This is a genomic window from Pseudomonas sp. Hz4 (assembly GCF_054898165.1).
Genome location: NZ_CM142719.1, coordinates 341,338 through 399,008 on the forward strand (window position 1 = coordinate 341,338; position 57,671 = coordinate 399,008).

A 57,671-nucleotide genomic window follows, 5' to 3' on the forward strand; every position below is an offset into this window, starting at 1 on the left:
CGGCGAGGTCGAGCAGGCGCGGGTCATCACTGAGGGTAAAACGCCGTGCTGATTGGCCGCGGCATTGGTCCGGGATACCCACCAGTCCCAAGCTGCTGTTGCGGCGGGTGCAGCGCTGAATCAGCGTGCGCTCTGCGTCTGGCCACAGGCGCGAGCGGTCATAGATGTGGGTGAGTTCGTGCAACACAGTGGCAAGCATTTCGCGGCGCACGGTGCCATGGGGGCGATAGGTCTTCTTGGTCGCGGCGCTGCCGTCAGTGAGGCTGGCAAGCAGGTTGCGGTTCAGATCCAGCTCGGACACCAGCGACGCCTGGCCGAAAGCGTTGCTCGGCATGTCATCGGTCCAGCCGACGTCGATGCGTCGGTCGAGCTGCTCGATGAACCGCGGCGGCAGGGCCTGCATAGCTTCATCGAGCAACGCCTGACTGGCCTGCTGTTGAGCGGGGCTGAGCCCGTCGGTCTTGAGCCTTAATTGCAAGTCAGCTTGGGCCGTGTTGACGAGCAGCAACATGACCCCGGCCAACAGCCAAGCGCCTGGCGACCTCACAGTGCGAGGATGGCTTCGGCGAGAACCTGGTCACTGGCGTCTCGCGCTTCCGGCACGCGGGTGCGTAGCGTGTTGAAAGCCGCCTCCAGGTGCGCGCCACGAATGTCGCCATCGCTGGCGACGAAACTGGCTGCATCGTCGTGGGCTTCACGAACGATCTTCGAGTCACGGATGGACGTCGTGGTATCGGAAGTAAAATCAAGCGTGCGTTGGGTGGCGTTGATGATGATGTTACTGGTGGCGACCAGGGTGTGTGCCTGGGCCACACCGGTCAATATCAGCAGGCCAAGGGCGGCAGCAATCAAAGGGGTACGCATGGAACGACTCCGCAAGGGACAAGGATAACTATTGGACGAGAATTGCCTGCGCCAGTTCAAGGTCGCTGGCATGAAGTTTTGACTGGGTCCGGCGCAGATAAATCAGGGCGGACTCCAGTTGTGCTCCTCGCAGTTGGCCGTCGCTGGCGATGAACGCCGCAGCGTCATCGTGTGCCGCGAGGAGCAGCTTACGGTCGAAGGGGGCAGAGGCCACCATGCTTGTGGCGTAACCGGTGGCCACAATGCCTTGTGTTGACAGGTTAAAGGCGTCAAAGGCATGGACCGAGCCCATCCAAAAGGCTGCCACAAAAACCGGAATGATCAATAGATGTGAAAGAAAACGCATGAGACTCGATAGCTGAAGGCGAGTCGCAAGGCTAGCGCAATGCCCGGTCTAGAGCCAGCGCCGAAACATTGGGACACGGCGGGCGTGTCCCACGTCAGTGATGCCGCTTAGATAGTCAGTATGGCTTGCGCCAGTTGTGCATCCGTCGCGTTCATCTGAGGTGCCTGGTGGCGAATATGGTCGAGAGCGCTTTCCAGTTTCACACCACGAATGGCGCCTTCGCTGGCAACGAAGCTGGCGGCGTCGTCACGGGCGGCGCGCACGATTTTGTCATCGCGAAAGGAAGAAGTGACATCGGAGGTCGCATCGGACGTGGCCTTGAGCGCGCCAACGACGGCATCGGTGGTCACGATAAAGCTGGAGGCGTGGGAATTGGCAGCCACGGCAAGCAGGGCTGCAGCGCTGAGCAGACGAAGTCGGGACATGGTGATACTCCTTTGGAAAACCGATTGAGAGGTGGCGCAGTGTCTATTGAGTCAGACGCCAGTCATGCAGCGTTCGCCACGTTCTATCTGGATATTAGGCCTGGAGTATCGGTTCGAACAGTCCCGTCTGCTCAAGCAGGGAGCTAGCGCCAGAACGGTTTATCCAATTCGTTGAGACGATCCGCGCGGCTGATGCACAGGTCTGAGAGCTGCCGGTCATTGAGTTGGCCCAGTAAACGCCGGGTTCGGGCCCTTTCCAGGCTACTGGCGAAGCTCCTCAGTAATCTACGAAACCAACCGGGGCGAGGCGTTGAAACAGGTGTGGAAACGGAAACATCCAGTAAGTGATTCATGGCGCGGTCCTGGTGCTGGCAATTCGGGATTTCAGGGTGATCCCTTCCTGCCTGCTGCAACAGACACACTACGGCGAAATTGTATTGGCTCAGTTTGAATAATATTCAAACTGTACTTGTTAAGAGGTGTCTCCACTGTATGACCCGTATTGATGCTCGCAAACGACAAAGCCCGTCGTGGTTTCCCACGACGGGCTTTGTTTTTCAATTTGGATGCTGGCGGTGGACCCGGTGGGTCAGAGCCAGCGACGCTAACTTAGCGCCAGAACGGCTTGCTCAGCTCTTCGTAGCGTTGTGCTTCGCTAATCCCGGCATCAGCCAGCAGACGCGAATCCAGACGAGCCAGTTGATGGCGGCTGGAGATGCGGCGCTGCCACAACATCAGGTTGGCGAGAACGCGAAGAGGCGTGGAAGCCTGGGTTTTTACAGCGTTGTCTTCGAAAAACAGCTCGGAACTGAGTGTACGTTCCATGGTTGACATCCTTCCGCTTGTGGCGGGATTAGGTAGTGGTTTAACTGATGCCAATGATCCTCTCGTTTGGCTAGTCTCTGTAGATACAGTTCACCTGTATTGTGAAGGACCAGTTAACTGTTAATGGGTGGTGTACTGGTCTAAATTGAGGCAACTGTACTTGTCCGCACTGATATGGTGCATTCTTGATGGTTTTGCTGAAAAATGTCGGTTAGTGCCGTAGGAAAAGACCGGTACAGCAGTACAGTTTTAAACGCATTTCTGCTTGGCAACAGCAGGCTGACGAAACTGTGTTTGCGTCAGCGGCCATCTGTATCAATTACACCGCCAGCATTCGCCCGGTTTCTTCAAGATTAATGTGCCAGCTCAGGGCATCACGCAAAATATGCGGCGTGTGTCCGCCGAGAGCACAAGCCGCTGTGAAGTAGTCATCCAGGGCTTGGCGATAGTCCGGGTGCACGCAGTTATCGATGATGACTCGAGCGCGCTCTCGCGGCGCCAGGCCACGCAAGTCCGCCAGACCGATCTCCGTGACAAGGATGTCGACGTCATGCTCGGTGTGATCGACGTGGCTGACCATCGGTACCACGCTGGAAATCGCGCCGCCCTTGGCGATCGACTTGGTCACGAAGATCGCCAAATGCGCGTTGCGCGCAAAGTCGCCCGAGCCGCCGATGCCATTCATCATCCGTGTGCCGCAGATATGGGTGGAGTTGACGTTGCCATACAGGTCGAATTCAAGCGCCGTGTTGATGCCGATGATTCCGAGCCGACGCACCACTTCCGGGTGGTTGGAAATTTCTTGCGGGCGCAAGACCAGTGTGTCCTTGTAGCGCTCAAGGTTGCCGAAAACATCGGTATTGCGACGGCTCGACAAGGTGATCGAACTGCCCGAAGCAAAACTCAGCTTGCCGGCGTCAATCAGATCGAACGTCGAGTCCTGAAGCACTTCGGAGTACATCGTCAGGTCTTCGAAGGGCGAGTCGATCAGGCCACACATCACCGAGTTGGCGATGTTGCCAATCCCGGCTTGCAGCGGGCCGAGTTTGTTGGTCATGCGCCCGGCAGCCACTTCCTGTTTGAAGAAGTCGATCAGGTGGTCGGCAATGGACTGAGTGTCGACGTCCGGTGGCGTTACAGTGGACGGCGAGTCAGCCTGATTAGTGATCACGATCGCGACGATCTTTTCCGGCGGGATCGGGATGGCCGTGCTGCCAATGCGATCATGAACCTTGACCAAAGGAATCGGTGTGCGGGTCGGCCGATAGGTCGGGATATAGATGTCGTGCAGACCTTCGAGATTCGGGTTGTGCGCCAGGTTGATCTCGACGATCACCTGTTTGGCGAAAATCGCGAAGCTGGCCGAGTTACCCACCGAAGTGGTCGGCACGATATGGCCCTGCTCGGTAATCGCCACGGCCTCAATCACCGCGATGTCCGGCAGTTTGAGCTGCTGATTGCGCAGTTGCTCCACGGTTTCCGAGAGGTGCTGGTCAATGAACATCACTTCGCCGGCGTTGATGGCTTTGCGCAAAGTACTGTCCACCTGGAACGGCATGCGTCGTGACAATACGCCGGCTTCGGTGAGCTGTTTATCGAGGTCGTTGCCCAGGCTGGCGCCGGTCATCAACGTGATTTTCAGCGGGGTGATTTTGGCGCGTTCGGCCAGTGCGTGGGGCACGGCTTTGGCTTCCCCGGCGCGGGTGAAACCACTCATGCCGACGGTCATGCCGTCCTCAATCAAAGCGGCGGCGTCGGCGGCGCTCATCACCTTATCCAACAACGAAGGCAAGCGAATACGGTCACGGTACATGGATTGTTATCTCGGGTAACGGAAGCAAGGTGTGCAGTCTAGTGATTTGAAAAAAATCCGTCCCGCTACCATGGTCGAATGCAGAGGCCTGATTTAGAGCCTTTGGTCGGGTTTCACGGGGAATAAAAAAACCCCAGCCTACTAAAGGCCGGGGTTTTGGGTATTGCTGCTTGCGCAGGATTTACTCGATGGCTTTGACCATGTCTTCGATAACTTTCTTGGCGTCGCCGAAGACCATCATGGTTTTGTCCAGGTAGAACAGTTCGTTGTCCAGGCCGGCATAGCCGCTGGCCATCGAGCGCTTGTTGACGATCACGGTCTTGGCTTTATAAGCCTCGAGGATCGGCATGCCGGCAATCGGCGATTTCGGATCGTTCTTCGCCGCCGGGTTGACCACGTCGTTGGCGCCGAGCACAAGCACCACGTCGGCCTGGCCGAACTCGGAGTTGATGTCATCCATCTCGAACACTTGCTCGTAAGGCACTTCGGCTTCGGCCAGCAGGACGTTCATGTGCCCTGGCATCCGACCGGCGACCGGGTGGATCGCAAACTTCACGGTGACTCCCCGGTGAGTCAGCTTCTCCGCCAGTTCCATCAGTGAGTGTTGGGCGCGTGCCACCGCCAGGCCATAACCCGGAACGATGATCACGGTGTCGGCGTTGGTCAGCAGGAAGGTCGCATCGTCAGCTGAACCGGATTTCACCGGACGGGCCTCTTTCGAGCCTGCCGGGCCAGTTGCATCTACCGTGTTGCCGAAACCGCCGAGCAATACGTTGAAGAACGAACGGTTCATCGCCTTGCACATGATGTACGAGAGGATCGCACCGGACGAGCCCACCAGCGAACCGGCAATGATCAGCATCGAGTTGTTCAGCGAGAAGCCGATACCCGCCGCTGCCCAGCCGGAGTAGCTGTTGAGCATCGAGACAACCACCGGCATGTCCGCGCCGCCGATCGGGATGATGATCAGCACACCCAGCACGAAAGCCAGAGCCAGCATCAGCGCGAAAGCACTGAGGTTGCCGGTCAGCATGAAGGTGATACCGAGCGCCAGAGTTGCCAGACCCAGCGCCAGGTTCAGCTTGTGCTGGCCACCGAACTGTACCGGTGCGCCCTGGAACAGACGGAACTTGTACTTGCCCGACAGCTTACCGAACGCGATCACCGAACCGGAGAACGTGATTGCACCGATAGCGGCACCGAGGAACAGCTCCAGGCGGTTACCGGCAGGAATCGCATCACCCAGTTGCTTGACGATGCCCAGCGATTGCGGCTCAACGACCGCAGCAATGGCAATGAACACCGCGGCCATACCGATCATGCTATGCATGAAAGCGACCAGTTCCGGCATCTTGGTCATTTCAACGCGCTTGGCCATGATCGAACCGGCTGTGCCGCCAACCAGCAGGCCGACGATGACGTAGCCGATGCCGGCAGTCGCGAGCTCAGTGCCCAGCTTATAGATGAGGCCGACGGTGGTGAGGATCGCCAGCGCCATGCCGAGCATGCCGTACACGTTGCCGCGCCGCGACGTAGTCGGGTGCGACAGGCCTTTGAGGGCCTGGATGAAGCAGATCGACGCGATCAAGTAGAGCGTCGTTACAAGATTCATGCTCATTACTTAGGCGCCTCTTCTTTTACCGCTTTCGGGGCTTTTTTCTTGAACATCTCAAGCATCCTGCGGGTAACCAGGAAGCCACCAAACACGTTCACTGCCGCCAGAGCCACGGCCAAGGTGCCCATGGTTTTGCCCAGTGGCGTCACGGTCAAAGCTGCGGCCAGCATGGCGCCGACGATGACGATCGCCGAGATCGCGTTAGTCACCGCCATCAGTGGCGTGTGCAGTGCAGGTGTAACGTTCCAGACCACGTGATAACCGACATAAATCGCCAGCACGAAGATGATCAGGTTGTAGATACCGGGGGAGATAAGCTCTTCCATCGTCTGAATCCCTGCTTAGGCGTTTTTGCGGATGACTTGGCCGTCGCGGCACATCAGGCACGCGGCGACGATGTCGTCTTCGAGGTTGATCTCGAACTGGCCTTCTTTGTTGAAAACCAGCTTCAGGAAGTCCAGCAGGTTGCGCGCGTACAGGGCCGAAGCGTCTGCCGCGACGGCGCCGGCCAGGTTGGTCGGGCCGCAAATGGTCACGCCATTCTCGACGACGACCTGGTCAGCCACGGTCAGCGGGCAGTTACCACCCTGGGCTGCCGCGAGGTCGATGACCACCGAGCCCGGCTTCATCTGCGCCACGGTCTCCGCGCTCAACAGCGTCGGTGCCTTGCGGCCCGGGATCAGTGCGGTGGTGATGACAATGTCAGCCTGCTTGGCGCGCTCGTGCACGGCCAGGGCCTGACGTTGCATCCAGCTCGCGGGCATTGGTCGCGCGTAACCGCCGACACCGACCGCGCATTCGCGCTCTTCATCGGTCTCATAAGGCACGTCGACGAACTTGGCGCCGAGGGATTCGATCTGCTCTTTTACCGCAGGACGCACGTCAGACGCTTCGATCACTGCACCCAGACGTTTCGCCGTTGCGATCGCCTGCAAACCGGCCACACCCGCGCCGAGAATCAGCACGCGCGCTGCTTTCACGGTACCCGCAGCGGTCATCAACATCGGCATGAAGCGAGGATAGTGGTGAGCAGCCAGCAACACGGCTTTATAACCGGCGATGTTGGCCTGGGAGGACAGCACATCCAGGCTCTGAGCCCGAGAGGTGCGCGGCGCGGCCTCCAGTGCAAAAGCGGTAATGCCGCACTCAGCCAGCTTGGCAATGGTTTCATTGCTGAACGGATTGAGCATGCCCACCACAACGGTGCCGCTTTTTATCAGCGTCAGTTCGCTGTCGCTAGGGGCGACCACCTTGAGAATCAGCTCGGCACCAAACGCATCGTTGGCGCTGCCAATAGTTGCGCCTGCCGCTTCATAAGCACTGTCGACAACGCTGGCGTTAACGCCAGCGCCGCTTTGCACAGTGACCTTATGACCCTGGCCGATCAACTTTTTGATGGTTTCCGGGGTTGCAGCAACCCGTGTTTCACCCGTCTGGGTTTCGAGAGGAACACCAATGTGCACGTCAAATCTCCTGCGTGATCTTATTGAGTAAACCCAAGCACTTCGGATGGTGCAGCTGGGGCGGCCGATCAGCACGATCCCGCCAAATCAGGGCGGGGCGCGGCATTTTGCAGGCGAACTTAGTGCCCTTCAAGGGATTATGACGGGTGACGGAAAATTAACTACAAGTCACCCCGTGACCGAATGTCGCAACTAACCGGTTCAATCCCTTGCAGGCCGTGCCTTGTAAGGGTTTTTGTAAAAAATTGAAGAATTTGCGCATCGGTCAGATGAATGAGTCGTTATTGCTTCCCAACAGAGGCTCAAGGCCACGTACTCAGGCACTTTTAGGACGTTTGTACTGCTGCCGGTACAGTCTTCGAATATGCGACAAATACTTATATCTGTAGGGCTTTTATTTTACTGACTACGGGGTCAGCTAATTGAGCTGAGCCTTTATCCTTCTAGGCTGTAGCTCTGTGCCTGATTGACCAGCCAATCGCGAAATGCCCTTAAAGAGGCTGATTCCACCTTTCGTTCAGGAATCATCAGGTAATACGCCTTGATGCTTGATAGCGCCTGGGCGTTAGCAATGACCAAGCGCTTCTCGGCCAGTTCGCGTTGAATCAGGAACGGTGGAATCAGTGCTATTCCCATATCGTGCATGGCCGCTTGGGCGAGCATGGAGAATAGCTCGTAGCGCGGACCTGTCATGTCTCGCGGGATATTTAGGTTCTGAGAGTTGAACCACTGGCGCCAGGCATAAGGGCGGGTGGTCTGCTGCAGCAGGGGCAATTCGGCGATTTCACTGGGGGTCAGATTGGTCTTTTTTCCCAGTAAGTCAGGGCTGCACACGGGCATCGGATTTTCACCCATCAGCCTGTGGGATTCGGTACCCGACCAGTCCGCGTCGCCAAAATAGATCGCTGCATCGAAGTCGGTGTCGGCAAACAGGAAAGGGCGTGTTCGGTTGGTAAGGTTGACCGTCACTTCCGGGTGCTTTTGCTGGAAGTCCTTGAGCCGTGGCAGCAGCCATTGAGTGCCGAAGGTCGGAACTACCGCTAGCTCGATCACGTTGGCGCCTTGCTGGCCCATCACGGACAACGTGTCCCGCTCAACCGCATCCAGTTGAGTGGCTACCCGTCGGCTGTAGGAAAGGCCGGCCTCCGTCAGCTTGACCCCGCGTCGCGAGCGTCGGAACAGTTCTACGCTGAGAAACTCCTCAAGACTGGCGATCTGTCGGCAAATTGCGCCCTGAGTGAGCGAAAGCTCCTGGGCAGCCTTGGTAAAGCTTTCGTGGCGAGCTGCCGCTTCAAAGCTGATCAGGGCAGTTGTGCTGGGGATTTTCCTGCGCATGTACTTCAACCTCACTAATACATCGCATATAAGCTAATTTGCAATGTTACGGAGTGAGAAGTTAGCACAACAGTATGCAAAATCCTCGTTTGCCGTGACGCCAAACCCGGCCTAGGATCAGTCCACGTTATTTGACCCGATTCGAGAGGACACACTCATGGGCGGCAAAGCTAGCTTCAACTGGATCGATCCCCTGCTGTTGGATCAACAGCTCACCGAAGAAGAACGCATGATCCGCGACACCGCTGAGCAATTCGCCCAGCAGAAGCTCGCGCCGCGTGTTCTCGAAGCTTTCCGCCATGAAAAGACCGACCCGGCGATCTTCCGCGAGATGGGTGAGGTTGGCCTGCTGGGCGCGACCATCCCCGAGCAGTATGGTGGCAGTGGCCTGAACTACGTCAGCTACGGCCTGATCGCCCGTGAAGTCGAGCGTGTCGACTCCGGCTATCGCTCGATGATGAGTGTGCAGTCTTCGCTGGTCATGGTGCCGATCAATGAATTTGGTACCGAGGCCCAGAAACAGAAGTATCTGCCGAAACTGGCCTCAGGCGAATGGATTGGCTGCTTCGGTCTGACCGAACCTAACCACGGTTCCGACCCGGGCGCGATGATTACTCGTGCACGCAAAGTAGAAGGCGGCTACAGCCTGACCGGCAACAAGATGTGGATCACCAACAGCCCGATTGCCGACGTGTTCGTGGTCTGGGGTAAGGACGACGCTGGTGACATCCGTGGCTTCGTTCTGGAGAAGGGCTGGAAAGGCCTGAGTGCTCCTGTGATTCACGGCAAGGTTGGTCTGCGTGCATCCATCACCGGCGAGATCGTCATGGACAACGTGTTTGTCCCTGAAGAGAACATCTTCCCGGATGTCCGTGGTTTGAAAGGTCCTTTTACGTGCCTCAACTCGGCACGTTATGGCATTTCCTGGGGCGCGCTGGGTGCTGCCGAGTTCTGCTGGCACACCGCTCGCCAGTACACCCTGGATCGTCAGCAGTTCGGACGCCCACTGGCCGCCACTCAGCTGATCCAGAAGAAGCTGGCCGACATGCAAACCGAGATCACCATGGCGTTGCAAGGCTGCCTGCGTCTGGGTCGTATGAAAGATGAAGGTACTGCGGCGGTCGAGATCACTTCGATGATGAAGCGCAATTCCTGCGGCAAGTCCCTAGACATTGCTCGCATGGCGCGCGACATGCTGGGTGGTAACGGTATTTCCGATGAGTTCGGTGTTGCTCGCCATTTGGTCAACCTGGAAGTAGTGAATACCTATGAGGGTACGCATGACGTGCACGCACTGATCCTCGGTCGTGCGCAGACTGGCATCCAGGCGTTCTATTAATAGGAGAAAAGCCATGGGCGCGCTTTCGCATTTACGGGTACTGGATTTATCGCGGGTGCTGGCGGGGCCCTGGGCCGGACAGATTCTTGCTGACCTCGGCGCCGAGGTGATCAAGGTCGAGCGGCCGGGCAATGGCGATGACACGCGCGCCTGGGGGCCTCCCTTCCTTAAAGACGCCTATGGCGAGAACACCAGCGAAGCCGCTTATTACTTGTCGACCAATCGTAACAAGCAATCGGTCACCATCGACTTCACGCGCCCTGAGGGGCAAAAGCTGGTGCGTGAGTTGGCGGCCAAGTCGGACATCCTCATCGAGAACTTTAAGGTGGGTGGTCTGGCGGCTTATGGGCTGGACTACGAGTCGCTAAAGGCGATCAATCCGAATCTGATCTATTGCTCGATTACCGGGTTTGGCCAGACGGGCCCTTACGCCAAGCGCGCGGGTTATGACTTCATGATCCAGGGGCTTGGCGGTCTGATGAGCCTGACTGGGCGTCCCGAAGGCGACGAAGGTGCTGGCCCGGTAAAAGTCGGCGTGGCGCTGACGGACATCTTGACCGGTCTCTACTCGACGGTGGCTATCCTGGCGGCACTGGCTCATCGGGATCATGACGGCGGCGGTCAGCATATTGATATGGCGCTGCTGGATGTTCAGGTGGCCTGTCTGGCTAACCAGGCAATGAATTACCTGACTACAGGTAATGCTCCGCAGCGCCTGGGTAATGCTCATCCGAATATTGTGCCTTATCAGGACTTTCCTACGGCGGATGGAGACTTCATCCTTACCGTGGGTAATGACGGGCAGTTTCGCAAATTTGCTGAAGTGGCAGGTCAGCCGCAGTGGGCGGATGATCCACGCTTTGCGACCAATAAGTTGCGGGTGGCGAATCGTGCGGTATTGATTCCGCTCATCCGCCAGGCGACGGTGTTCAAGACGACTGCAGAGTGGGTGCTGCAGCTGGAGCAAGCAGGCGTGCCGTGCGGCCCAATCAATGATCTGGCTCAGGTGTTTGCCGATCCGCAGGTTAAGGCGCGTGGGTTGGCAATTGAGTTGCCTCATGTGCTGGCAGGGATGGTGCCGCAGGTGGCGAGTCCGATTCGCCTGTCCGAAACGCCTGTGGAATACCGCAATGCGCCTCCTTTATTGGGTGAGCACACATTGGAGGTTCTGCAGCGAGTGCTGGGTCTGGATGCTGGGACCGTGGCGGCTTTCAAAGAGGCTGGGGTACTCTGAGAATCCCTTCTATATAGAGGGGAGTGAATTTGCTCTCCTATATAGAGGGGAACGGGCTGGTTTCCATCTTTCTACAAGTGATTGATAGAAAAGCGCAATTAAGGGTTGACGTCAGATTCTGGAAGTCTATAATTCGCCCACTTCCGGCGCAGTCGAAACGGAAAACTCCTTGGTAAACAATGAGTTGCGCAGTTTTCGACAGCGAGTTGCTTCAGTTCATCGAAGCCCAGAAGGAGTTGAAAGAGCGGGGTTGTTTGGCTCTTTTAACGGTTCGATCTTCTCGGTCGAAAGCGGTGTAAAAGAGGTGTTGACAGCAGCGAGTAACGCTGTAGAATTCGCCTCCCGCTAACGAGAGATCGAAAGCGCAAGTGGTTGAAGTTGCAGAGGAAACTTTGAAAACTTCTTAAAATAACCGCTTGACAGTAACAGGCGCTGCTGTAGAATGCGCGCCTCGGTTGAGACGAAAGATCTTAACCAGCCGCTCTTTAACAACTGAATCAAGCAATTCGTGTGGGTGCTTGTGGGGTCAGACTGATAGTCAACAAGATTATCAGCATCACAAGTTACTCCGCGAGAAATCAAAGATGTAACCAACGATTGCTGAGCCAAGTTTAGGGTTTCTTAAAAACCCAAAGATGTTTGAACTGAAGAGTTTGATCATGGCTCAGATTGAACGCTGGCGGCAGGCCTAACACATGCAAGTCGAGCGGCAGCACGGGTACTTGTACCTGGTGGCGAGCGGCGGACGGGTGAGTAATGCCTAGGAATCTGCCTGGTAGTGGGGGATAACGCTCGGAAACGGACGCTAATACCGCATACGTCCTACGGGAGAAAGCAGGGGACCTTCGGGCCTTGCGCTATCAGATGAGCCTAGGTCGGATTAGCTAGTTGGTGAGGTAATGGCTCACCAAGGCGACGATCCGTAACTGGTCTGAGAGGATGATCAGTCACACTGGAACTGAGACACGGTCCAGACTCCTACGGGAGGCAGCAGTGGGGAATATTGGACAATGGGCGAAAGCCTGATCCAGCCATGCCGCGTGTGTGAAGAAGGTCTTCGGATTGTAAAGCACTTTAAGTTGGGAGGAAGGGCATTTACCTAATACGTAAGTGTTTTGACGTTACCGACAGAATAAGCACCGGCTAACTCTGTGCCAGCAGCCGCGGTAATACAGAGGGTGCAAGCGTTAATCGGAATTACTGGGCGTAAAGCGCGCGTAGGTGGTTCGTTAAGTTGGATGTGAAATCCCCGGGCTCAACCTGGGAACTGCATTCAAAACTGTCGAGCTAGAGTATGGTAGAGGGTGGTGGAATTTCCTGTGTAGCGGTGAAATGCGTAGATATAGGAAGGAACACCAGTGGCGAAGGCGACCACCTGGACTGATACTGACACTGAGGTGCGAAAGCGTGGGGAGCAAACAGGATTAGATACCCTGGTAGTCCACGCCGTAAACGATGTCAACTAGCCGTTGGGAGCCTTGAGCTCTTAGTGGCGCAGCTAACGCATTAAGTTGACCGCCTGGGGAGTACGGCCGCAAGGTTAAAACTCAAATGAATTGACGGGGGCCCGCACAAGCGGTGGAGCATGTGGTTTAATTCGAAGCAACGCGAAGAACCTTACCAGGCCTTGACATCCAATGAATCTGCTAGAGATAGCGGAGTGCCTTCGGGAACATTGAGACAGGTGCTGCATGGCTGTCGTCAGCTCGTGTCGTGAGATGTTGGGTTAAGTCCCGTAACGAGCGCAACCCTTGTCCTTAGTTACCAGCACGTCATGGTGGGCACTCTAAGGAGACTGCCGGTGACAAACCGGAGGAAGGTGGGGATGACGTCAAGTCATCATGGCCCTTACGGCCTGGGCTACACACGTGCTACAATGGTCGGTACAGAGGGTTGCCAAGCCGCGAGGTGGAGCTAATCCCAGAAAACCGATCGTAGTCCGGATCGCAGTCTGCAACTCGACTGCGTGAAGTCGGAATCGCTAGTAATCGCGAATCAGAATGTCGCGGTGAATACGTTCCCGGGCCTTGTACACACCGCCCGTCACACCATGGGAGTGGGTTGCACCAGAAGTAGCTAGTCTAACCTTCGGGAGGACGGTTACCACGGTGTGATTCATGACTGGGGTGAAGTCGTAACAAGGTAGCCGTAGGGGAACCTGCGGCTGGATCACCTCCTTAATCGACGACATCAGCTGCTCCATAAGTTCCCACACGAATTGCTTGATTCATTGAAGAAGACGATAAGAAGCAGCCCTAAGGGGTTGTAGCTTGGTTGGTTAGAGCGCACCCGATGCTCGGTGGTAGAGAGCGGGGTGAGGTCGGCCTTATAGCTCGAAATTGGGTCTGTAGCTCAGTTGGTTAGAGCGCACCCCTGATAAGGGTGAGGTCGGCAGTTCGAATCTGCCCAGACCCACCAATTTTGTGTGGGAAACGCCTGTAGAAATACGGGGCCATAGCTCAGCTGGGAGAGCGCCTGCCTTGCACGCAGGAGGTCAACGGTTCGATCCCGTTTGGCTCCACCACTAACTGCTTCTGTTGTTGAAAGCTTAGAAATGAGCATTCCATCGTGACGATGGTGAATGTTGATTTCTAGTCTTTGGCTAGATCGTTCTTTAAAAATTTGGGTATGTGATAGAAAGATAGACTGGGCAACACTTTCACTGGTGTTGTTACAGGCTAAGGTAAAATTTGTGAGTTGCTCTTAATGAGTAAGAATGCGAATTTTCGGCGAATGTCGTCTTCACAGTATAACCAGATTGCTTGGGGTTATATGGTCAAGTGAAGAAGCGCATACGGTGGATGCCTTGGCAGTCAGAGGCGATGAAAGACGTGGTAGCCTGCGAAAAGCTTCGGGGAGTCGGCAAACAGACTTTGATCCGGAGATGTCTGAATGGGGGAACCCAGCCATCATAAGATGGTTATCTTAAGCTGAATACATAGGCTTAAGAGGCGAACCAGGGGAACTGAAACATCTAAGTACCCTGAGGAAAAGAAATCAACCGAGATTCCCTTAGTAGTGGCGAGCGAACGGGGACTAGCCCTTAAGTGGCTTTGAGATTAGCGGAACGTTCTGGAAAGTACGGCCATAGTGGGTGATAGCCCTGTACGCGAAAATCTCTTAGTCATGAAATCGAGTAGGACGGAGCACGAGAAACTTTGTCTGAATATGGGGGGACCATCCTCCAAGGCTAAATACTACTGACTGACCGATAGTGAACTAGTACCGTGAGGGAAAGGCGAAAAGAACCCCGGAGAGGGGAGTGAAATAGATCCTGAAACCGTATGCGTACAAGCAGTGGGAGCCCACTTTGTTGGGTGACTGCGTACCTTTTGTATAATGGGTCAGCGACTTATTTTCAGTGGCGAGCTTAACCGAATAGGGGAGGCGTAGCGAAAGCGAGTCTTAATAGGGCGTCTAGTCGCTGGGAATAGACCCGAAACCGGGCGATCTATCCATGGGCAGGTTGAAGGTTGGGTAACACTAACTGGAGGACCGAACCGACTACCGTTGAAAAGTTAGCGGATGACCTGTGGATCGGAGTGAAAGGCTAATCAAGCTCGGAGATAGCTGGTTCTCCTCGAAAGCTATTTAGGTAGCGCCTCATGTATCACTGTAGGGGGTAGAGCACTGTTTCGGCTAGGGGGTCATCCCGACTTACCAAACCGATGCAAACTCCGAATACCTACAAGTGCCGAGCATGGGAGACACACGGCGGGTGCTAACGTCCGTCGTGAAAAGGGAAACAACCCAGACCGTCAGCTAAGGTCCCAAAGTTATGGTTAAGTGGGAAACGATGTGGGAAGGCTTAGACAGCTAGGAGGTTGGCTTAGAAGCAGCCACCCTTTAAAGAAAGCGTAATAGCTCACTAGTCGAGTCGGCCTGCGCGGAAGATGTAACGGGGCTCAAACCATACACCGAAGCTACGGGTATCACTTAGGTGATGCGGTAGAGGAGCGTTCTGTAAGCCTGTGAAGGTGAGTTGAGAAGCTTGCTGGAGGTATCAGAAGTGCGAATGCTGACATGAGTAACGACAATGGGTGTGAAAAACACCCACGCCGAAAGACCAAGGTTTCCTGCGCAACGTTAATCGACGCAGGGTTAGTCGGTCCCTAAGGCGAGGCTGAAAAGCGTAGTCGATGGAAAACAGGTTAATATTCCTGTACTTCTGGTTATTGCGATGGAGGGACGGAGAAGGCTAGGCCAGCTTGGCGTTGGTTGTCCAAGTTTAAGGTGGTAGGCTGAGATCTTAGGTAAATCCGGGATCTTAAGGCCGAGAGCTGATGACGAGTTACCCTTTGGGTGACGAAGTGGTTGATGCCATGCTTCCAAGAAAAGCTTCTAAGCTTCAGGTAACCAGGAACCGTACCCCAAACCGACACAGGTGGTTGGGTAGAGAATACCAAGGCGCTTGAGAGAACTCGGGTGAAGGAACTAGGCAAAATGGCACCGTAACTTCGGGAGAAGGTGCGCCGGTGAGGGTGAAGCATTTACTGCGTAAGCCCATGCCGGTCGAAGATACCAGGCCGCTGCGACTGTTTATTAAAAACACAGCACTCTGCAAACACGAAAGTGGACGTATAGGGTGTGACGCCTGCCCGGTGCCGGAAGGTTAATTGATGGGGTTAGCTAACGCGAAGCTCTTGATCGAAGCCCCGGTAAACGGCGGCCGTAACTATAACGGTCCTAAGGTAGCGAAATTCCTTGTCGGGTAAGTTCCGACCTGCACGAATGGCGTAACGATGGCGGCGCTGTCTCCACCCGAGACTCAGTGAAATTGAAATCGCTGTGAAGATGCAGTGTATCCGCGGCTAGACGGAAAGACCCCGTGAACCTTTACTATAGCTTTGCACTGGACTTTGAATTTGCTTGTGTAGGATAGGTGGGAGGCTTTGAAGCGTGGACGCCAGTTCGCGTGGAGCCAACCTTGAAATACCACCCTGGCAACTTTGAGGTTCTAACTCAGGTCCGTTATCCGGATCGAGGACAGTGTATGGTGGGTAGTTTGACTGGGGCGGTCTCCTCCTAAAGAGTAACGGAGGAGTACGAAGGTGCGCTCAGACCGGTCGGAAATCGGTCGTAGAGTATAAAGGCAAAAGCGCGCTTGACTGCGAGACAGACACGTCGAGCAGGTACGAAAGTAGGTCTTAGTGATCCGGTGGTTCTGTATGGAAGGGCCATCGCTCAACGGATAAAAGGTACTCCGGGGATAACAGGCTGATACCGCCCAAGAGTTCATATCGACGGCGGTGTTTGGCACCTCGATGTCGGCTCATCACATCCTGGGGCTGAAGCCGGTCCCAAGGGTATGGCTGTTCGCCATTTAAAGTGGTACGCGAGCTGGGTTTAGAACGTCGTGAGACAGTTCGGTCCCTATCTGCCGTGGACGTTTGAGATTTGAGAGGGGCTGCTCCTAGTACGAGAGGACCGGAGTGGACGAACCTCTGGTGTTCCGGTTGTCACGCCAGTGGCATTGCCGGGTAGCTATGTTCGGAATAGATAACCGCTGAAAGCATCTAAGCGGGAAACTAGCCTCAAGATGAGATCTCACTGGGACCTTGAGTCCCCTGAAGGGCCGTCGAAGACTACGACGTTGATAGGTTGGGTGTGTAAGCGCTGTGAGGCGTTGAGCTAACCAATACTAATTGCCCGTGAGGCTTGACCATATAACACCCAAGCAATTTGCAGGCTTCGAGCTGAAAAGCGAAAGAGCACCAGATTGCGGTGTGTGAAGACGACACAGTCGAAAATTCGCAATGCAACACACAAATCTATCACTTACCCATTCGCTGGAGCGTGAACCTGCAAAGGCCCACGACCTGGCTACCGAATTTCTTGACGACCATAGAGCATTGGAACCACCTGATCCCATCCCGAACTCAGCAGTGAAACGATGCATCGCCGATGGTAGTGTGGGGTTTCCCCATGTGAGAGTAGGTCATCGTCAAGATTAAATTCCGAAACCCCTATCTGCGTATGCAGGTAGGGGTTTTGTTTTAGTATAAGTCACCAATTTTGCTGGCACGTTACGCTGTAACGGGCTGGTCACAGAATTTCTTGACGACCATAGAGCATTGGAACCACCTGATCCCATCCCGAACTCAGCAGTGAAACGATGCATCGCCGATGGTAGTGTGGGGTTTCCCCATGTGAGAGTAGGTCATCGTCAAGATTGAATTCCTAAACCCCTTTCTGCTAACGCAGACAGGGGTTTTGTCATTATGGGCTCGCTAAACGCTCAGTGACGCCATTGCCAAACCAGTGGAATGTTCCCGCAGAGACGCCAAAGCCAGCCCCTGGAATCAGGTGCTGGCTAGTGGTGCTATAGGTGCCGCTGTCACCCATCGACTTCAAGCCGTCCAGATACCGAACCGGCGTTGAAGCCGCGTAACGCCACATAGTCATAGCGGTGGATTGCGCCATACGGGCCGGTCAGCACGCCGGGGGGTGTAACGCATGGCCTGGGACACCGTTTGCGAACCTTGATTGTCCATTTGCTCATGGGTCACCGCAGACGCACTTCGCGGGGTTTCCAGCAGCGCGGCACTGATCTTGGTGGCGATCTGGCTATGCGTCGCGTTGTAGCCATCCATGCTGCCCAGGGTCGGCAACACGCTGACACTCAGCGCAGTAGAAAACAGCGCAGCGCGTACGGCTGAATCGGCGATGAAATGAAGAGGGTTCTTTCTGATGGCGCGCGCAGTCATTGTAGGTTTTCGTAGGAAGTCGCTGAGGTCAGAATTGAAGTGCTTACTGACTTAGCCGGACTTGCCCGGAAAACCCACCAAAAATAATTCAGGCCTGTCGCTCCAGTGTCACCCACCAACGAGTGCGATAACGCAGTTGCACCGGCAGGGTTTGCGGCAGGATGGCCAGCAATGTGTCGGTGTTCTCCAGACGGAAAACACCGGACAGCCGCAAATCGTCAGCCCAGGCACCGACATCCATGTCCAGAGGCGGCGCCAAACTCGCCTGGTGGTGATCGATCAGATAGCTCTGCCCCGCCTGCACCTGGGTCAGTATGCCATCGGCGGCAAGCGGCGAATGGATGACGACCCAACCAGCGGTAACACTGGGTCGCGTGCCGTCGTTCTCCTGACGCAGGATGAAACGTGCCCCAACGCCTTCATACACACCGTGACGACTGTGCACCCGCAGCGGTCGGTCAAACGAAGATCCTTCGTCGATCCCACCGCACGTCACGATGATCTCGCCGCGAGTCAGATTGATCGGCCGCTGCTGCATTGGCGGTGTTGAGTTCCAGTCGTATGCCGTCGACGTAGCCTGGAATTAGCCGAGTTGTTACGCAGGCGCAGCAGTCAATGGATGGCTTGTTTGACCACCTGCTGATGCAGCTCACCGCTCCGACTCAACGACGAGTTATCCACAGACATCACGTTTCATACCGCAGCACGTAGCAGTGAGAAAGCGCGTCGGCCACGTATTCAGTCAACCGTGATGGCTTCGATAAAGCGCCTGTACTGCAAACTCAGGTGAGAACATGAACGCGAAAGCCCGAACGTCACAAATGATAATTTGTCGGATTGTCATCAAGGGTTGGCTAATTTGCAACTGCCGTACGAGTAACCGTTCTTACAAAAAAGGCTGATCAGGCGCTCTGGCACGCCGTTTTGGCGGGTATCTGACAGGAATGCCGATCATTTCCTACAAGCGCCTAAGATTTTTCCGGTTTGTGCCGACAGACTGATGAGACATGCGTGCACCAACGTAGAGCGGCCCCAGAGCACTGCCTGCGCTGTTACATGGAATGCTGCAACCCTGAACGCATCCCCACTTTTTGCATAAGAAGTCGCATGAAATGAATCTCAAATTCAGTCATAAAATCCTGCTGGCCGCTTCCGGCGTTGTGGTGCTGGCCTTTGCGTTGTTCACTTTGTACAACGACTATCTGCAGCGAAATACCATCCGTCAAAACCTTGAATCGAGCGTCCAGCAGGCCGGTGACCTGACCGCTAGCAGCGTGCAGAACTGGATGAGCGGTCGCGTGCTGGTGTTGGAAAACCTCGCGCAGAACGTTGCACATCAAGGCGCCAATGCCGACCTCCGGGCGCTGGTCGATCAACCGGCCCTCACCTCGAACTTCCAGTTCACCTACGTGGGCCAGGCCAACGGCGTGTTCACTCAGCGCCCGGACGCGAAGATGCCTGACGGTTACGATCCGCGTCAGCGTCCCTGGTACAAACAAGCGGTGGCTGCCGACAAAACCATGCTGACTCCGCCTTACATGGCTGCCGTCGGTGGCCTGGTGGTGACCATCGCCCTGCCGGTGAAAAAGAACGGCGAGTTGCTCGGCGTGGTCGGTGGTGACCTGAGTCTGGAAACACTGGTGAAGATCATCAACTCGGTGGACTTCGGTGGCATCGGCCACGCGTTCCTGGTCAGCGCCGACGGTCAGGTGATCGTCAGTCCGGACAAAGACCAGGTGATGAAAAACCTGAAGGACATCTACCCGAACGCCGGCGTGCGCATCGAGAAGGGCAATCAGGAAGTCAGCCTGAACAAGCAGGACCGTATCCTTTCGTTTACTCCGGTCAGTGGTCTGCCCAATGCCGAGTGGTACATCGGTCTGTCAATCGACAAGGACAAGGCCTACGCGCCACTCAGCCAATTCCGCACTTCTGCGCTGATCGCTATGTTCGTCGCCGTGACGGCCATTGCGGTGCTGTTGAGCCTGCTGATCAACGTGCTGATGCGTCCGCTGATCACCATGGGCCGTGCGATGCAGGACATCGCTCAGGGCGAAGGCGACCTGACCCGTCGCCTGGCCGTGGAAAGCAAAGACGAGTTCGGTGCGCTAGGCGGTTCGTTCAACCAGTTCGTGGAGCGAATTCACGCGTCGATTTCCGAAGTGTCGTCGGCAACCCGTCAGGTTCACGACCTGTCGCAACGGGTGATGGCCTCGTCCAACGCCTCGATCGTCGGCTCCGACGAGCAAAGCGCCCGCACCAACAGCGTCGCCGCGGCGATTAATCAATTGGGCGCCGCCACTCAGGAAATCGCCCGCAACGCCGCCGATGCTTCCCAGCACGCCAGCGGTGCGAGCGAGCAGGCCGATGACGGTCGTCAGGTGGTGGAGAAAACCATTCTGGCGATGACCGAGTTGTCGCAGAAAATCAGCCTGTCCTGCACTCAGATCGAAACCCTGAACGCCAGCACCGACAACATCGGGCACATTCTGGATGTGATCAAAGGCATCTCCCAACAGACCAACTTGCTCGCGCTCAACGCGGCCATCGAAGCGGCCCGTGCCGGTGAAGCCGGTCGTGGTTTTGCGGTGGTAGCGGACGAGGTGCGTAACCTCGCTCACCGTACCCAGGAATCGGCGGAGGAGATCCACAAGATGATCACCTCGCTGCAGATCGGCTCTCGCGAAGCAGTGACAACCATGAACGCCAGTCAGGCCTCCAGCGAGCAGAGCGTTGAAGTGGCGAATCAGGCCGGTTTGCGTCTGGTCAGCGTGACCCAGCGCATCGGCGAAATCGACGGTATGAACCAGTCGGTGGCCGCGGCGACCGAAGAGCAGACGGCGGTCGTGGAAACCCTCAACGTCGACGTTAACCAGATCAACCTGCTGAACCAGCAGAGCGTGGCCAACCTCAATGAAACGTTGAAGGATTGTGATGCGTTGTCGTTGCAGGCGAACCGGTTGAAGCAGTTGGTTGATAGCTTCAAAATCTGATCAAACGATGTAAAAAAGAGCCCGCTGTGGAATGATCCGCAGCGGGCTTTCTTATGCCTTACGCAAACAGTTTCAGCACATTGTTCATCGCGTCATCGGCAAAGCCCTGGACGAAATCCTTGAACCCCGGCAACGCCTCTGCACCGCCCTGTGCGGGTTCGGCGATGATGGTCCAGGTCGCCCGCGACTTACCCGCATCCAGCGGTTCAACACTCATTGCCGCCCACAAATTGGCCACGCCCAAGGTGTTGTAAATCGTGGTCCACGTCATGTTCAGCGCTTTGTCATCCCGCGAGTTGAGCTGCTCGACCACCAGGTTGCCGTCCTTGAAGAATTTCTTGCGCAGGGACGACACGCCTTCGCCGGTCATTTCGATGTGCGACAGCGCCGGAATGAATTGATCGAAGCCGGCAAAGTTACCGACCACTGCCCAGACTTTCTCGGCGTCGGCCGGCACTTCCACCGAGGACACCACGTGGCAGCCTTGAGGATTTTTGATCAGGGTATCGGGTTGCAGAGTGCTCATGGTCTTGCTCCATTCTTGGGGTTGGGTTGAATCAGATGAAGTTGATTTCTTTGAGGTAGTCGCAGCCGCGACGCAGCAGCGCCGGGGACTTTTCCGGGTAGTGCGCGCCCATCTGCCGGACGCCGGCCTGGGCGTTGTCGTGGCCGATCATCGAGATGTCGCCGATGTCTTCCTCGAAACCGTTGAGGTAGAAACCGAGCACGCCGAACAACGCGTTGTCGCTGTCGACCCGGCCCAATTGCTGCTGCCAGTCGGCGACGCTGACCATGGAAAACTCCCGACCGGCCTCACGAAATGACGCGACGTAGCAGTCCCAGCTCAGAGGCTCGGGGTTGTGCAGGTTGAACACCGCCTTTTCGGGTGAATAACGGCTGGCATGGAAGGCGATGAAGCGGGCCAGAAAGTCGACCGGCATCAGGTCGAAATTCAGCGTGAACTCCGGCACCTGGCCGAGCTGGATCGAGCCTTTGAGCATCAGCATCAAGCGATTCTTGTGAGGCTGGCAGACACCCGTGAGGCTGTTGAAACTGATGTTGCCGGGGCGATAAAGATTGACCCGTACGCCACGCTCGCGAGCGCGTTCGAGGATCCGCTCACCGACCCATTTGGACAGGTTGTAGCCGTTCTTGATGTAGATCGGCGGGGTCTGCGCGGCGGGCAATTCCAGCACCCGGCCATCGGCGGCAATCGTGCTGGAGGCCGAGAGCGTGGAGACGAAATTGAAGATCTTTTTGCTGCGCCCTTCACACAACCGAAGGCACTCGAAAATCGGCTCGACGTTATCCCGCGCCAGCGACTCGTAATCGAGTACGTGATTGACGTTGGCGGCGTTGTGCACCAACGCGCCGAATTGCCGATCCAGTCGCTCGTAAATATCCGCTTCGAGCCCCAATAACGGACGAGTAATGTCCGCCGCGTAAACCCGCACTCGGCTCAGGTCCAGGTGGTCCAGGCGGTTTTCTCGCAACGCATGGGCAAAACGCTCGGCCGCCGATTGCCCACCGCCATCGCGTACCAGGCAGGCGACTTCGCTGGCGCCCCAGGCCAGCAATGCTTCGACGATGTGCACGCCGACAAAGCTGTTGGCGCCGGTAACGATCACCTTGTGCACATCACCCATGCGATTGACTGGCAACGGCTGGATATCCAGTTCGCGGAAGGCATCGGCCATGGCCTGCTCGCTCAGCACTTCTTCGGTGCCGGAGCCACGCACCAAGGTCGCCAACTTGACAATGGTCGGCAATTCGATGAAGCGGTTGATCGAGATGCTGCGACCGAACGCTTCCCGCAAACGCAAAAGCATGCGCGAGAGCAGGATCGAGTGGCCGCCCAGGTTGAAGAAACTTTCGTCGGTAGAAATATCGCTGGCCGGCAGCTCCAGCAGCTCAGCCCAGATCTCCAACAACAGCGCCTCATCGGCACTGGCGGGCAAGCGCCGCAAAGTGTTTTCGGAGACATTCACGGGCATCGCCAGCAACGCCTTGCGGTCGACTTTGCCGTTGCTGGCGAACGGCATGCTCGCCAGTTCAGTCCAGGCGGTGGGCTGCATGTAATCCGGCAGAAACTGCATCGAGTGGGCTTTCAACGCATCGCGAGCGGTGCCGGGTTGATCCTCCTGAGGCTGGGCGAGGAAGGCCAGAATCCGTCGATGGCTGTCGATGACCACCGCCACCTGGCGGTACAGCTGACTGTCGCGCAAGCAGCGTTCGATCTCTTCCGGCTCGACCCGAAAGCCGCGAATCTTCACCTGATTGTCGCGCCGCCCGCAGAGCTCGATGCCGTCGCTGGTCCACTTCGCCATGTCGCCGGAGCGGTAGGCGCGCAGGCTCCGGTCATTCGGCAGGCTCAGGTTCAGATAACGTTCGGCGGTCTGCTGCGGATTGTTCAGGTAACCCAGGCACACGCCTGGCCCGACGATGTACAGCTCACCGACCGTCTGTTCGGCCACCGGTTGAAAGTCCTCATCGAGAATCAGCACCTGACTGTTGGCGATTGGCGCGCCGAGGGTGCGGTTGTTGTCGCCGGGGCGCAGTTGCCGCGCGGTAATCAACACCGTCGCTTCGGTAGGGCCGTAGAGGTTGTAGAGGTTGCCTTGGCGGGTAAGCTGCTCGATGACATAGGGTTCGCAGACATCGCCGCCAGTCATCACGTGATCGAGGCATTGCAATTGATCCAGCGGCAGGATGCTCAACAACGCCGGCGGCAAAAAGGCGTGGCTCAGATGCTGATGGCGGATCAGTTCGACCAGTTGCAACGGATCGCGACGTTGATCGTCGCCGGGCACGATCAGTTCGGCGCCCTGGAGCAGGGTCGGGAAAATATCGATCAGCGACGAGTCGAAACTTAATGACGAAAATTGCAGCACCCGACTCTGCTCGGTCAGCTGCACGTAGTCGGCGTACCACGCGGTGAAATGGGTGAGGTTGGCCTGGCTGAGCAACACGCCTTTTGGATGTCCGGTGGTGCCCGAGGTATAGAGCGCCATGCACGGCGCGCCTAGATCGGGTCGTTGACGCATCAAGGGTTGATCGAGGTCCAGGTCATCGATGTCGATGCGGCTGATATCGAGTCCCGGCATTTGCGCAGCGAGCGGATGCTCACCGTCATGCAGCAGCAACACGGCCCCGGCGTTTTCCAGGATGTACTGCTGGCGTTGCAGGGGATGGCTCGGCTCCAGCGGCAAATACACCGCGCCGCTGCCGAGAATCGCCAGAATTCCCGCATACAGCGCGCTGCATTTTGGCAGGCAGATCCCGACCACCAACGGCCCTTGATGCCGAGCGAGCAACGGCAGCAATCGCTGCTGGATCGCACGGCTGTGGGCGTGCAAATGCCGATAGCTCAGGGACGTGCCGGCAATGTTCAGCGCGGGTCGTTCGGCACACTGGATCAAGCGCTGCTCAAGGCGTTCAATCAGCGGTATTTGGCTGAGCTTCAGCAGCGCGGGTGCAGCCGTGATATTGAGCCGATGGAAAAACGCGAGGCTCTCCAAATAAAGCAGGTTTTCCACGTGCTCGAAGTGAGCGGGAGCCGCAGAGTCGACCAGCAGAAAATAGTCGGCATCGCGAGAGTAACGGCTGACCAGCAGCGCCACGTGATTGACCAGTTCCTCCGCTGCCCGCAGGCGCAATGCCTGGCCGTTACCCGAAGGTTCGTCAGTGATCGACACGCGAGTGAACAGCGTCGAACCGTACGTGCACAGCAAGTCCAGCGGCGGCAGGCCAGAAACTCCAGGCTCACCGACACCCAGTTGCAGCGTCAGTCGCGGCGCATCGCCGTCTTGAACAGGCAGGCTGGCGTCGTCGATCAGCAAATCAGCGTTACCCAGCGGTTGCTTGTCGACGGCAGTCAGGCGTACCAGAGAATGACCGTGTTGTTCAAGTTCCAGCGCCAGGTCGGTCAGGGCCTGGCTTTGTCCAATGAGCAGAATGTCGAGACGTCTCATGATGTGCTCCTCGTTAAACCAGGTAATCGCTGAGGGCGTCTTGCACGCACGGCGAGTCGAGCAGCGAACTGCTGCGGAAAAACCGCACGATGTTGGCGACCAGCGGGTGATGGCGATTGATCGGGAAGGCCAGCCCCGATACTTCGCTCTTGAGTGCGTGGCGTGCGGCATCGCTGATCGTCAAGGAATCGATCAGCTGGAAGTCGAACGATTTCTGGATGTCGTTGGTCAGGTAATGGCCGATGAATATCGGCAGGATGTGCGCGATGCATCGACGGTCGTCTTCGCTCGCGGTGTGCCAGTAGATGCGCACCAGCCGCGCCCAGAACCCGGAGTGGCGACCTTCGTCGAGCAAGTGGTCGGCCATCAGGCCCTTGATTGACTGCTTGACCGTGTCGTCCTTGGCGAACGCCGCGACGTCGCCGGTCACGGTGTTCTCGGCAATGGCCACACAGATCAATTCCACGGCGCTGCGCAGGTGCTCCGGGGCGAGCGCCACGGCCGCTGGAATGGCTCGGCTGAGTTCGATTTCATCCGGCAGGTCGATGGGTGTGATGCCGGTCATGGCGACGGTCTGTTGCATGAAATCCATCGCCACGAGTGCGTGGTAATCCTCGTCCACCACCACGGTCATGGCGTCGTAGCGGCAGGCGAACGGGAAGGCCACGGCGAAGCGATTCTTGGCGATGCTGCGGGCAGTCTTGTCGACGATTTCGGTTTCGAAAATCACCACGTCGTTGATGAATTTGTAGAGCGTCTGCACCAGTGCAAAGTCGCGCTGCTCCGGGCATTCACGCAGGAAGGTTTCGCTCAACACCAACGGTTGGCGGCTCAATGGGTAGATCAGCTTGTCGTCGTTCTCCAGCACGCGCCGGGGGCGGGTACGGATGGTCGCGCGGCTTTCCCAGGCATCGGCGAAGGATTGGTAGTCGGCGGCGTTCATGCGTTCACCTCAGGCACAGGTTCGCTCATGCTCAGGCGCAAGCCGTCCCACAGGGCGATGCGGCTTTCCACGGCAGCGATGGCGCTGGCGTAGACGTCCTCTTCGCGTTGCGGATCGCCATCGACCAGTCGGGCGAGAAGTCTTTCCGCCGCCGGGCCGTGGTCTTCGGAGTCGACTTCGATGTGGCGCTCAAGGTAGTAGCGAAAGGTCGGCGCTTGATCCAGACCAATGCCCCAATCATCGAGGATCCGCTGGAACATCTGCGGAATGACACTTTCCCGGCCATGCAGGAACACCGCCGCAACGCTATGGCCAGGCGCATGCAGCGCGGTGTGCAAGGTGTGGCGCACGAACCGGGCGGCGGCCGGGTCGACGTCCACACTTTGCAGCGCCACGTCGTAGCTCACCCCTTCCTTTTGCAGTGTCACGAAACGCTCGACCGCGACCGTGCTGGCACCGACTTCGCGCATCGCATCCAGGTACAACTCGAAATGGCTGTAGTGACCTTGAGCGGGACGATCATCGGATTCTTCACCCAGCACGATTTCGTTGATCAAGCGCGCTGCCTGCGGATCTCGCGGTGGCAGCCAGGGCAGCTGAACGCAGGTCAGTTCCTGCTGCAGGCGTTTGGTCAGTGACATGAAATCCCATACTGCAAATACATGGGTTTCCATGAAGCGTTGAAGTACCGGCAGCGAATGAATTTCGGAGAAGATCGGGTGCGTACTAAGTTCTGTTTTCTTCTGATTGAGGCGATCTTTATTCGTTTTCATGAGTGAGCCTATAAGTGATCTGAATGCCGTTAAGGGTGCTGTGATCAATAAGTGACTGACGGTTTAAGTTTTCTATTGGCGAGCGAATGCCTCAAGTTAATTGATATATGTGGGTGAAAGTAAGTTGCCAGATAATGGCTTGCTGCCTGTATTAAAAGGGTGGCGGAGAGAAACTAATGCACGAATAAAGTGTCAGGCAAGTTATTTTTTAAGTAATTAAAAGTTCATGTTTATTCGGCGCGAGAAGTTCCAATAAGACTTTTGTTTTAAGTTTTATTTTGGCGTAGTTGCTCCTTCCGACTGATAAAGGTCAGAATTTAAATAAAGAGTGAATGCCTCACTCGAAGCAACTTTCTAGTTGAATCGCTGAATTGATCTGAGGGGTGGAAGTTGGCGGGGAGCGACGCCGGTTCTTCCTTTCCCGTGGCAAGACTCCTTCCGTAGGTTCTTGGTGCGGGGATTGCTCCGCTCGCGCGATGCGTCGCCCCTTCATCATTCGTTGGCCGGCCAAGAGTGAGCGTAATTCAAGGCAGCCGCTATCACCGACGCGTCATCTACTCGGGGTAGATAATGAATCTTCAGAGGGGTAAATCCAGGGCAGGGCTTTGGAGAGGGGCGCAGCGCAGTCGCGGCAAGCGAAAACGAGCAGTTCGATCTGCTCGCTCAGGCTTGCCGTCGTTTTTTACCGGGAGGTTTTTCTGTTCAGCGCTTCGGGGCTGTTGAGGTAGCGTGTGATGACCTCGACGCCCCGGTTGAGGTGTTGTTGGAGCAACTTCACCGAGCGTTCGACGTCCTGGTCTTCGGCGGCCTGCAAAAGAGCCCGGTGATCTTCCTGGGACAGTTTGCCCAGGCCCATGGCTTCCAGGTTGAAGCGCAGAAAGCGCTCCTCTTCGTTCAATCCGTCTTCCACCAGCCTCAACAGCCGACGGTTCGGCGCCTTGCAGTACAGGGACATGTGGAAGAGCCGGTTGAGCCGGCCGATCTCGGTGTAGTTGTGTTCCGTTTCCAGGTCGTCGACATGACGGGCAGCCTGTTCGAAGTCTGCCTTCTCAAGCAGTGGAATCGACAGGCGCAGCGCTTCGGATTCCAGCAGGATCCGCAGTGCATAGGTTTCCACGGCATCGCCCTGAACCAGCGGTGCAACCACAGCACCTTTATGGGCGACTACGTTAAGCAGCGCCTGGGCTTCGAGCTGGCGCAACGCTTCGCGCACCGGCATGCGGCTGACACCGAAAAGATCGGCCAAATCTTGCTGACGCAGAGCGGTGCCGCAGGGAATGCGACCGTCGAGAATGGCCGAACGCAGGGTTTCTTCGATCACCGAGCGTGCCAGATGAGCCGGTATCGGCCCGTTGACCTTGATGCTGTTCAGAGGATTGGGCTTCTGTGTCACAACAACGCACCCTGTTTGACTGAAATAAATTTGGATCCAAGAGGACACTAGTGACTGCCTGACAGGTTGTCAAACGTACACAAGGTCGCAGCCTGAGGTGGCCACGATGTTTTTTATGACACCTGCCATACAAAGTCTAGCGCGCCACCAGTGATCTCACCGTGCCATTGTCTTTTACCGGACTAACCTGCACCATCAAACGCTTTCCCACCTGCCTGACCTGGATACCTCGCATTGGCGGTACGTTTCGCGATCCCTCGGACTTTGCGCTGGCTGTGCTGCGCGTTGCTGCTGGCCGGCGTTATGCTGGGCGGGCTGCATGCCGATTGGGATTTTTCGCTGATCAGCCGTCGCGCGCAGGCATTGTACGGGCCGTTGGGCGAAGGGCAGCAACGGATTGATGCCTGGCAGCACTTATTGTCTACGCAAAAGCAGGTCAACGAGCTCGAACAGCTTAAAGTGGTCAACCAATTCTTCAACAAGCAGATGCGCTATGAGGAAGACATCGACCTGTGGCATGAGGTCGATTATTGGGAAACGCCCATCGAGGCCCTGTGGAAGGGCGCCGGCGATTGTGAAGATTACGCGATCGCCAAGTATTTCAGCCTGCGCCATCTCGGCGTCTCCAGTGACAAGCTGCGCATCACGTACGTCAAGGCGTTACGCCTGAATCGGGCGCACATGGTGTTGACCTACTACTCAAGCGCCGAGGCCATGCCGCTGGTACTCGACAGCTTGATCGACGCGATCAAACCGGCCAGCCAACGAACCGATTTGCTGCCGGTCTACTCTTTTAATGCCGAAGGGTTGTGGTTGCCGGGCGCCAAGGGCAACAAGAAAGTCGGTGACACCAAACGCCTGTCTCGTTGGCAGGATGTGCTGAAAAAAATGCAGGCCGAAGGTTTCCCGGTCGAGACGACTAACTAGGAGCACGCGCTCAGATGTCTTTGTTCAAACAGCTGTTGATCGCTATCTGTCTGTTCCTGGTGATCGCCTTCACCGGTAGCTTCGTGGTCAGCCTGGAAAGCTCGCGCACCCAGTACGTCAACCAGTTGCGCTCTCACGCCCAGGATGCCGCGACCGCATTGGCGCTGTCCCTGACGCCGAACATCGACGACCCGGCAATGGTCGAGTTGCTGGTCAGTTCAATCTTCGACAGCGGTTATTACGCGAGCATCCGCGTGGTCGATCTCAAGACCGATCAGACCATCGTCGAGCGCAGCGGCATTCCAGCGGTGAACAACGTGCCGGACTGGTTTGTCAAAATGATCGGGCTGGAAGCGGCCGGTGGTGATGCCCTCGTCAGCCGTGGCTGGGAGCAGGCGGCGCGGGTCGAGGTGGTCAGCCATCCGATGTTCGCGTTGGCCAAACTCTGGCAGAGCGCGCTGGGCAGTCTTGGCTGGTTGCTGATCTGCGGTGCGGTGAGTGCGGTGCTGGGTGCGCTGTTGTTGCGCCGGCAACTGAAGCCGCTGGATTACATGGTCAAGCAATCCCACGCCATCGCTCGCCGCGAATTCCTCAGCCTGCCGGAATTGCCGCGCACACCCGAACTGCGCCGCGTGGTGCAGGCCATGAATCAGATGGTCGAGAAGCTCAAGGCGTTGTTTCAGGAGCAGGCCGTGCGTAGTGAAAAACTGCGGGTCGAATCCTATCAGGACAACCTGACAGGCTTGGCTAACCGTCGCTATTTCGAAATGCAGTTGAACGCCCGGGTGAGCAATCCGGAGCAGGCGAGTTCCGGTTATCTGCTGTTGTTGCGGGTCAAGGACCTGGCCGGGTTGAACCAGCGGTTGGGCGGTCAACGCACCGACCAGTTGTTGATAGCGGTGGGTGAGCAGCTGTCCCGAGAGTGTGCCAAATACCCGGAAACCCTGAACCTCGTGACGAGGATTCGCGGCGGCGAGTTCGCCGTACTGGCGCCGGGGCTGGTGCGCGAAGAAGCGCTGCAACTGGCGCAGAGTCTCGACAATGCGCTGGCGAGTCTGCATGCGACGGGCGCCACCGATGTCGCCTCGGTGGCCTCAATCGGGCTGGCGCCGTTTGTTTATGGTGACTTGCCGCAAGCCGTGCTTGGGCTGGGCGATCAGGCGTTGGCTCAGGCGCAAAGCCAGGGTGAACCGAGCTGGGCGTGCCTCGATCACAGCGCCTCGGCTAGCGTCGGTGATGATCATCATGCCTGGCATAACTTGCTGGACCAGGCGTTGGAACAGCAGCGTTTCGAGCTGTATTTCCAGCCGGTGGTGGCCGCCCAGGACACGCAGTTGGTGCTGCATTACAAGGTGCTGTCGCGTCTGATCGACGACGAGGGTCAAACCATTCCCGCCGGGCGCTTCCTGCCGTGGCTCGAGCGTTTTGGCTGGACCGCGCGGTTGGACCGTCTGATGTTGGAGCTGGTGCTTGAGCAGATGGCCGACCATGAAGAATCGCTGGCGCTGAATCTGTCTTCAGCGACGCTGGCCGATCCGCAGGCGTTGAATAAAGTCTTTGAAATCCTGCGTCAGCATTCGAATCTCGGGGAGCGATTGACCCTGGAAATCGGCGAAGAGCAGCTGCCGGAGCAAGCCATGCTGGAAGAACTGACGCGACGTCTGCACGAACTCGGGTTCTCCCTGAGCCTGCAACGCTTTGGCGGGCGCTTCAGCATGATCGGCAACCTGGCGCGGCTTGGGTTGGCGTACCTGAAGATCGACGGCAGTTACATCCGGGCGATTGATCAGGAGAGTGACAAGCGATTGTTCATCGAGGCGATTCAGCGGGCGGCGCACAGCATTGATCTGCCGTTGATTGCCGAGCGGGTCGAGACGGAAGGGGAGTTGATGGTGATTCGTGAGATGGGGTTGTATGGGGTTCAGGGGCAGTTGTTTGGTGAGCCGAAGCCTTGGCACTAACCTACCGATCGTTCCCACGTTCTGCGTGGGAATGCAGCCCGTGACGCTCTGCGTCACAACAGTGTCAGGCGCAACATCAGCGGTGAGGCCGGAACGCGGAGCGTCCCTTGAGGCATTCCCACGCAGAGTGGTCTGACCCCAAAAAGTTGGACGATTGTGGACCTATACCTGAACGGACTGAGTCCTGTATTCAACAGGGCTCAGTCCGTTTAGTTTCAGCTTTATGCGACGATGATTGTAATAGTGGATGTAATCCACCAAACCAGCGTGAAGCTCGTCGACATTTTCGAATTTTTTCAGGTAAAAAAATTCAGATTTGAGCGTGCCAAAGAAGCTCTCCATCGCCGCGTTATCGTAACAGTTGCCTTTGCGCGACATGCTCGGTGTGACCGAATGTTCTTTGAGAAGCTGACCATAAATGGGCATCCGGTACTGCCAGCCCTGGTCTGAATGCAGAATGGGCTTTTCATCTGATTTGAGTCGCTTAAAAGCTTCGCTAAGCATTGTCCCAACCATGCTGAACAACGGCCGCTTTGCGATATCGTAGGAAATGATTTCGCCGTTGTACAGGTCCAGGATGGGCGAAAGATAAAGCTTCTGCCCGCTCACTTTAAATTCCGTGACGTCAGTTACCCACTTTTGATTGGGCTGTGAGGCGTTAAAATCGCGGTTCAAAAGATTTGGCGCCGCTCGGCCAACTTCTCCTTTATAGGCACGATACTTCTTCACACTCACGCGGCATCTAAGACCAAGCTCAGCCATGAGGCGCTGGACGGTCTTGTAGCTGATTACGTAACCATCCTTGCGAACTGCCAGCGTCACGCGGCGATAGCCAAGCTTGCCTTCGTCTGCGTCGAAGACCTCACGTATCTTGGCTTTCAGATCCGCATACTTATCAGCTGCTTGAAGTACTTTCTGCTGATAATAAAACGTGCTGCGCGCCAATCCTGCCACTTTTAACAAACCATCAAGAGAGTGCCGCTGCCTCAGTTCGATTACGATTTGCGCTTGTTCTCTTGCGCTGCTCGTTTCTTTTGAACCAAGGCGTCCAGCTTTTTTAGATAGTCATTTTCCAGCCGAAGTTGATTCAGTTCCGCAATCAGCTCATCCCGACTACGGGATTCATCAGGTAACTGAGGCAGGGCAGGTTCGGGCGGTTTGGGCATTTTTCTTACAGGTCCGATACGTCTGGGTTGGATTAGCAACGCATTTTCATCGCCCCCATCATAGCGGCGCTGCCAATCGCCGACGATGCTGAATCTACGGATATCGAACAATGCCGCGACTTGGCGATAGGAAAGCCGTTCTTCACGCATACGCTTCAGAACCGACAACCTGAATTCAACGCTGTAGTGCTGCACCTTTTTTGCTTCTAGCGCCGCAGCACCGTGCACTTGGTAGGCCGCGACCCACTGACGCAACGACGAAAAATCAACGTTGTGACGATGCGCGACCTCTCTAAATCCCGCTTTGCCGGAACAGTAATCCTGTACCGCTGATAACTTTGCTTGAACAGTGTACTTACCCATGAAACACCCCATCAGTTGTGTCCAACTTTTGGGGTGCAGACCAGAGCGTGGGAACGATCAGCGTGGGAAGTTAGATCAACCCCGTCTCATCATCATCGATCAATTGACTCAAGCCACCCAACGCCTCACGGGCGTGTGACCGGTCCATCAGCTTGGCCTGGGCGGCGGCCGGCAGGTCGGTAACGCGGATTACGCCTTTACTGGTTAACACTTGAATCAAGTCGTCGAGTACCCGGATCATTTCCAGGTCGCTCTGCTTGAGCTGTTTGAGGCTGGTTTCCACTACCTCGTTGGCGTACCAGGCCTGGATTTCATGGTGGTCGGCCGGCAGCGTTTCCGTGGCCTCGGCGTAGGCCGCAGCTTCCACGCGCACTAACTGACCTTGCGCATCGCGTTGCACGTAGAACATTGAGCATCCCTCGGAAATGGACCAGCGTCATGCTGTCAGCAGCATAGGCCAACTGGACGCGAGTATGCGGTGCAGCGACGAAATCGTCACCGGGTTGATCGGCGCAAACGTCACGGCCGCCCCATAAGGGCGGCCGTTATTCGTTAGATCAGCTGTTGTTGTGATCGATTTTGATGGTTGGGTCACTGCCAGCAATCAACGAGTGAATGTTGGCGGTGGACCAGTTGTTGCCTTCCAGTTTGATCGTCACATCCGGTGCAGCGGCTGCGGCGTCGGCGCCGTTGAACTTGCCGGCGGAGCTGACTTGCAGGGACGAAACGCCGTCCACGGTGGTGACCTTCAGGAAGTTGTCGATGGTGCTGCCGGTTTCGCCCTGCAGCAGATCGCGCAAGTCGATGCGATCACCTTCACTGGCCTTGAAGTCCTTGATCACGTCGCTGCCGGTGTCGCCAGCCTTCCAGACGAAGGTGTCGGCGCCCAAGCCGCCGATCAGCGTGTCGTTACCGGTACCGCCGAGCAAGATGTCATTGCCCTTGCCGGCGTCGAGGAGGTCGTTGCCACCCTGGCCGAAGAGAATGTCATTGCCGGCACCGCCCAGCAGCGAGTCATTACCGTCATGCGCCCCGGACACATCGAACGCGGTGTAGTGCTCGGTGATGAACTGGTGCACGTTGCTGGTGGTGACTTTGCTGACATCTACGCCGGTTTGCTGGGCGACGAACGCTTGCATGGCCTGATAACCCTCGCCGGCGACGCCGTTGAAGCTCACCAGGTCGCCGAACAGGATGTCGTTGCCGTCGCCGCCATTGACCGTGTCGGCGCCAGGCATCGTCGCTTCGGTGTGCCCGATGATCGAGTTGGCCAGGTCTTTCGGGTCGATGTTGGTTTGCGGTGTTTTATCCGAGTCGTACGGCTTCAGATCGGCAAGGGTGACGTCTTTATTTATGCCGATGGCTTCTACCGTCGAGACCTTGCTCAGCAGCGCGAAGCTGTCGGTGGAGTTGTCGATAGCGTTGGAGCCGGTGCTGCTGCCGTCGCCGTCGCGGGACGAGAACTCATACGTACCATCGCCTTGGGCGTGCAGTGTGCCGAAGTCTTTATACGACCAGTTGTTGCCGGACTTGGTCCAGACTGTGACGTTGCCCGAAGCGGTGATATCGATCTGGTGGTTGCTGTCCGGGTACAGGCTGATCGCTTTGCCCAACTGGTAATTGCTGGTGGTGATTACGCTGTCGAGTTTGGCGCCGTTATACAGATTCGGGTTGGTCGATTCATCACTCTGGTAGTAAGTCGGTTTGCCATCGGTGATGAAGTACGTGAGGTTCGTCGCACCCTTGTTGGCAACGGCATCGGCGCTCTGGAACCAGTTGGCCGTGGTTTTGAACACGTCCTCGTAGTTGGTACCGCCGCCGGAAGCCATCGAATCCAGTACCGCTTTGAGCAGGATCAGGGCATTCGGATCGTTCAGGTTGACCGACACCGACTTGTTGACCTGGGCATCGAAGTCCGCCAGGAAGATGTTCACCGTCCCCGAGTTGCCGCCCATGCTCTGCTTGAGGGTGTTGAACACCGACGTCAGCGAGTCCTTGGCTGAGCTGACCGACGAGGGGCTCATACTGCCCGAGCTGTCGACCATGAACGCAATGTTGTAGTTGGTGCCCGGCACCACGGTCAGCCCGCCGATGTCGGCGACTATGATGTCGTTGGCGTCAGTGCCGCTGATGGTGTCGTCAGCCGCCGTGGCGGTGGCGGCGTTGTAGACCGCCGGGTAAACCGTGACAGGGATCGTCGCGGTGCTTTGCGCCGAACCGCCGAGCGATTCGGTGGAGGTCGAGGTTACGGTCAGGTTGAACTGGCCGTTGTAGTACGGCGGCGGAGTGACGGTCAGGGCCCCGAGGTTCCAGCCCGTGACGTTGGCTTCGCCGGACGTCGCGCTGGTGGTGAACGTGTGCCCTGCACCATCGGTGAGCACCGAACCTGCCGGAATGCCGCTGATTTTCACGCTCAGGCTTTCCGAGCCGTCGATATCGGTCAGGGCCGTCTTAATAGTAGACAGGTGAACGCTGGTGCCTTCCGCGGCTTCATTGAGTTTGTAGCCTTCGTAGTAGCCTTCGCCGCTGGTGCCGTGCAAATCGGACACCGTCACGCCGGAAGCGACAAGGTCCGCCACGCCAGTGTACAGCGGCACGCCGGCGCTGCTCAGGTCGACCGCGGCACTGCCGTTGACCGACAGGTTGACGTCATAGTTGCCTGGACCGTTCTGGTTGTGGTGGTAAATGTCCAGCGTGTAGTAGCCGCTGGTGGACGGGATAAACGAACCGTTCAGCTTGCCGCCCGCGCCCCACGTGATGGCCGCGACGTTCTTGCCGCCGATGGTCACCAACAGGCTGTCATCGCCGGTGCCGCTGAAGGTGTAAGTCTTGCCTGCTTCGAGGTAGATCAGGCCGGAGGTTTTCGACGCAGTGCCAGCCGCGACGCTGCCGTCGGACTGCACGTTGGCCACCGTGCCACTGGAGTTCGGTTTACCCGCGCCGTCGATGACGCTTTTCAGCGTGCCCGAAGACGCGCCGCTGCCATCGGTGCCGAGGCCCGACAGGCCGGTCCAGACTTCTTTGATCAGCCCGGTGGATTTGACGCTGTTGTCCGCAACGCTCAGGGAAGGCGCGTCGGCCACTGGCGTGATGTCGATTTTGATCGTGCCGGTGTTGCCCAGCAGCGAGCCGTCGGTTGGCTGGAATTGGATCTGTGCGTAGTCCGCCAGTTTGTTACCCAGGCCGGCGTTGTAGCCGTTGCTGCCGGACTCGTTGGCATCCGGCAGGAAGCGCAACTTGCCAGCGTCGATATCAGCCTTGGTGAACGTCTGGTTGTTCGCTACATCGGTCCAGGTCTTGCCGTCAGTGGCCAGGAACTGCAATTTACCTTCGCCCGGCAGTTGAGTGATTTTCACCCCCAGGTTGGCGGCGGCGCTGTCGACATCACTGACGCCGAAGGTCGACCAGCCAAGGATCAGCGGGGTGTCTTCGGTCCCGGTGACGTTAACCGGTGCGGCGGTCGGTGCATCGTTCACGCCGACTACGTTGACGGTAGTGGTCGCGGTGTTGGAGTAGTTGCTGCCATCGGTCACCGTCACGGTGATGATCCGCGGCACGCTGCTCGGGTTTTCACTACTGTTGGTGAAGCTGATGTTCTTGATCTGCTGCATGTAGTCGGCAAGTGTCGCGTTGCCGGACAGGGTCAGCGTGACCGTGCCATTCGTGCTGGTGGCATTGATGGTGATGCCGTTGACGCTGTCGCCCAGGTTCAGCGCATCGCCATCCTGACGGTTGGTCAGCACGATCGTCGCGCCGGTCAGCAGGGTGCTGTCCGGGTCGGTGATTTTCAGGTCGGTGTCGCCGATCGATACGCCTTGGCCGGTGGTGCCTTCGGTGAACGTCACGTTGTAGTTGGCACCGGTGGCACCGCTGGAGTTGTTGGCATCCAGGTCGAGCACCGGCGGCGCGTCGTTGTCGATGATCGAGGTGCTGACGCTGCCGTTGGACGCACTGATCGCCAGGTTCTCGAAGTTACCACCGGTAGCCGAGTCTATCTTGACCACGAAATTTTCAGTGCCTTCGGTGATCCTGTCGTCCAGGGTCGCGACGCTGAAGCTTGCAGTGCTACCGCCCGCCGGAATTTTCACGGTGTATACGCCGGTGAAGTCCGAACCGTCGGCGGCGGTGCCGCTGTAGGTGATTTTCAGGGTGACTTCGGTCTGCGCCGGGTTATTCAGGCTGACGGTGTAGCTGGCGGCCTGGCCTTCGGTTACCGAGGTGCTGCCGCTGATGCTGACTTCGGTCTTGTCGATGGTGTCAGTGACCTCGGTCACTGCCGGAACCGTACTCGGTACCAGGTTCTCGAAGTTGCCGCCGGTAGCCGTGCTGATCGTGGCGCTGATCTTGCCGGCGTCGATGTAAGCATCGTCTTTCGGCGCATCGACGGTCGCGGTGCCGGTGGTTTTGCCGGCGTCGATGGTGATCACTGCGCCGTTGCTCAATGTCACGGTAACCGGAGTACCGGCAGCGTGGGTCAGGTTCGCGGTGTAAACGATCGAACCGCCTTCGGCGACCGAGTTGGTGGCGCTCAAGGACAGATTGGTGGTGTCGACGGTGTCGGTCACAGTGGTGCTGACCGGTGTTTTGTCGGCGACCAGATTTTCGTAGTTACCGCCACTGACGTTGGTGATCGAGTTGGTCAGCGGAGTGTGACCGGTCAACGCGTCGTTGGGTGCGATGGCCGTTACGGTGCCAGTGGTTTTGCCGACTTCGATGGTGATCGTTTGGCCGTTGACCAGAGACACAGTCACTGGCGAACCGGTTACCGGCGTGCCGACGGTCGCGGTGTAGGTGACGGTGCCACCTTCAGCGGCCGACTCGGTGGCTTTCAAAGTCACGGTCGAGGTATCGAGGGTGTCGGTGACCTCGGTCACTGCCGGAACCGTACTCGGTACCAGGTTCTCGAAGTTGCCGCCGGTAGCCGTGCTGATCGTGGCGCTGACTTTGCCGGCGTCGATGTAAGCATCGTCTTTCGGCGCATCGACGGTCGCGGTGCCGGTGGTTTTGCCGGCGTCGATGGTGATCACCGCGCCGTTGCTCAATGTCACGGTCACAGGCGTGCCGGCAGCGTGGGTCAGGTTCGCGGTGTAAACGATCGAACCACCTTCGGCGACCGAGTTGGTGGCGCTCAAGGACAGATTGGTGGTGTCGACGGTGTCGGTCACAGTGGTGCTGACCGGTGTTTTGTCGGCGACCAGGTTTTCGTAGTTACCGCCACTGACGTTGGTGATCGAGTTGGTCAGCGGAGTGTGACCGGTCAACGCGTCGTTGGGTGCGATGGCCGTTACGGTGCCCGTGGTTTTGCCGACTTCGATGGTGATCGTTTGGCCGTTGGCCAACGACACGGTGACCGGGCTGCCAGTTACTGCTGCGCCGACGGTCGCGGTGTAGGTGACGGTGCCACCTTCAGCGGCCGACTCGGTGGCTTTCAAAGTCACGGTCGAGGTATCGAGGGTGTCGGTGACCTCGGTCACTGCCGGAACCGTACTCGGTACCAGGTTCTCGAAGTTGCCGCCGGTAGCCGTGCTGATCGTGGCGCTGACTTTGCCGGCGTCGATGTAAGCATCGTCTTTCGGCGCATCGACGGTCGCGGTGCCGGTGGTTTTGCCGGCGTCGATGGTGATCACCGCGCCGTTGCTCAATGTCACGGTCACAGGCGTGCCGGCAGCGTGGGTCAGGTTCGCGGTGTAAACGATCGAACCACCTTCAGCGACCGAGTTGCTGGCGCTCAGAGTCAGGTTGGTGGTGTCGGTGGTATCGGTCACAGTGGTGCTGACCGGTGTTTTGTCGGCGACCAGGTTTTCGTAGTTACCGCCACTGACGTTGGTGATCGAGTTGGTCAGCGGAGTGTGACCGGTCAACGCGTCGTTGGGTGCGATGGCCGTTACGGTGCCAGTGGTTTTGCCGACTTCGATGGTGATCGTTTGGCCGTTGGCCAGAGACACAGTCACTGGCGAACCGGTTACCGGCGTGCCGACGGTCGCGGTGTAGGTGACGGTGCCACCTTCAGCGGCCGACTCGGTGGCTTTCAAAGTCACGGTCGAGGTATCGAGGGTGTCAGTGACCTCGGTCACTGCCGGAACCGTACTCGGTACCAGGTTCTCGAAGTTGCCGCCGGTAGCCGTGCTGATCGTGGCGCTGACTTTGCCGGCGTCGATGTAAGCATCGTCTTTCGGCGCATCGACGGTCGCGGTGCCGGTGGTTTTGCCGGCGTCGATGGTGATCACTGCGCCGTTGCTCAATGTCACGGTAACCGGAGTACCGGCAGCGTGGGTCAGGTTCGCGGTGTAAACGATCGAACCGCCTTCAGCGACCGCCTCAGTCGCGCTGAGGCTGACTGTCGTGGTGTCGGCAGAATCCGTCACCGAGGTGTCTGCCGACTTACCGTCGACTTCCAGTTTTTCGAAGTTGCCGCCCTTGGCGTCGTCAATCTTCACGCTCAAGGAACCGCCGCCCGCCAAGGCGTCGTTTGGCGCAGTGAAGTTCACGCTGGCGCTGCTCGAACCGACCGGAATGGTGATGGTCTGGCCGTTGGACAAGGTCACAACGACCGGCGAACCGGTGACTTCAGCAGACACGGACGCGGTGTAAACCACGGTGCCGCCTTCAGCCACAGTGCCGTCGGCGGTCAGACTGACGGTCGACGTGTTGATCGTGTCAGTCACGTCGGTCACTGCCGGGGCAGCGCTGGTAACCAGGTTCTCGAAGTTGCCGCCGCTGGCGTCCGTGATGGTCGCTTCGACTTTGCCGGCATCTTTATAGACGTCGTCTTTCGGTGCGGCCACGCTGACATGGCCGGACACTGCATCCTTGAGGATGGTGATGGTCGCGCCGTTGCTCAGCTTCACGGTCATGTTGCTGCCGGCGGCATGGGACAGCGTCGCGGTGTAGACGATCTGCCCACCTTCCTGAACCGAGCCGGTAGCGCTCAAGATCAGGCTGGTGGTGTCGGCGGCATCGGTGACTTTGGAGACGACGGGCGAGCGATCGGTGTCCAGCTTTTCGAAGTTGCCGCCGGTGGTTTCCTTGATCGCGGTACTGACGTCAGCTGCGCCGGTATAGACGTTATTCGGTACGGTATAAGGCGCGGAGCCGCTGGACTCGCCCGCTTTGATGTTGATCACCAGACCGTTATTCAGGGTCACGGTCATCGCCGTGTCGGTTGGGTGGTTCAGGGTCGCGGTGTAGGTAATCTGACCACCTTCGCCGACGGTGCTCACGTCTGCACTGAGTTTCAGCGTGGTGGTGTCGACGGTGTCTTTGACGGTGGTGGTGTGCGCGGTTTTGCTGACGTCGAGCTTTTCGAAGTTGCCGCCACTGGTGCTGTCGATGCCGACAGTGATTTTGCTGCCGTCCTTGTAGACGTCATCGGCCGGTGCAGGAACAGTAATGGAGCCCGACTTGTCGCCGGCCTTGATCACGATGCTTTCGCCGTTGCTCAACTTGACAGTCATGTCGGTGCCGGCCGCATTCGTCAGGTTGGCGGTGTAGGTGATGTTGCCGCCTTCAAGCACCTGACCGCTGGCGGTCATGGTCACTTTGGTGGTGTCCAGGGTGTCGCTGATGGCGGTGGAGGTTGGGGTCTTGTCGGCGACCAGTTTCTCGTAGTTGCCGCCGGTCACACCCTTGATGGCGTTGGTCAGCGGCTCGTGGCCAACCAATGCATCATTCGGGGCTTTAACGGTGATCGAGGCCGTGCTTTCACCGACCGGGATGGTGATTTTTTCACCGTTGGCCAGGGTGACGACCACGTCCTTGCCGGTGACCGTCGAGGTCACAGAAGCGGTGTACACCACGTTGCCGCCCTCAGCAATGGCGGGCGTTGCGGTCAGGCTGACCGTCGACATATTGATCGTGTCAGTCACTGCAGTGACTGCCGCTGCCGGGCTGGTCACCAGGTTTTCGAAGTTACCGCCGCTGGCATCCTTGATGGTGGCTTCGACTTTGCCCGCGTCTTTGTAGACGTCGTCTTTCGGTGCGTCGACGGTCACAAATCCAGAGGTTTTACCCGCTGCGATGGTGATGACGGCGCCGTTGCTCAGCGTCACAGTGACCGGAGTGCCGGCTGCGTTGGTCAGTGTCGCGGTGTAGGTAATGTGGCCGCCTTCCGCCACGGAACCTGTAGCAGCCAGGCTAACGGTGGTGATGTCTGCGGCGTCAGTAATCGAGGTGTTCGCCGACTTGCCGTCGACGTCCAGCTTCTCGTAATTGCCACCCTTGGCGTCGTTGATTTTGACGCTCAGGGAACCGCCGCCAGCCAAGGCGTCGTTTGGCGCGGTGAAGTTCACGCTGGCGCTGCTGGCGCCGATCGGAATGGTGATGGTCTGGCCGTTGGACAAGGTTACGACGACCGGCGAACCGGTCACTGGGGCGGTGACGGACGCGGTGTAAACCACGGTGCTGCCTTCAGCGACGGTGGATGTCGCGGTCAGACTGACCGTCGACGTATTGATCGTGTCAGTCACCTCCGTGACCGCCACTGCCGGGCTGGTGACCAGGTTCTCAAAGTTGCCGCCGCTGGCGCTCTTGATGGTCGCTTCAACTTTACCGGCATCTTTGTAGACGTCATCGGCAGGTGCCTTGACCGTCACGGAGCCGACAGTCGCGCCCGCCGCGATGGTGATCACTGCGCCATTCGACAGGTTCACGGTGACCGGTGTGCCGGCAGCGTGAGTCAGCGTCGCGGAGTAGACAATCGAGCCGCCTTCAGCCACGGAACCGGTAGCGGTCAAGCTAGCAGTGGTGGTGTCTTTAACGTCGGTCACTGAAGTGACTGCCGGGGTTTGATTCGCCACCAGGTTTTCGTAGTTACCACCGGTGGTGCCGTCGATTTTGACGCTCAGCGAACCGCCGCCAGCCAGTGCATCGTTCGGCGCAGTAAAGTTCACGCTGGCGCTGCTCGATCCGACCGCAATGGTGATCGTCTGGCCGTTGGACAAGGTCACCACAACCGGCGAGCCGGTCACTGGCGCATTGACCGAAGCGGTGTAAACCACCGTGCCGCCTTCGACCGTGCTGGCTGTGGCAGTCAGGGCCACGGTGCTGTTGTTGATGGTGTCGGTCACGTCGGTGACCGCTGGCGTCTTGTCGGCCACCAGGTTTTCGAAGTTGCCGCCGGTGGTCTTCGTGATGCTGGCTTCAACTTTTCCGGCGTCTTTGTAGACGTCATCCTTGGGTGCGGCGAAGTTGACCGAACCGGTGGTGGCGCCCTTGGCAATGTGGATCACCGCACCGTTGTTCAACGTCACGGTCATCGCGGTGCCGGCGGCATTGGTCAGGGTCGCGGTGTAGACGATCGAACCACCCTCGGCGACCGAACCGGTGGCGCTCAGACTCAGGCCAGTGGTGTCGGCAGAATCGGTGACCGTGGTGACCGCCGGCGCATGATTGACGACGACTTTTTCAAAGTTGCCGCCGCTCTGGCTGGCGATCGTAGCCTGAACTTTTCCGCCGTCGATGTACGGGCTGTTCGCCGGAGCGGCGAAGTTGACCGAACCGGTGGTGGCGCCAGCGGCGATGTTGATCACTGCGCCATTGCTCAACTTCACGGTCATGGCCGTGTCTGTCGGGTTGTTCAGGGTGGCGGTGTAGGTGATCTGGTCACCTTCGCTGACGGTGTGGCTGGCCGACAGGGACAGGGACGTCGAGTCGACCGTGTCTTTGACGGTGGTGCTCACTGACGCCTTGCTGATGTCGAGTTTTTCGAAGTTGCCACCGCTGGCATCAGTCATCGTCACGGTGAGCTTGCCGGCATCTTTGTAGACGTCATCGCTTGGCGTCGCGATGGTGACCGAACCGCTGGTTTTGCCGGCTTCGATGGTGATGGTCTCGCCGTTGCTCAGCTTGACGGTCACCGGCGTTTGCGCGGCGTTGGTGAGGGTCGCGGTGTAGGTGATGTGCGAGCCTTCCAGCACAGTTTTTTCAGCGCTGAGCGTCAGGTGCGTCGTGTTGATTGTGTCGGCGACGTTGGTCACGGCCGGGGTCGGGCTGGTGACCAGGTTTTCAAAGTTGCCGCCGCTGGCGTCCTTGATGGTCGCTTCGACTTTGCCGGCGTCCTTGTAGACGTCGTCTTTCGGCGCGTCGACTTTCACCGTGCCGGTGGTTTTGCCGGCATCAATGGTGATGGTCGCGCCGTTGCTCAACGTCACGGTCACTGGGGTGCCGGCGGCATGGGTCAGGGTGGCGGTGTAGGTGATCTGGCCACCTTCTTTGACGTTGCCAGTGGCGCTCAGCGACAGGGTGGTGGTGTCGACGGTGTCGGTCACGCTGGTGCTGACCGGGGTTTTATCGGCGACCAGGTTTTCGTAGTTGCCGCCGCTGACTTTGGTGATCGAGTTGGTCAACGGCGCATGGCCGCTGAGTACATCGTTCGAAACCACGGCATTGACCGTGCCGCTGCTTTTGCCAATGCCAATGGTGATGGTCTGACCGTTGGACAAGGTCACAACAACCGGCGAACCGGTCACTGGCGCGGTGACGGACGCGGTGTAAACCACGGTGCCGCCTTCGGCCACAGTGCCGTCGGCGGTCAGACTGACTGTCGAGGTATTGAGGGTGTCAGTCACTTCGGTGACCGCAGCCGCCGGGCTGGTGACCAGGTTTTCGAAGTTGCCGCCGGTGGCGTCCGTGATGGTCGCTTCGATTTTGCCGGCGTCTTTGTAGACGTCGTCTTTCGGTGCCTCGACGGTGACGGAGCCGCTGGTAGCGTTGGCGGCGATGGTAATCACCGCGCCGTTGCTCAATGTCACGGTCACGGGAGTGCCGGCAGCGTTGGTCAGGGTGGCGGTGTAAACGATCGAACCACCTTCAGCGACCGACTCAGTCGCGCTGAGGCTGATAGTCGTGGTGTCCGCCGTGTCCGTCACCGAGGTATTCGCAGGCTTGCCGTCGACTTCCAGTTTTTCGAAGTTGCCGCCCTTGGCGTCGTCAATTTTCACGCTCAAGGAACCGCCGCCAGCCAAGGCGTCGTTTGGCGCGATGAAATTGACGCTGCCACTGCTGGCGCCAACCGCAATGGTGATGGTCTGGCCGTTGGACAGGGTCACAACAACCGGCGAACCGGTCACTGGCGCGGTGACGGATGCGGTGTAAACCACGGTGCCGCCCTCGGCCACAGTGCCGTCGGCGGTCAGACTGACTGTCGAGGTATTGAGGGTGTCAGTCACTTCCGTGACCGCAGCTGCCGGGCTGGTGACCAGGTTTTCGAAGTTGCCGCCGGTGGCATCTTTGATGGTTGCTTCGACTTTGCCGGCGTCTTTGTAGACGTCGTCTTTCGGTGCCTCGACGGTGACGGAGCCGCTGGTAGCGTTGGCGGCGATGGTAATCACCGCGCCGTTGCTCAATGTCACGGTCACGGGAGTGCCGGCAGCGTTGGTCAGCGTCGCGGTGTAAACGATCGAGCCACCTTCAGCGACCGACTCAGTCGCGCTGAGGCTGATAGTCGTGGTGTCCGCCGTGTCCGTCACCGAGGTATTCGCAGGCTTGCCGTCGACTTCCAGTTTTTCGAAGTTGCCGCCCTTGGCGTCGTCAATTTTCACGCTCAAGGAACCGCCGCCAGCCAAGGCGTCGTTTGGCGCGATGAAATTGACGCTGCCACTGCTGGCGCCAACCGCAATGGTGATGGTCTGGCCGTTGGACAAGGTCACAACAACCGGCGAACCGGTCACTGGCGCGGTGACGGACGCGGTGTAAACCACGGTGCCGCCTTCAGCCACAGTGCCGTTGGCCGTCAGACTGACTGTCGAGGTATTGAGGGTGTCAGTCACTTCCGTGACCGCAGCTGCCGGGCTGGTGACCAGGTTTTCGAAGTTGCCGCCGGTGGCATCTTTGATGGTTGCTTCGACTTTGCCGGCGTCTTTGTAGACGTCGTCTTTCGGTGCCTCGACGGCGACGGAGCCGCTGGTAGCGTTGGCGGCGATGGTGATCACCGCGCCGTTGCTCAATGTCACGGTAACCGGAGTGCCGGCAGCGTTGGTCAGGGTAGCGGTGTAGACGATCGAACCACCTTCAGCAACCGAGTCAGTCGCGCTGAGGCTGATAGTCGTGGTGTCCGCCGTGTCCGTCACCGAGGTATTCGCAGGCTTGCCGTCGACTTCCAGCTTCTCGTAGTTGCCGCCCTTGGCGTCGTCAATTTTCACACTCAAGGAACCGCCGCCAGCCAAGGCGTCGTTTGGCGCAACAAAGTTCACGCTGGCGCTGCTCGAACCGACCGGAATGGTGATGGTTTGACCGTTGGACAGGGTCACCACAACCGGCGAACCGGCCACTGGCGCGGTGACGGACGCGGTGTAAACCACGGTCCCGCCTTCGGCTACAGTGCCGTTGGCCGTCAGGCTGACCGTCGACGTATTGATCGTGTCAGTCACTTCGGTGACCGCAGCTGCCGGGCTGGTGACCAGGTTTTCGAAGTTGCCGCCGGTGGCATCTTTGATGGTTGCTTCGACTTTGCCGGCGTCTTTGTAGACGTCGTCTTTCGGTGCCTCGACGGCGACGGAGCCGCTGGTAGCGTTGGCGGCGATGGTGATCACCGCGCCGTTGCTCAATGTCACGGTAACCGGAGTGCCGGCAGCGTTGGTCAGGGTAGCGGTGTAGACGATCGAACCACCTTCAGCAACCGAGTCAGTCGCGCTGAGGCTGATAGTCGTGGTGTCGGCAGAATCCGTCACCGAGGTATTCGCAGGCTTGCCGTCAACTTCCAGTTTTTCGAAGTTACCGCCCTTGGCGTCGTTAATTTTCACGCTCAAGGAACCGCCGCCAGCCAAGGCGTCGTTTGGCGCGATGAAGTTGACGCTGCCACTGCTGGCGCCAACCGCAATGGTGATGGTTTGACCGTTGGACAGGGTCACCACAACCGGCGAACCGGTCACTGGCGCGGTGACGGACGCGGTGTAAACCACGGTGCCGCCTTCAGCCACAGTGCCGTTGGCCGTCAGACTGACTGTCGAGGTATTGAGGGTGTCAGTCACTTCCGTGACCGCAGCTGCCGGGCTGGTGACCAGGTTTTCGAAGTTGCCGCCGCTGGCGTCCGTGATGGTCGCTTCGACTTTGCCGGCGTCTTTGTAGACGTCGTCTTTCGGTGCCTCGACGGTGACGGAGCCGCTGGTAGCGTTGGCGGCGATGGTAATCACCGCGCCGTTGCTCAATGTCACGGTCACGGGAGTGCCGGCAGCGTTGGTCAGGGTGGCGGTGTAAACGATCGAACCACCTTCAGCGACCGACTCAGTCGCGCTGAGGCTGATAGTCGTGGTGTCCGCCGTGTCCGTCACCGAGGTATTCGCAGGCTTGCCGTCGACTTCCAGTTTTTCGAAGTTGCCGCCCTTGGCGTCGTCAATTTTCACGCTCAAGGAACCGCCGCCAGCCAAGGCGTCGTTTGGCGCGATGAAATTGACGCTGCCACTGCTGGCGCCAACCGCAATGGTGATGGTCTGGCCGTTGGACAGGGTCACAACAACCGGCGAACCGGTCACTGGCGCGGTGACGGATGCGGTGTAAACCACGGTGCCGCCCTCGGCCACAGTGCCGTCGGCGGTCAGACTGACTGTCGAGGTATTGAGGGTGTCAGTCACTTCCGTGACCGCAGCTGCCGGGCTGGTGACCAGGTTTTCGAAGTTGCCGCCGCTGGCGTCCGTGATGGTCGCTTCGACTTTGCCGGCGTCTTTGTAAACGTCGTCTTTCGGTGCCGGGACGGTCACGCTGCCAGTGGTCGCGTCGGCGGCAATGGTGATCACCGCGCCGTTCGAAAGGGTCACGGTAACTGGCGTGCTGGCCGGATTGGTCAGGGTCGCGGTGTATACAATCTGACCGCCCTCGGCCACTTCGGTGGACGCCGACAGGCTCAGGCCAGTGTTGTCTTTCGAATCGGTGATCGTGGTCAGCGCCGGTTCGGTGCTCGGGGTCAGTTGCTCGAAATTACCGCCGGTGGTTCCGGTGATGGTGGTACTGACGGTGCTGCCATTGTTGTAGACGTCATTGGCTGCGGTGTCGACGGTCACGCTGCCAGTGGTCGCGTTGGCAGCAATGGTGATGACCGCGCCGTTCGAAAGTGTCACGGTGACTGGCGTGCCGGCCGGGTTGGTCAGTGTCGCGGTGTAGGTGATCTGACCGCCTTCGACGACGGTGCCAGTGGCGGTAAGGCTCAGGCCAGTGTTGTCTTTCGAATCGGTGATCGTGGTCAGCGCCGGCTCGGTGCTCGGGGTCAGCTGCTCGAAATTGCCGCCGCCGGTTCCGGTGATGGTGGTGCTGACGGTGCTGCCATTGTTGTAGACGTCATTGGCTGCGGTGTCGACGGTTACACTGCCGGTGGTCTTGCCCGCTTCGATGGTGATGACCGAGCCATTGCTCAAGGTCACAGTCATCGGCGTGCCGGCCGGGTTGGTCAGTGTCGCTGTATAGGTGATCTGGCCGCCTTCGACGACGGTGCCCGTGGCGGTGAGGCTCAAGCCAGTGTTGTCGGCCGAGTCGGTAATGGTGGTGACCGCTGGCGCGGTGCTCGGCACCAGGTTCTCGAAATTGCCGCCGGTGGCGCCAGTGATCGTTGTGCTAACGGTGCTGCCGTTCTGATAAACGTCATTGGCCGGGGTGTCGACGTTCACGGTGCCGGTGGTTTTACCGGCGTCGATGGTGATGGTCGAGCCGTTGGACAGGGTGACAGTGACCGGCGTTTGAGCCGGGTTGGTCAAGGTGGCGGTGTAAGTGATCTGGCCGCCTTCGGTGACCGTCGAACCCGCCGTCAGTGTGACGGTGGTGGTGTCCGGCGAATCGGTAATGGTGGTCACGGCCGGAGCCGGGTTTGGCACCAGGTTTTCAAAGTTGCCGCCGGTGGCACCGGTAATGGTGGTGGTGACCGTGCTGCCGTTGTTATAGGCATCGTTGGCCGGTGTCGGCACATTCACGCTGCCGGTCGTGTTACCGGCGTCGATGGTGATGATCGAGCCGTTGGACAACGTGATGGTGACCGGCGTCTGGGCCGGGTTGGTCAAGGTCGCGGTGTAGGTGATCGGGCCGCCTTCGGTAACGTTGGCGCCGGCGGTCAGAGTGACCGTGGTGGTATCAACGGTGTCAGTGACCTGAGTCACGGCCGGGGTCGTCGGCGCGGTGACGATAATGCCGCTCCCGCCAGCGGTGCCGGTGACGGTCACGTTGATCTGGGTCGGGTCGTTATAGGCGGTGTCGTTCGGCGCGAGCGGAACGTTGACGGTACCGGTCAATTGGCCGGCCTGGATCACGATCACCGAGCCGTTGGACAGGGTGATGGTCAGGTCCGTCAGCGGGGCCTGGCTCAGCGTCGCGGTGTAAACCAGCACGCCACCGGCCTCGGTGATGGTCGGCGTGGCGCTCAAGGTCAGGGTCGATTCGCGCTGCACGTTGGCGCTGGTATCGGCAGTCTGGCCGCCGATGGTGTTCTGTGCAGCCAAAGCGGCAGTGCCGATGCCCGCAGTCGGGAAACCAATGGTCGGATCAACCCGGCCAGCGGTTGCATCCAGCATCACGAAGCTGTGACCGCTACCTGCCGCGCCGCCTGTGCCGGCAGCTGTCGGGCCGGCCGCGGTGGCTTCAAGATCGGTGGTCGGGTCGGCGCCGGCAACGATGGCTTGCTGCAGCTCTTCAACCGATGGCGCGGCTTGTGCAGTGGCTTGTGCAAGGTCAGTGCTGGAATCCGGGTCGCCGCCGCTCCATTGAGTGTCGCGACCCAGGTCCAGGGTCCGGCCGTCAGCCAGTTCAAGCGTGACAGCACCTGCTGCGCCAGTGTCTACCTGATCGCCGACAAACAACCGATCGCCTTCAACGAGTACGCGGCGCACGCCCTCTGGGGACACAGCGAAAACCTGACCGACAATGCTTTTGACGATGGCCACAACACTGCTCATTGAAGACTCTCCGGGTGTCACATTCAGTAGACGTCCATGGACCTGAGAGCGGTTGGCGCGCTCAGTCTGGATGTACTTTCAAAGTATTAGAGGCACAACTTTGACGCGGTTCTTCGTCAACAAATTGGCTATATTTTTTCGGTATAAACTTTATGCCAATCTATTGACCTTGTGCACGTCATCCTAAACACTCGCCCCCGTAATGTCACATTGATATTTCGGCGCCGACCCGCTCCGCAGAGTGTGAAACAGTTGCAAAATTCAACTTTCCGACACACGGTCATTCCGGTTGTCATCATCCGATGCTGCGGCACGTTCTGCAGTGATTCAAGGCAAGCAATTCCGGGAATTTCCAATAATGCGTTTGCACCTGTTCAAGGCTTTACCCTTCGCCCTTGCCGCCAGTTTTGTTCAGGCGCAGACCCTTCCGGAGGCCATGCAACAGGCACTGGATGTCCATCCGGAAATCCAGGCAGGCGTTAATAGTCGATTGGCCGCGGATTATCAGTTAAAGGCAGCAAAAGGTGGATACCTCCCACGGGTCGATCTGCTGGGCGGTTATGGTCGCGAAGGCACTGACAGCGTCACCACGCGTGCCGCCGGCAACAACAATCACTGGGAAACCCTGAACCGTAGCGAGTCGAGTGTGCGGTTGTCGCAAATGGTTTTTGACGGTTTTGCGACGTCGAGTGAAGTGGGGCGTCAACAAGCCAACGTTAACTCCCGCGCTTATTCTTTGCTGGGCACGTCCGAACGCACCGCGCTCACCGTCGCGCAGGTGTATCTCGATGTACTGACCCGCCGTGAGTTCGTGCGCCTGGCGACCGACAACCTGAAGAGCCACGAACGGATTTTCGACCAGATCAAACTGCGCACCCAGCGCGGCGTGGGCAGCGGCGCCGACCTCGATCAGGCCGAAGCGCGTATGGCTCAGGCCCGCAACAACCTGATCACCGAGCAGACCAACCTGGCCGACGCCGAAACCAACTTCCTCAGCGCCGTCGGCCAGATGCCCGATCAGCTGGAGCGTCCTGCCGATTTTATGGCGCTGTTGCCGGCCAACCTGAATGAAGCCCGGGCGCAGATGCTGGAAAACAGCCCGACCCTGCGTTCCGCCGAGTCTGACATTGCCGCTGCCGAGAAACAGTACGCCGCCGCCAAGTCGAGCTTCTACCCGCGCTTCGATGCCGAATTGGGTCGCAGTGCCGACAATGATCTCGACGGCCAGAACGGTCACAGCAATGAATGGCAGGCCATGTTGCGCATGCGCTTCAATCTGTATGCCGGCGGTAGCAACAAGGCTGATCTGGAAGCCAAGTCCTACCTGTCCAACCAGGCACTGGATATTCGCAACAACGCCTTGCGCGTGTTGAACGAAGAGCTGGGTCTGGCCTGGAACGCCTTGAACAACGCCAATGCCCAAGTGCCGATCGCCCAGCAGTATGTCGATCACAGCACCCGCGTGCGCACCGCCTATCAGAAGCAGTTCGGTCTCGGCGAGCGCACGTTGCTCGACCTGCTCGACAGCGAAAATGAGTTGTTCTCGGCTTCTCGTCGCTTGGCGGATATCAAGAACATTCAGTTATTTACTCAATACCGAATCAAGGCGACCATGGGCGAGTTGCTCAAGAGCCAGGGAGTGGTCGCACCGTTGGCATCCGTTGTGCAAAACGACGTGAAGCCGAAGGTTCAATTGCCCGGTATGAATTGAGCAGAACCTTCATTGTTCAATTGTTAGCCAAGAGTGCCGAGCGTGGAATCAGAAGTCAGTCGAGTTCAACTCATTCATGATCCACGCGCGCTGCATGACGATCCGTTACTGGACGGCTTGCTGGCTCTCTGCACCTTGCATCAAAAACCGGCCAGCGCTGCGATGTTGACCACCGGCCTGCCTTTGCCCAAGCAGCGTCTGAGTGTTGAACTGCTACCGCGCGCGGCTGCTCGTGCCGGCCTGCAAGGGCGGGTGCTGGTACGCAAACTGGAGCAGATCCCGGCGATTGCCATGCCGGCGCTGTTGCTGCTCAAGGATGGTCGCAGTGCCGTCCTGCTCGGTTGGCTAGGTGACGACCAGGCGCGGCTGCTGCTCAGCGAAAGCGATGGCGGCGAAAGCGTTGTCAGCCGCGAACTGCTGGCCGATGACTACATCGGCAAAGTGTTCTTCGCTCAGCCCCAGCACAAATACGACGTCAATCACGGCACACTGATCCCGCGCGCGCGCTCGTGGTTCCGCGACACCCTCAAGCGTTCGCGCTGGCTGTACGCCGACGCCATCGCCGCCAGTTTCCTGATCAACATCATTGCCATGGCCGCGCCGCTGTTCGTGATGAACGTTTACGACCGCGTCGTGCCGAACCAGGCCGAATCGACCCTGTGGGTGTTGGCCATCGGCATCACCGGGGCTTACCTGTTCGACTTGATTCTCAAGAGCCTGCGCAGCCTCTGTCTGGACCTGGCCGGGAAGAAAACCGACCTGATCATCTCCGCCACGTTGTTCGAGCGCATCGTCGGCATGGCCATGAAGTACCGCCCGGCGCGGGTCGGCAGCTTTGCCCAAAACATCCACGAGTTTCAGAGCCTGCGGGACTTTCTCGCCTCGCTGACCCTCACCAGCCTGATCGACCTGCCGTTCACGTTGCTGATCTTCATGGTCATCGCCATTCTCGGCGGGCATCTGGTGTGGATTCCGGTGCTGGCGTTCCCGATTGCCTTGCTGATCGGCTATGCGTTGCAGAAACCGCTGGTGGCGACGATGGAACGGACCATGGCCCTGGGCGCCGAGCGTCAGTCGAGCCTGATCGAAACCCTCGCCGGCCTCGATGCAGTGAAGGTCAACAACGCCGAAAGCGAACGCCAGTACCAGTGGGAGCAAACCATCGGCACCCTCAGCCGCCTCGAGTTGCGGGTGAAAATGCTCTCCGGTCTGGCGATGAACATCACCTTGCTGATCCAGCAGCTGGCCGGGGTGATCATGATCGTCTTCGGCGTGTACCAGATCATCGACGGTCACCTGAGCATGGGCGGTTTGATCGCCTGCTACATGCTCAGCGGCCGCGCGCTCAGCCCGCTGGCCTCGCTGTCTGGCCTGCTGACCCGCTACCAGCAAGCGCGGGTGACCATGACTTCGGTCGATCAGATGATGGAGCTGCCGCAAGAGCGCAATTTCGAAGAGCGTCCACTGAGTCGCAAGGTGCTGCAAGGCGCCATTGAGTGCCGGCAGATGAACTTCACTTACCCGAACCAACAGAACGCGGCACTGAAGAACATCAACCTGATCATCAAGCCCGGCGAGAAGATCGGCATCATCGGTCGCAGCGGCTCGGGTAAAAGCTCCCTGGCCAAACTGCTCGTAGGCCTCTACCAGCCGGATGACGGCGCGCTGTTGGTGGATGGCGTCGATATCCGCCAGATCGACGTCAGCGAATTGCGCCACAACATCGGCTACGTGGCTCAGGACATCCAGCTGCTCGCCGGGACCCTGCGCGACAACCTGGTGTCGGGTGCGCGCTATGTAGAAGACGAAATGGTGCTGCAAGCTGCCGAGTTGGCCGGCGTCCACGAATTCGCCCGTCTGCACCCGCAAGGTTATGAGCTGCAAGTCGGCGAGCGTGGGCAGAACCTGTCTGGCGGTCAGCGTCAGAACGTTGCCCTGGCCCGAGCGTTGTTGCTCAACCCGCCGATCCTGCTGCTCGATGAGCCGACCAGCGCCATGGACAACACCGGTGAAGAAAGGCTCAAGCAACGCCTCGCGGCGGTGGTTGAAAACAAGACCGTGGTGCTGGTGACGCACCGGGCTTCGCTGTTGTCGCTGGTGGATCGTCTGATTGTCGTCGACCGCGGGCAGATTCTCGCCGACGGTCCGAAAGCCACTGTGATGGAAGCGTTGAAGAAGGGGCAGATCAGTGTTGCTTAAGTCGGGTTTCAAGAATTCGATCGGTCGTTACTTCAAAGGCTCCGATTCGCTGCAGGGCCAGCCACTTCCTGAGGTCAACAAAGCGCTGATCGAAGACGCCCCACGTGTGGTGCGGCTGACCATCTGGGCGATCATCGGCTTCTTCGTGTTCCTGATGCTCTGGGCCAACTTCGCCGTAATCGACGAAGTCACCAAGGGCGACGGCAAGGCCATTCCATCGTCCAAGATCCAGAAAATCCAGAATCTTGAGGGCGGTATCGTCTCCGAGTTGTTCGTGTCCGAGGGGCAGATCGTTGAAGCTGGCGCGCCGCTGATTCGCCTGGACGACACGCGGTTCGCCTCCAACGTCGGTGAAACCGAAGCCGATCGGCTGTCCATGCTGCTGCGAGTAGAGCGCTTGAGTGCGGAAGTCGATGACCGTCCGCTGAACTTCCCCGCTGACGTGCTGAAGGCCGTACCCGGTCAGGCGGCCAGCGAAGAGTCGTTGTACATCAGTCGCCGTCAGCAGCTGCACGATGAAATTGGTGGTTTGGAGGAGCAGTTGATCCAGCGTCAGCAAGAGCTGCGCGAGTTCACCTCCAAGCAGTCGCAGTACCGTAACGGTCTCGCGTTGCAGCGTCAGGAAATCAACATGTCCGAGCCGTTGGTGGCCCAGGGCGCGGTATCGCCGGTTGAAGTGCTGCGACTCAAGCGTGCCGAGGTTGAAACCCGCGGGCAACTGGACGCGACTACCCTGGCCATTCCTCGCGCCCAATCGGCGATCAAGGAAGTGCAGCGCAAGATCGACGAGACTCGTGGCAAGTTCCGCAGCGAAGCACTGACTCAACTCAACGAAGCACGCACTGATCTGAACAAGGCCCAGGCCACCGGCAAGGCGCTGGAAGACCGGGTCAGCCGGACGCTGGTGACATCGCCGGTGCGCGGTATTGTCAACAAATTGCTGGTGAACACTATCGGTGGCGTGATCCAGCCGGGCAGCGACCTGGTGGAAATCGTGCCGCTGGACGACACCTTGCTGGTTGAGGCGAAAGTTCGCCCGCAAGACATCGCCTTCCTGCATCCGGGGCAAGAGGCGACGGTCAAGTTCACGGCGTACGACTACACCATTTATGGTGGGCTCAAAGCCAGGCTTGAGCAGATCGGTGCCGACACCCTCACCGACGAAGACAAGAAAACCACCTACTACATCATCAAATTGCGTACTGATCGCAGCCACTTGGGGACGGATGAAAAGCCGTTGCTGATCATCCCGGGGATGGTGGCTTCGGTGGATATCATTACCGGCAAGAAGACCGTGCTGAGCTATCTGCTGAAACCGATTATTCGGGCGCGGGCCGAGGCGTTGCACGAGCGGTAAGCCTGACTGATCGTTCCCACGCTCTGCGTGGGAACGCCGCCATGGACGCTCCGCGTCCTCTGTGATGCAGAGCGTCACGGGATGTATTCCCACGCAGGAGCGTGGGAATAATAGGTGTTAGGGAAAAGCCAGTTATTCGCTATCGGTATTTAAATTTCAGTTTTTATATCTATAAAGTCATCCTCCTGCGTACCTGCCGACCCATCGGCGCGCCGCACGACACGAACCAGCACGGGACCTCCGTGAGTTTCTTGATCGACGCGCGCGCCTTTGAGCGTGCCGTGCGTGGGAGTGATTATGTCTGCAGCAACGGCTTCCCCAAGCGCCGCGAACATCGCTGGAGCGTGAATTACCGCTTGGTCAGGGCCTCTGGCAACAGGGCTGGGTGCGCAAAAGCCTGATCCTGATTTTACTCGCGGTGCTGTGGGAGGTGGTTGCCCGCGTTCAGAACAACGACCTGTTGCTGCCAAGTTTTCTGCAAACCGGCAGTGCGCTGTTTGACGGTCTGCTCAGTGGCGAGTTGCTGGGCAAGGTGTGAATTTCGCTGGTGGTGTTGCTCAAGGGCTACCTGATCGGCATCGTTTTGGCGTTTGCTCTGACCACCCTGGCGGTGTCGACGCAGTTCGGTCGTGAGCTGCTGAGTACGCTGACCTCGATGTTCAACCCGCTGCCGGCGATTGCGCTGTTGCCGCTGGCGCTGTTGTGGATTTTGAAAGGCATGCGTTTCGTGCTGTTCATCCTGATCCCGGCAGCGCTGCCATCGATTCTCGCCGGACTGAAAATTGGCTGGGCCTTTGCCTGGCGCACGCTGATCGCCGCCGAACTGGTGTTCGGCGCCACCAGCGGCAAGGGTGGCTTGGGCTGGTACATCTTCCAGAACCGTAACGAGCTGTACAACGACAAGGTGTTTGCCGGGTTGGCGGTCGTGATCTTGATTGGGTTGTTGGTGGAGAACCTGGTGTTTGATTCGTTGGAGCGGGTGACGGTGAAGCGGTGGGGATGCAGCGTTGATCGATGTTTGATCTGCTAGCATTGCGTCTGCATCAATCCAGATCAGACATGAGTGCTCAGCATGCAACTCCCGGACATGAACCTGTTGGTCGCCCTCGATGCCTTGCTCGACGAGGGCAGTGTGGTGGGCGCCGCACGACGCATGAACCTCAGCCCGGCGGCCATGAGCCGGACGCTGACGCGAATTCGCGAGGCCATCGGCGATCCGATTCTGGTGCGCGCCGGTCGCGGTCTGGTACCGACGCCCAAGGCGCTGGCGTTGCGCGAGCAGGTGCGAGACGTGGTGGAGCAGGCCGCGCTGTTGTTTCGCTCGGCCGATGCGGTGGAGTTGGGCACGTTGCGCCGTCGGTTCAACATTCGGGCCAATGACTTTTTCGTCGGTGTTTACGGTGGGAAACTGTTCGACACTCTGGATCGCCAGGCGCCGCACTGCGAGCTGCGCTTTGTGCCGGAAGGCGATGGCGATGATGAGGCGCTGCGCGAAGGGCGGATCGATCTGAGCATCAGCAATACTCGGCCGTTGACCCCGGAAGTGAAGATTCAGAATCTGTTCTCTACACACTTTGTGGGGCTGGTTCGCGAAGACCATCCACTGTTCGACGAAGAGATCACGGCCGAGCGTTACGCTGGGTTTTCCCATATCAGCATGTCCCGTCGCGGCATCGCCCGTGGTCCGATCGATACCGCACTCAATGCTTTGGGGCTGGAGCGGCGGGTGGCAGTGATTGCGCCGAGTTTCCACGCGGCGATGTTTGCCTTGCCTGATTCCGATTTGATTCTGCCGGTGCCCAAGGAGGCATTGCTGAGCGTCCAGCGCCTGGGCCTGAAGCTGCGTTCCTTCACTCTGCCGATTCCGCTGCCGACCCTGATGCTGACCCAGTCCTGGCACCCACGCTTCGACAAAGACCCGGCGCACCGCTGGTTGCGTGAAACACTCAAGAGTTGCTGCGACGAAACGTGGTTGGCTGCACAACCCACCTGAAGTTGATCACATTATCATTCCCACGCAGAGCGTGGGGAACGATCAAATTGCTGCGCGGGGCGCACTTATAAGCTTCTGTTAAGTCAATTTTCGTAAGGTCCCGCGCTTCCTAAAATGCTTCGGTATTCACCCTCCGGAGCTTGCAGTAATGACTTCCCTCACGGTCACCGCACCTCTCGGCGCGGCCAGCCCGGCCGCCGTTACGCCACCGGTCTTTGATCCGCGGATCATCATCGGCCTGGTAGGTGTGTTGCTGGTGGTGCTGGTGTCGGGGCTTAACGAAATGGTGACCAAGGTCGCCCTTGCCGACATCCGCGGCGCGTTGGCCATCGGCTACGACGAAGGCACCTGGCTGGTTGCCAGTTATACCGCGACCTCGGTGGCCGCCATGGCTTTCGCGCCATGGTGCTCGGTGACGTTCTCGCTGCGACGGTTCACCCTCTGCGCCATCAGCGCATTCACCCTGTTGGGCGTGTTGTGCCCGTTCGCTCCAAACTATGAAAGCCTGCTGGCCATGCGCATCTTGCAAGGCCTGGCGGGCGGCGCGTTGCCGCCGATGCTGATGACTGTCGCGCTGCGCTTTTTACCGGCCAACGTGAAGCTTTATGGTCTGGCCGGTTATGCCCTGACCGCGACCTTCGGCCCAGGGCTGGGCACTCCGCTGGCCGGGTTATGGACGGAATACGTCGGCTGGCAATGGACCTTCTGGCAAATCATCGCGCCTTGCCTCATCGCTATGGCGGCGGTGGCTTATGGTTTGCCCCAGGACCCCCTGCGCCTGGAACGCTTCAAGCAATTCAACTGGCGCGGTTTGCTGCTGGGTTTTCCGGCGATCTGCATGCTGGTGATCGGCATTTTGCAAGGCAATCGGCTGGACTGGTTGGAGTCGAGCCTGATCTGCGGATTGCTCGGGGGTGGGTTGTTGCTGTTGGTGCTGTTCCTGATCAACGAATGGTCGCAACCGGTTCCGTTTTTCAAGATGCAGATGCTCGGCATCCGCAACCTGTCGTTCGCCTTGCTGACCCTGGCCGGGGTGCTGGTGGTGCTGCTGGCGGTGATCATCATTCCGTCCAGCTACCTGGCGCAGGTGCAGGGTTATCGCCCGGTTCAGACCGCGCCGATCATGCTGTTGGCGGCATTGCCACAATTGATCGCGCTGCCGTTGGTGGCGGCGCTGTGCAACCTGCGCTGGGTCGATTGTCGCTGGGTGTTGGGGATCGGTCTGAGCATGCTGACGCTGTCCTGCATCGGTGGTTCGCAACTGACGTCGGTGTGGATTCGCGATGACTTTTACGTGCTGCAACTGCTGCAAATCTTCGGTCAGCCGATGGCGGTGCTGCCGCTGTTGATGCTCGCTACCGGCAGCATCAGCCCGATGGAAGGGCCCTTCGCTTCGGCCTGGTTCAACACCGTAAAAGGCTTGGCGGCGGTGATCGCCACCGGCGTGCTAGAGGCGTTGACCACCTCAAGGTTGCATTTCCACTCAATGATGCTGGTGGACAACCTTGGCAATTCACTCCTGGTCGACAGCGACAGCGCGGGCCTTGCTCACCGACTGCATGAGCAGGCCGTGGTGCTGACGGCATCGGATCTTTATCTGTGCATGGCCGGCGTCGCATTGGCGCTGATCCTGCTGATTTTCTGGCTGCCAACGCGGATCTACCCGCCGCGCGCGCCGACTTGAATGCTTCGCTGAAACAGAAGGTTTTTATGACGACTCAATCAAAGCAAAAAGTGGCCGTTGGCGTCGCCACGGTGGTGGCGCTCGGCCTAGTGGTTTATCTGCTGGCCCCCGGCCTGTTTGGCAAGCGTACGCAGCAGAATACCAATGACGCCTTTGTCTCGGCGGACTTCACGCTGGTTGTGCCGCGCGTGGCCGGGTTCATCAAGGAAGTGCTGGTGGAGGACAACCAGCAGGTCAAGGCCGGGCAGTTGCTGGCGTTGATTGATGACCGGGATTTGCGCGCCGCCGCTCAAGCCGCTGACGCTGAAACCCTGGTGGCCAGGGCGCAACTGCAAAATGCCCGTGCAACGCTTGAACGGCAGGCTTCGGTGATCGCTCAGGCCCAGGCCACGGTCGTATCGGCCA

Annotated in this window: 31 protein-coding genes, 2 tRNA genes, 4 rRNA genes and 2 pseudogenes (2 of these 39 only partly in view); 18 read left to right on the forward strand and 21 right to left on the reverse strand. The window is 58.4% G+C overall.

The genetic code is table 11. The features are described from left to right. The 11 genes from ACYZTR_RS01545 to ACYZTR_RS01595 all read right to left on the reverse strand — a co-directional run. Positions 1-547 carry the beginning of a DUF7844 domain-containing protein gene (locus tag ACYZTR_RS01545; RefSeq protein ID WP_461975897.1) on the reverse strand. Its footprint begins 1,415 nt before the window's first position, so 547 of the gene's 1,962 nt are visible here — the first part of the coding sequence; its start codon is at positions 545-547; the stop codon falls past the left edge of the window. Further along, complete coding sequence (locus tag ACYZTR_RS01550; RefSeq protein ID WP_461975899.1) at positions 544-864, reverse strand: DUF2388 domain-containing protein; 321 nt, start codon at positions 862-864, stop codon at positions 544-546. The genes ACYZTR_RS01545 and ACYZTR_RS01550 overlap by 4 nt, the downstream gene beginning before the upstream one ends. Positions 865-892: 28 nt before the next feature. Continuing rightward, positions 893-1,210, reverse strand: coding sequence for a DUF2388 domain-containing protein (locus tag ACYZTR_RS01555; protein ID WP_461975901.1), 318 nt, complete (start codon positions 1,208-1,210; stop codon positions 893-895). A 107-nt stretch (positions 1,211-1,317) separates the two neighbouring features. Next, complete coding sequence (locus tag ACYZTR_RS01560; protein WP_461975903.1) at positions 1,318-1,635, reverse strand: DUF2388 domain-containing protein; 318 nt, start codon at positions 1,633-1,635, stop codon at positions 1,318-1,320. 143 nt (positions 1,636-1,778) lie between these two features. Next, positions 1,779-1,988 (reverse strand): DUF1127 domain-containing protein, encoded by a 210-nt coding sequence (locus tag ACYZTR_RS01565; RefSeq protein WP_461975905.1) that lies wholly within the window; start codon positions 1,986-1,988, stop codon positions 1,779-1,781. A 256-nt stretch (positions 1,989-2,244) separates the two neighbouring features. Then, entirely contained in the window at positions 2,245-2,460 is a 216-nt protein-coding gene (locus tag ACYZTR_RS01570; RefSeq protein WP_008154465.1) for a DUF1127 domain-containing protein, read from the reverse strand. A gap of 319 nt (positions 2,461-2,779) precedes the next feature. Then, positions 2,780-4,273 (reverse strand): acetyl-CoA hydrolase/transferase family protein, encoded by a 1,494-nt coding sequence (locus tag ACYZTR_RS01575; protein WP_461975907.1) that lies wholly within the window; start codon positions 4,271-4,273, stop codon positions 2,780-2,782. A gap of 181 nt (positions 4,274-4,454) precedes the next feature. Next, positions 4,455-5,891, reverse strand: coding sequence for an NAD(P)(+) transhydrogenase (Re/Si-specific) subunit beta (locus ACYZTR_RS01580; protein WP_461975909.1), 1,437 nt, complete (start codon positions 5,889-5,891; stop codon positions 4,455-4,457). Beyond that, a complete protein-coding gene (locus ACYZTR_RS01585; protein ID WP_003187010.1) occupies positions 5,891-6,214 on the reverse strand; it encodes an NAD(P) transhydrogenase subunit alpha part 2 in 324 nt (107 codons plus the stop codon). Before ACYZTR_RS01585 ends, ACYZTR_RS01580 begins: the two co-directional genes overlap by 1 nt. 15 nt (positions 6,215-6,229) lie before the next feature. Beyond that, positions 6,230-7,351, reverse strand: coding sequence for a Re/Si-specific NAD(P)(+) transhydrogenase subunit alpha (locus ACYZTR_RS01590; protein WP_461975911.1), 1,122 nt, complete (start codon positions 7,349-7,351; stop codon positions 6,230-6,232). A gap of 435 nt (positions 7,352-7,786) precedes the next feature. Further along, positions 7,787-8,686: a LysR family transcriptional regulator gene (locus ACYZTR_RS01595; RefSeq protein ID WP_461979919.1), complete on the reverse strand. Its 900-nt coding sequence runs from the start codon at positions 8,684-8,686 to the stop codon at positions 7,787-7,789. A gap of 157 nt (positions 8,687-8,843) precedes the next feature. On the opposite strand from ACYZTR_RS01595, the gene ACYZTR_RS01600 reads away from it, so the two are divergent. From ACYZTR_RS01600 to rrf (ACYZTR_RS01635), 8 genes are all read left to right on the forward strand, one after another. Further along, positions 8,844-10,025: an acyl-CoA dehydrogenase gene (locus ACYZTR_RS01600; RefSeq protein WP_461975913.1), complete on the forward strand. Its 1,182-nt coding sequence runs from the start codon at positions 8,844-8,846 to the stop codon at positions 10,023-10,025. A 13-nt stretch (positions 10,026-10,038) separates the two neighbouring features. After that, entirely contained in the window at positions 10,039-11,259 is a 1,221-nt protein-coding gene (locus tag ACYZTR_RS01605) for a CaiB/BaiF CoA transferase family protein (RefSeq protein ID WP_461975915.1), read from the forward strand. Between the two features lie 641 nt (positions 11,260-11,900). Then, positions 11,901-13,439: ribosomal RNA gene (locus tag ACYZTR_RS01610) — 16S ribosomal RNA — on the forward strand. Between the two features lie 161 nt (positions 13,440-13,600). Further along, positions 13,601-13,677 (forward strand) — tRNA-Ile (locus ACYZTR_RS01615). 30 nt (positions 13,678-13,707) lie between these two features. After that, positions 13,708-13,783: transfer RNA gene (locus ACYZTR_RS01620), tRNA-Ala, on the forward strand. 250 nt (positions 13,784-14,033) lie between these two features. After that, positions 14,034-16,925 (forward strand): 23S ribosomal RNA (locus ACYZTR_RS01625). 168 nt (positions 16,926-17,093) lie between these two features. Beyond that, positions 17,094-17,209 (forward strand): 5S ribosomal RNA (rrf, locus tag ACYZTR_RS01630). 106 nt (positions 17,210-17,315) lie between these two features. Next, positions 17,316-17,431, forward strand: a 5S ribosomal RNA gene (rrf, locus tag ACYZTR_RS01635). The 16S, 23S and 5S rRNA genes sit together here with 2 tRNA genes alongside, the layout of an rRNA operon. A gap of 146 nt (positions 17,432-17,577) precedes the next feature. Here the strand turns inward: rrf (ACYZTR_RS01635) and ACYZTR_RS01640 are convergent. Beyond that, a pseudogene (locus ACYZTR_RS01640) lies at positions 17,578-17,861 on the reverse strand (TonB-dependent receptor plug domain-containing protein); the annotation flags it as partial. A 193-nt stretch (positions 17,862-18,054) separates the two neighbouring features. Next, positions 18,055-18,504, reverse strand: a complete 450-nt coding sequence (locus ACYZTR_RS01645) for a FecR family protein (RefSeq protein WP_461975917.1) — start codon at positions 18,502-18,504, stop codon at positions 18,055-18,057. A 574-nt stretch (positions 18,505-19,078) separates the two neighbouring features. Here ACYZTR_RS01645 and ACYZTR_RS01650 point away from each other — a divergent pair. Further along, positions 19,079-20,959 carry a methyl-accepting chemotaxis protein gene (locus ACYZTR_RS01650; RefSeq protein ID WP_461975919.1) on the forward strand — a complete coding sequence of 627 codons (1,881 nt, stop codon included), beginning with the start codon at positions 19,079-19,081 and terminating at the stop codon, positions 20,957-20,959. A gap of 58 nt (positions 20,960-21,017) precedes the next feature. On the opposite strand, the gene ACYZTR_RS01655 is transcribed toward ACYZTR_RS01650, so the two are convergent. From ACYZTR_RS01655 to ACYZTR_RS01675, 5 genes are all read right to left on the reverse strand, one after another. Then, on the reverse strand, positions 21,018-21,485 hold the full coding sequence (locus ACYZTR_RS01655; protein ID WP_461975921.1) for an SRPBCC family protein: 468 nt from the start codon (positions 21,483-21,485) through the stop codon (positions 21,018-21,020). Positions 21,486-21,516: 31 nt separating this feature from the next. After that, positions 21,517-24,930: a non-ribosomal peptide synthetase gene (locus ACYZTR_RS01660; RefSeq protein ID WP_461975923.1), complete on the reverse strand. Its 3,414-nt coding sequence runs from the start codon at positions 24,928-24,930 to the stop codon at positions 21,517-21,519. A gap of 13 nt (positions 24,931-24,943) precedes the next feature. Continuing rightward, on the reverse strand, positions 24,944-25,873 hold the full coding sequence (locus tag ACYZTR_RS01665; RefSeq protein ID WP_461975924.1) for a diiron oxygenase: 930 nt from the start codon (positions 25,871-25,873) through the stop codon (positions 24,944-24,946). Further along, positions 25,870-26,646 carry a DUF3050 domain-containing protein gene (locus ACYZTR_RS01670; RefSeq protein ID WP_461975926.1) on the reverse strand — a complete coding sequence of 259 codons (777 nt, stop codon included), beginning with the start codon at positions 26,644-26,646 and terminating at the stop codon, positions 25,870-25,872. The genes ACYZTR_RS01665 and ACYZTR_RS01670 overlap by 4 nt, the downstream gene beginning before the upstream one ends. 682 nt (positions 26,647-27,328) lie before the next feature. Continuing rightward, a complete protein-coding gene (locus ACYZTR_RS01675; protein WP_461975928.1) occupies positions 27,329-28,039 on the reverse strand; it encodes a GntR family transcriptional regulator in 711 nt (236 codons plus the stop codon). A gap of 234 nt (positions 28,040-28,273) precedes the next feature. On the opposite strand from ACYZTR_RS01675, the gene lapG reads away from it, so the two are divergent. Next, positions 28,274-28,966 (forward strand): cysteine protease LapG, encoded by a 693-nt coding sequence (gene lapG, locus ACYZTR_RS01680; protein WP_461975930.1) that lies wholly within the window; start codon positions 28,274-28,276, stop codon positions 28,964-28,966. Positions 28,967-28,980: 14 nt separating this feature from the next. Continuing rightward, complete coding sequence (gene lapD / locus ACYZTR_RS01685) at positions 28,981-30,927, forward strand: cyclic di-GMP receptor LapD (RefSeq protein WP_461975932.1); 1,947 nt, start codon at positions 28,981-28,983, stop codon at positions 30,925-30,927. A 162-nt stretch (positions 30,928-31,089) separates the two neighbouring features. Here the strand turns inward: lapD and ACYZTR_RS01690 are convergent. The 3 genes from ACYZTR_RS01690 to ACYZTR_RS01700 form a co-directional block, all read right to left on the reverse strand. After that, positions 31,090-32,456, reverse strand: a protein-coding gene (locus ACYZTR_RS01690; RefSeq protein ID WP_461972659.1) for an IS3 family transposase whose coding sequence is annotated in 2 segments (ribosomal slippage) — positions 31,090-31,976 and positions 31,976-32,456 — 1,368 coding nt in all. Because the reading frame shifts where the segments join, the coding sequence is not laid out codon by codon here. A 70-nt stretch (positions 32,457-32,526) separates the two neighbouring features. After that, positions 32,527-32,865 carry a tryptophan synthase subunit beta gene (locus tag ACYZTR_RS01695; protein ID WP_129439553.1) on the reverse strand — a complete coding sequence of 113 codons (339 nt, stop codon included), beginning with the start codon at positions 32,863-32,865 and terminating at the stop codon, positions 32,527-32,529. 148 nt (positions 32,866-33,013) lie between these two features. Further along, positions 33,014-48,322, reverse strand: coding sequence for a LapA family giant adhesin (locus tag ACYZTR_RS01700; RefSeq protein ID WP_461975934.1), 15,309 nt, complete (start codon positions 48,320-48,322; stop codon positions 33,014-33,016). A gap of 358 nt (positions 48,323-48,680) precedes the next feature. Between ACYZTR_RS01700 and ACYZTR_RS01705 the strand changes: the two genes are divergently transcribed. From ACYZTR_RS01705 to ACYZTR_RS01735, 7 genes and pseudogenes are all read left to right on the forward strand, one after another. Beyond that, a complete protein-coding gene (locus ACYZTR_RS01705; protein WP_461975936.1) occupies positions 48,681-50,033 on the forward strand; it encodes a TolC family outer membrane protein in 1,353 nt (450 codons plus the stop codon). Positions 50,034-50,075: 42 nt separating this feature from the next. Next, on the forward strand, positions 50,076-52,232 hold the full coding sequence (locus ACYZTR_RS01710; protein ID WP_461975938.1) for a type I secretion system permease/ATPase: 2,157 nt from the start codon (positions 50,076-50,078) through the stop codon (positions 52,230-52,232). Then, on the forward strand, positions 52,222-53,589 hold the full coding sequence (locus ACYZTR_RS01715) for an HlyD family type I secretion periplasmic adaptor subunit (RefSeq protein WP_461975940.1): 1,368 nt from the start codon (positions 52,222-52,224) through the stop codon (positions 53,587-53,589). The genes ACYZTR_RS01710 and ACYZTR_RS01715 overlap by 11 nt, the downstream gene beginning before the upstream one ends. 301 nt (positions 53,590-53,890) lie before the next feature. Continuing rightward, positions 53,891-54,619: pseudogene (locus ACYZTR_RS01720) on the forward strand (ABC transporter permease). 42 nt (positions 54,620-54,661) lie between these two features. Further along, the gene (locus ACYZTR_RS01725; RefSeq protein WP_461975942.1) at positions 54,662-55,582 is read left to right on the forward strand and encodes a LysR family transcriptional regulator; all 921 of its coding nucleotides are present in this window, start codon (positions 54,662-54,664) and stop codon (positions 55,580-55,582) included. 148 nt (positions 55,583-55,730) lie between these two features. Continuing rightward, a complete protein-coding gene (locus ACYZTR_RS01730) occupies positions 55,731-57,266 on the forward strand; it encodes an MFS transporter (protein ID WP_461975944.1) in 1,536 nt (511 codons plus the stop codon). A 26-nt stretch (positions 57,267-57,292) separates the two neighbouring features. After that, positions 57,293-57,671 carry the start of an HlyD family secretion protein gene (locus ACYZTR_RS01735; RefSeq protein ID WP_461975946.1) on the forward strand. Its footprint extends 689 nt past the window's final position, so the window shows 379 of its 1,068 coding nt (coding positions 1-379); the start codon lies at positions 57,293-57,295; its stop codon lies off the right edge, out of view.

Bases quoted from the DNA above. Each gene is read 5' to 3' on its own strand.
- ACYZTR_RS01595 (WP_461979919.1), bottom strand. From the start codon at position 8,686: ATGCGCAGGAAAATCCCCAGCACAACTGCCCTGATCAGCTTTGAAGCG.
- ACYZTR_RS01670 (WP_461975926.1), bottom strand. From the start codon at position 26,646: ATGAAAACGAATAAAGATCGCCTCAATCAGAAGAAAACAGAACTTAGT.
- ACYZTR_RS01600 (WP_461975913.1), top strand. From the start codon at position 8,844: ATGGGCGGCAAAGCTAGCTTCAACTGGATCGATCCCCTGCTGTTGGAT.
- ACYZTR_RS01665 (WP_461975924.1), bottom strand. From the start codon at position 25,873: ATGAACGCCGCCGACTACCAATCCTTCGCCGATGCCTGGGAAAGCCGC.
- ACYZTR_RS01575 (WP_461975907.1), bottom strand. From the start codon at position 4,273: ATGTACCGTGACCGTATTCGCTTGCCTTCGTTGTTGGATAAGGTGATG.
- ACYZTR_RS01645 (WP_461975917.1), bottom strand. From the start codon at position 18,504: ATGCAGCAGCGGCCGATCAATCTGACTCGCGGCGAGATCATCGTGACG.
- ACYZTR_RS01700 (WP_461975934.1), bottom strand. From the start codon at position 48,322: ATGAGCAGTGTTGTGGCCATCGTCAAAAGCATTGTCGGTCAGGTTTTC.
- ACYZTR_RS01560 (WP_461975903.1), bottom strand. From the start codon at position 1,635: ATGTCCCGACTTCGTCTGCTCAGCGCTGCAGCCCTGCTTGCCGTGGCT.
- ACYZTR_RS01655 (WP_461975921.1), bottom strand. From the start codon at position 21,485: ATGAGCACTCTGCAACCCGATACCCTGATCAAAAATCCTCAAGGCTGC.
- lapD (WP_461975932.1), top strand. From the start codon at position 28,981: ATGTCTTTGTTCAAACAGCTGTTGATCGCTATCTGTCTGTTCCTGGTG.
- ACYZTR_RS01695 (WP_129439553.1), bottom strand. From the start codon at position 32,865: ATGTTCTACGTGCAACGCGATGCGCAAGGTCAGTTAGTGCGCGTGGAA.
- ACYZTR_RS01605 (WP_461975915.1), top strand. From the start codon at position 10,039: ATGGGCGCGCTTTCGCATTTACGGGTACTGGATTTATCGCGGGTGCTG.
- ACYZTR_RS01555 (WP_461975901.1), bottom strand. From the start codon at position 1,210: ATGCGTTTTCTTTCACATCTATTGATCATTCCGGTTTTTGTGGCAGCC.
- ACYZTR_RS01580 (WP_461975909.1), bottom strand. From the start codon at position 5,891: ATGAGCATGAATCTTGTAACGACGCTCTACTTGATCGCGTCGATCTGC.
- ACYZTR_RS01650 (WP_461975919.1), top strand. From the start codon at position 19,079: ATGAATCTCAAATTCAGTCATAAAATCCTGCTGGCCGCTTCCGGCGTT.
- ACYZTR_RS01660 (WP_461975923.1), bottom strand. From the start codon at position 24,930: ATGAGACGTCTCGACATTCTGCTCATTGGACAAAGCCAGGCCCTGACC.
- ACYZTR_RS01730 (WP_461975944.1), top strand. From the start codon at position 55,731: ATGACTTCCCTCACGGTCACCGCACCTCTCGGCGCGGCCAGCCCGGCC.
- ACYZTR_RS01550 (WP_461975899.1), bottom strand. From the start codon at position 864: ATGCGTACCCCTTTGATTGCTGCCGCCCTTGGCCTGCTGATATTGACC.
- ACYZTR_RS01725 (WP_461975942.1), top strand. From the start codon at position 54,662: ATGCAACTCCCGGACATGAACCTGTTGGTCGCCCTCGATGCCTTGCTC.
- ACYZTR_RS01585 (WP_003187010.1), bottom strand. From the start codon at position 6,214: ATGGAAGAGCTTATCTCCCCCGGTATCTACAACCTGATCATCTTCGTG.
- ACYZTR_RS01705 (WP_461975936.1), top strand. From the start codon at position 48,681: ATGCGTTTGCACCTGTTCAAGGCTTTACCCTTCGCCCTTGCCGCCAGT.
- ACYZTR_RS01570 (WP_008154465.1), bottom strand. From the start codon at position 2,460: ATGGAACGTACACTCAGTTCCGAGCTGTTTTTCGAAGACAACGCTGTA.
- ACYZTR_RS01565 (WP_461975905.1), bottom strand. From the start codon at position 1,988: ATGAATCACTTACTGGATGTTTCCGTTTCCACACCTGTTTCAACGCCT.